The sequence below is a fragment of the Corynebacterium sp. HMSC08C04 genome (genome assembly GCF_001807495.1).
Lineage (GTDB): Bacteria > Actinomycetota > Actinomycetes > Mycobacteriales > Mycobacteriaceae > Corynebacterium > Corynebacterium simulans.
This window is the reverse complement of record NZ_KV789195.1, coordinates 56,827-114,497: the sequence shown is the minus strand read 5'-3', so window position 1 is coordinate 114,497 and position 57,671 is coordinate 56,827. Positions and strand designations below refer to the sequence as shown.

General features: G+C 58.1%; 45 protein-coding genes and 1 pseudogene (1 of these 46 running past the window's edge). 18 read left to right on the top strand and 28 right to left on the bottom strand.

Translation table 11 applies throughout. The features are described 5' to 3' along the window. Both HMPREF3169_RS01860 and HMPREF3169_RS01855 read right to left on the bottom strand, forming a co-directional pair. Positions 1 to 509 carry the 5' portion of a ribokinase gene (locus HMPREF3169_RS01860; protein WP_061920878.1) on the bottom strand. 412 nt of this gene lie to the left of the window's left edge, so only the first 509 of its 921 coding nucleotides appear in the window; its start codon is at positions 507 to 509; its stop codon lies off the left edge, out of view. Positions 510 to 781: 272 nt separating this feature from the next. Continuing rightward, complete coding sequence (locus tag HMPREF3169_RS01855; protein ID WP_061920880.1) at positions 782 to 2,149, bottom strand: hypothetical protein; 1,368 nt, start codon at positions 2,147 to 2,149, stop codon at positions 782 to 784. A gap of 525 nt (positions 2,150 to 2,674) precedes the next feature. Between HMPREF3169_RS01855 and HMPREF3169_RS01850 the strand changes: the two genes are divergently transcribed. After that, positions 2,675 to 3,226: a hypothetical protein gene (locus HMPREF3169_RS01850; RefSeq protein ID WP_061920882.1), complete on the top strand. Its 552-nt coding sequence runs from the start codon at positions 2,675 to 2,677 to the stop codon at positions 3,224 to 3,226. Positions 3,227 to 3,268: 42 nt separating this feature from the next. Here HMPREF3169_RS01850 and HMPREF3169_RS01845 read toward each other — a convergent pair whose 3' ends face one another. Further along, complete coding sequence (locus HMPREF3169_RS01845; protein ID WP_061920884.1) at positions 3,269 to 5,239, bottom strand: fructose-specific PTS transporter subunit EIIC; 1,971 nt, start codon at positions 5,237 to 5,239, stop codon at positions 3,269 to 3,271. A 131-nt stretch (positions 5,240 to 5,370) separates the two neighbouring features. Between HMPREF3169_RS01845 and HMPREF3169_RS01840 the strand changes: the two genes are divergently transcribed. From HMPREF3169_RS01840 to HMPREF3169_RS01830, 3 genes are all read left to right on the top strand, one after another. Next, positions 5,371 to 5,619, top strand: coding sequence for a hypothetical protein (locus HMPREF3169_RS01840; protein WP_148132089.1), 249 nt, complete (start codon positions 5,371 to 5,373; stop codon positions 5,617 to 5,619). A gap of 111 nt (positions 5,620 to 5,730) precedes the next feature. Further along, positions 5,731 to 6,141 carry a hypothetical protein gene (locus HMPREF3169_RS01835; RefSeq protein WP_223197716.1) on the top strand — a complete coding sequence of 137 codons (411 nt, stop codon included), beginning with the start codon at positions 5,731 to 5,733 and terminating at the stop codon, positions 6,139 to 6,141. Between the two features lie 62 nt (positions 6,142 to 6,203). Then, positions 6,204 to 6,674, top strand: coding sequence for a gluconokinase (locus HMPREF3169_RS01830; protein ID WP_070455572.1), 471 nt, complete (start codon positions 6,204 to 6,206; stop codon positions 6,672 to 6,674). Between the two features lie 50 nt (positions 6,675 to 6,724). Here HMPREF3169_RS01830 and HMPREF3169_RS01825 read toward each other — a convergent pair whose 3' ends face one another. Continuing rightward, positions 6,725 to 8,119, bottom strand: a complete 1,395-nt coding sequence (locus HMPREF3169_RS01825; protein ID WP_062044349.1) for a GntP family permease — start codon at positions 8,117 to 8,119, stop codon at positions 6,725 to 6,727. Between the two features lie 306 nt (positions 8,120 to 8,425). Here HMPREF3169_RS01825 and HMPREF3169_RS01820 point away from each other — a divergent pair, with 306 nt between their 5' ends. Then, positions 8,426 to 11,782, top strand: a complete 3,357-nt coding sequence (locus HMPREF3169_RS01820) for an exonuclease domain-containing protein (RefSeq protein WP_070455531.1) — start codon at positions 8,426 to 8,428, stop codon at positions 11,780 to 11,782. Between the two features lie 228 nt (positions 11,783 to 12,010). Beyond that, a complete protein-coding gene (locus HMPREF3169_RS01815; protein ID WP_235591005.1) occupies positions 12,011 to 13,195 on the top strand; it encodes a Fic family protein in 1,185 nt (394 codons plus the stop codon). On the opposite strand, the gene HMPREF3169_RS13215 is transcribed toward HMPREF3169_RS01815, so the two are convergent. Continuing rightward, positions 13,114 to 13,392 carry a hypothetical protein gene (locus HMPREF3169_RS13215; protein WP_201040650.1) on the bottom strand — a complete coding sequence of 93 codons (279 nt, stop codon included), beginning with the start codon at positions 13,390 to 13,392 and terminating at the stop codon, positions 13,114 to 13,116. The two genes, HMPREF3169_RS01815 and HMPREF3169_RS13215, sit on opposite strands and share 82 nt — an antisense overlap. An 80-nt stretch (positions 13,393 to 13,472) precedes the next feature. Beyond that, positions 13,473 to 13,640, bottom strand: a complete 168-nt coding sequence (locus HMPREF3169_RS13210) for a hypothetical protein (RefSeq protein ID WP_201040651.1) — start codon at positions 13,638 to 13,640, stop codon at positions 13,473 to 13,475. A 156-nt stretch (positions 13,641 to 13,796) separates the two neighbouring features. Between HMPREF3169_RS13210 and HMPREF3169_RS01805 the strand changes: the two genes are divergently transcribed. From HMPREF3169_RS01805 to HMPREF3169_RS01795, 3 genes are all read left to right on the top strand, one after another. Beyond that, the gene (locus tag HMPREF3169_RS01805) at positions 13,797 to 14,636 is read left to right on the top strand and encodes a PTS sugar transporter subunit IIAB (RefSeq protein ID WP_061920895.1); all 840 of its coding nucleotides are present in this window, start codon (positions 13,797 to 13,799) and stop codon (positions 14,634 to 14,636) included. 9 nt (positions 14,637 to 14,645) lie between these two features. Further along, on the top strand, positions 14,646 to 16,220 hold the full coding sequence (locus HMPREF3169_RS01800; protein WP_070455530.1) for a PTS ascorbate transporter subunit IIC: 1,575 nt from the start codon (positions 14,646 to 14,648) through the stop codon (positions 16,218 to 16,220). A gap of 104 nt (positions 16,221 to 16,324) precedes the next feature. Continuing rightward, the gene (locus HMPREF3169_RS01795) at positions 16,325 to 17,299 is read left to right on the top strand and encodes a nucleoside hydrolase (protein WP_061920899.1); all 975 of its coding nucleotides are present in this window, start codon (positions 16,325 to 16,327) and stop codon (positions 17,297 to 17,299) included. On the opposite strand, the gene HMPREF3169_RS01790 is transcribed toward HMPREF3169_RS01795, so the two are convergent. The 7 genes from HMPREF3169_RS01790 to HMPREF3169_RS01760 all read right to left on the bottom strand — a co-directional run bounded on the left by HMPREF3169_RS01790 (position 17,296) and on the right by HMPREF3169_RS01760 (position 23,985). Further along, positions 17,296 to 18,612 (bottom strand): amino acid permease, encoded by a 1,317-nt coding sequence (locus HMPREF3169_RS01790; protein ID WP_061920901.1) that lies wholly within the window; start codon positions 18,610 to 18,612, stop codon positions 17,296 to 17,298. The genes HMPREF3169_RS01795 and HMPREF3169_RS01790 overlap by 4 nt on opposite strands. Before the next feature lie 15 nt (positions 18,613 to 18,627). Beyond that, on the bottom strand, positions 18,628 to 19,905 hold the full coding sequence (locus HMPREF3169_RS01785; protein WP_061920904.1) for an arginine deiminase: 1,278 nt from the start codon (positions 19,903 to 19,905) through the stop codon (positions 18,628 to 18,630). Positions 19,906 to 20,065: 160 nt separating this feature from the next. Then, positions 20,066 to 20,359: a hypothetical protein gene (locus HMPREF3169_RS01780; protein WP_141761307.1), complete on the bottom strand. Its 294-nt coding sequence runs from the start codon at positions 20,357 to 20,359 to the stop codon at positions 20,066 to 20,068. A gap of 23 nt (positions 20,360 to 20,382) precedes the next feature. Continuing rightward, entirely contained in the window at positions 20,383 to 20,610 is a 228-nt protein-coding gene (locus tag HMPREF3169_RS01775) for a hypothetical protein (protein WP_061920908.1), read from the bottom strand. 88 nt (positions 20,611 to 20,698) lie between these two features. After that, entirely contained in the window at positions 20,699 to 21,313 is a 615-nt protein-coding gene (locus HMPREF3169_RS01770) for a cation efflux transmembrane domain-containing protein (protein WP_070455528.1), read from the bottom strand. A gap of 11 nt (positions 21,314 to 21,324) precedes the next feature. After that, positions 21,325 to 22,677 carry an MFS transporter gene (locus tag HMPREF3169_RS01765; protein WP_070455526.1) on the bottom strand — a complete coding sequence of 451 codons (1,353 nt, stop codon included), beginning with the start codon at positions 22,675 to 22,677 and terminating at the stop codon, positions 21,325 to 21,327. Between the two features lie 183 nt (positions 22,678 to 22,860). Beyond that, positions 22,861 to 23,985, bottom strand: a complete 1,125-nt coding sequence (locus HMPREF3169_RS01760; protein ID WP_070455524.1) for a helix-turn-helix domain-containing protein — start codon at positions 23,983 to 23,985, stop codon at positions 22,861 to 22,863. A gap of 112 nt (positions 23,986 to 24,097) precedes the next feature. On the opposite strand from HMPREF3169_RS01760, the gene HMPREF3169_RS01755 reads away from it, so the two are divergent. Together HMPREF3169_RS01755 and HMPREF3169_RS01750 are read left to right on the top strand one after the other, a co-directional pair. Further along, entirely contained in the window at positions 24,098 to 25,705 is a 1,608-nt protein-coding gene (locus HMPREF3169_RS01755) for an amidohydrolase (protein ID WP_070455522.1), read from the top strand. A gap of 51 nt (positions 25,706 to 25,756) precedes the next feature. Then, positions 25,757 to 26,998: a M20 family metallo-hydrolase gene (locus HMPREF3169_RS01750; RefSeq protein WP_070432403.1), complete on the top strand. Its 1,242-nt coding sequence runs from the start codon at positions 25,757 to 25,759 to the stop codon at positions 26,996 to 26,998. An 85-nt stretch (positions 26,999 to 27,083) separates the two neighbouring features. On the opposite strand, the gene HMPREF3169_RS01745 is transcribed toward HMPREF3169_RS01750, so the two are convergent. The 6 genes from HMPREF3169_RS01745 to HMPREF3169_RS01720 all read right to left on the bottom strand — a co-directional run bounded on the left by HMPREF3169_RS01745 (position 27,084) and on the right by HMPREF3169_RS01720 (position 33,838). After that, the gene (locus tag HMPREF3169_RS01745) at positions 27,084 to 27,539 is read right to left on the bottom strand and encodes a hypothetical protein (RefSeq protein ID WP_141744808.1); all 456 of its coding nucleotides are present in this window, start codon (positions 27,537 to 27,539) and stop codon (positions 27,084 to 27,086) included. A 422-nt stretch (positions 27,540 to 27,961) separates the two neighbouring features. Continuing rightward, entirely contained in the window at positions 27,962 to 29,041 is a 1,080-nt protein-coding gene (locus HMPREF3169_RS01740) for an ABC transporter ATP-binding protein (protein WP_061920917.1), read from the bottom strand. A 44-nt stretch (positions 29,042 to 29,085) separates the two neighbouring features. Beyond that, the gene (locus HMPREF3169_RS01735; RefSeq protein WP_070455520.1) at positions 29,086 to 30,408 is read right to left on the bottom strand and encodes an ABC transporter substrate-binding protein; all 1,323 of its coding nucleotides are present in this window, start codon (positions 30,406 to 30,408) and stop codon (positions 29,086 to 29,088) included. Between the two features lie 64 nt (positions 30,409 to 30,472). Beyond that, positions 30,473 to 31,297 carry a carbohydrate ABC transporter permease gene (locus HMPREF3169_RS01730; RefSeq protein ID WP_070455518.1) on the bottom strand — a complete coding sequence of 275 codons (825 nt, stop codon included), beginning with the start codon at positions 31,295 to 31,297 and terminating at the stop codon, positions 30,473 to 30,475. A gap of 16 nt (positions 31,298 to 31,313) precedes the next feature. Next, a complete protein-coding gene (locus HMPREF3169_RS01725) occupies positions 31,314 to 32,246 on the bottom strand; it encodes a carbohydrate ABC transporter permease (RefSeq protein WP_371326279.1) in 933 nt (310 codons plus the stop codon). 83 nt (positions 32,247 to 32,329) lie between these two features. Further along, positions 32,330 to 33,838, bottom strand: coding sequence for a PucR family transcriptional regulator (locus HMPREF3169_RS01720; RefSeq protein WP_070455516.1), 1,509 nt, complete (start codon positions 33,836 to 33,838; stop codon positions 32,330 to 32,332). A gap of 144 nt (positions 33,839 to 33,982) precedes the next feature. Between HMPREF3169_RS01720 and gabT the strand changes: the two genes are divergently transcribed. From gabT to HMPREF3169_RS01705, 4 genes and pseudogenes are all read left to right on the top strand, one after another. Continuing rightward, entirely contained in the window at positions 33,983 to 35,311 is a 1,329-nt protein-coding gene (gene gabT, locus HMPREF3169_RS01715; RefSeq protein WP_062035700.1) for a 4-aminobutyrate--2-oxoglutarate transaminase, read from the top strand. 31 nt (positions 35,312 to 35,342) lie between these two features. After that, positions 35,343 to 36,824, top strand: a complete 1,482-nt coding sequence (locus HMPREF3169_RS01710; RefSeq protein ID WP_070455514.1) for an NAD-dependent succinate-semialdehyde dehydrogenase — start codon at positions 35,343 to 35,345, stop codon at positions 36,822 to 36,824. Between the two features lie 147 nt (positions 36,825 to 36,971). Then, a pseudogene (locus tag HMPREF3169_RS13560) lies at positions 36,972 to 37,607 on the top strand (aromatic amino acid transport family protein); the annotation flags it as partial. Between the two features lie 12 nt (positions 37,608 to 37,619). Then, a complete protein-coding gene (locus HMPREF3169_RS01705; RefSeq protein WP_371440997.1) occupies positions 37,620 to 42,380 on the top strand; it encodes a putative Ig domain-containing protein in 4,761 nt (1,586 codons plus the stop codon). A gap of 123 nt (positions 42,381 to 42,503) precedes the next feature. Here HMPREF3169_RS01705 and HMPREF3169_RS01700 read toward each other — a convergent pair whose 3' ends face one another. The 4 genes from HMPREF3169_RS01700 to HMPREF3169_RS01685 all read right to left on the bottom strand — a co-directional run bounded on the left by HMPREF3169_RS01700 (position 42,504) and on the right by HMPREF3169_RS01685 (position 48,029). Further along, a complete protein-coding gene (locus tag HMPREF3169_RS01700) occupies positions 42,504 to 43,880 on the bottom strand; it encodes an NAD-dependent succinate-semialdehyde dehydrogenase (RefSeq protein WP_070455511.1) in 1,377 nt (458 codons plus the stop codon). Between the two features lie 72 nt (positions 43,881 to 43,952). Continuing rightward, complete coding sequence (locus HMPREF3169_RS01695) at positions 43,953 to 45,515, bottom strand: APC family permease (protein WP_070455509.1); 1,563 nt, start codon at positions 45,513 to 45,515, stop codon at positions 43,953 to 43,955. 75 nt (positions 45,516 to 45,590) lie between these two features. Next, positions 45,591 to 46,514: a universal stress protein gene (locus tag HMPREF3169_RS01690; protein WP_070455507.1), complete on the bottom strand. Its 924-nt coding sequence runs from the start codon at positions 46,512 to 46,514 to the stop codon at positions 45,591 to 45,593. Between the two features lie 3 nt (positions 46,515 to 46,517). Beyond that, positions 46,518 to 48,029 carry a flavin monoamine oxidase family protein gene (locus HMPREF3169_RS01685; protein ID WP_070455505.1) on the bottom strand — a complete coding sequence of 504 codons (1,512 nt, stop codon included), beginning with the start codon at positions 48,027 to 48,029 and terminating at the stop codon, positions 46,518 to 46,520. A 164-nt stretch (positions 48,030 to 48,193) separates the two neighbouring features. On the opposite strand from HMPREF3169_RS01685, the gene HMPREF3169_RS01680 reads away from it, so the two are divergent. After that, the gene (locus tag HMPREF3169_RS01680; protein ID WP_070455503.1) at positions 48,194 to 48,907 is read left to right on the top strand and encodes a TetR/AcrR family transcriptional regulator; all 714 of its coding nucleotides are present in this window, start codon (positions 48,194 to 48,196) and stop codon (positions 48,905 to 48,907) included. A 26-nt stretch (positions 48,908 to 48,933) separates the two neighbouring features. On the opposite strand, the gene HMPREF3169_RS01675 is transcribed toward HMPREF3169_RS01680, so the two are convergent. From HMPREF3169_RS01675 to HMPREF3169_RS01665, 3 genes are read right to left on the bottom strand one after another with little or no spacing between them, the layout of a single operon-like run. Further along, a complete protein-coding gene (locus tag HMPREF3169_RS01675) occupies positions 48,934 to 49,974 on the bottom strand; it encodes a histidinol-phosphate transaminase (RefSeq protein WP_070455501.1) in 1,041 nt (346 codons plus the stop codon). Positions 49,975 to 50,028: 54 nt separating this feature from the next. Further along, positions 50,029 to 51,306 carry an amino acid permease gene (locus HMPREF3169_RS01670; protein WP_070455499.1) on the bottom strand — a complete coding sequence of 426 codons (1,278 nt, stop codon included), beginning with the start codon at positions 51,304 to 51,306 and terminating at the stop codon, positions 50,029 to 50,031. A gap of 27 nt (positions 51,307 to 51,333) precedes the next feature. Then, a complete protein-coding gene (locus HMPREF3169_RS01665) occupies positions 51,334 to 52,992 on the bottom strand; it encodes a thiamine pyrophosphate-dependent enzyme (RefSeq protein ID WP_061920964.1) in 1,659 nt (552 codons plus the stop codon). 137 nt (positions 52,993 to 53,129) lie between these two features. Here HMPREF3169_RS01665 and HMPREF3169_RS01660 point away from each other — a divergent pair, with 137 nt between their 5' ends. Then, the gene (locus HMPREF3169_RS01660; RefSeq protein ID WP_070455497.1) at positions 53,130 to 54,023 is read left to right on the top strand and encodes a LysR family transcriptional regulator; all 894 of its coding nucleotides are present in this window, start codon (positions 53,130 to 53,132) and stop codon (positions 54,021 to 54,023) included. On the opposite strand, the gene HMPREF3169_RS01655 is transcribed toward HMPREF3169_RS01660, so the two are convergent. Continuing rightward, complete coding sequence (locus tag HMPREF3169_RS01655; protein ID WP_062041833.1) at positions 54,020 to 54,691, bottom strand: TIGR03089 family protein; 672 nt, start codon at positions 54,689 to 54,691, stop codon at positions 54,020 to 54,022. The genes HMPREF3169_RS01660 and HMPREF3169_RS01655 overlap by 4 nt on opposite strands. Before the next feature lie 220 nt (positions 54,692 to 54,911). Next, on the bottom strand, positions 54,912 to 56,555 hold the full coding sequence (locus HMPREF3169_RS01650) for an LCP family protein (protein ID WP_210386678.1): 1,644 nt from the start codon (positions 56,553 to 56,555) through the stop codon (positions 54,912 to 54,914). A gap of 186 nt (positions 56,556 to 56,741) precedes the next feature. On the opposite strand from HMPREF3169_RS01650, the gene HMPREF3169_RS01645 reads away from it, so the two are divergent. Then, on the top strand, positions 56,742 to 57,656 hold the full coding sequence (locus tag HMPREF3169_RS01645) for a glycosyltransferase family 2 protein (RefSeq protein ID WP_061920970.1): 915 nt from the start codon (positions 56,742 to 56,744) through the stop codon (positions 57,654 to 57,656). Positions 57,657 to 57,671: the final 15 nt, after the last annotated feature.

Sequence of the window (57,671 nt, the reverse complement as noted above, 5' to 3'; positions counted from 1 at the left end):
GGCGCCAGGTTCACCACCACGCGGGCGCCTACCGCGCGTGCGAGTTCGACCGCCTTCTGGAATCCTGCGGCGGGAATCTCGCCCTGTAGCAGCACCAAGTCCGCCTTGTGCATTGCCCGCGCGTGCTGTTGAACGAACTCAGCGTCTACCCGCGCATTCGCGCCGGGGACCACGACGATGGTGTTCTCGCCATCGGCTGCGACCTCGATTACCGCAAGGCCCGTGGTGGTGGAATCGAGGTGTTCGACGTGGCTGAGATCGACGCCCGATGCTTCTAGCAGTTCCATGGCTGGGCCTGCGTACGCATCATCGCCGACTGCGCCCACGAATGAGACACTGGCGCCTTGGCGTGCCGCAGCTACCGCTTGGTTTGCGCCCTTGCCGCCGGCGAGGATGTCGCCGCCACCGCCTATCAATGTCTCGCCCGGGGTGGGGTGGCGTTCCACGCTAATCATCAAGTCGGCGTTGATCGAGCCGACGACTACGCATCGCGGCTGTTTTGTAGTCATGGAGTTTCCTTTGCGTTTGTGCCTTTTGTGTGCTCCCTTGTGTGGTCCACTCTAAGAGTCCGCGTCCAGGCTTGGGGCGGCGCAAGGGTGCAATTTGCCAAATATTGGGGTGATTTCGGGAAGTTTTGGCGCCTTGTTTGGCAAATTGTGCTGGATTGACCCCGATGGGCGTGCGCAAAACTGGGAAAGCCGCTCCCTATCTTCCAGCCCCTGAGAAGGGAGCTGAAGGAAGATGTGGAGCGGCTTATCTAAGCAGCGGATGCTTGCAGGGCTTAGAAGGTGCCCTTAACCTGCTTGCCGAAGTCGTTGACGGTTGCCTTGCGGGAGTCAACGTTCTGGTCGTTAGCCTGGGAGTTGTCGCCTTCCAGACGGCCAATCTGGGTGACCTCGATGTAGTTGTGGATGCGGCCTTCCTTGGTGTCGCCATCGCCGAAGTCGAGGTTTGCAACGCGAACCTTCTCGCCAGCGTTGATTGGGTTAGCCAGGGTGACCTCGAAGGTGCGGGTGGAGGTCTTCTCGTTGAAGCCCAGGTCACGGATGTGAGCGCCGTTGGAAGAACGTGGGGTGATGAGGCGGTCAACGCCCTTCGGGCCCTTGTCGGTCTTCACGTCAACGCGGTACTGAACTGCAGGGAAGGTGCCGTAGTAACGGTCAGAGCCAACGTTTTCCAGCTGCAGAGCAACGGTGCCTGCGAAACCGGAGTGCTTAGCGCCGGAGGTGGTGAAGAAAGGCTTCAGGTCGAGCTTCTGCTTCTCGTCAGACTTCTCGTCCTTCTTTACCTCTTCGAGCTTTGCCTTGTCAGCTTCCTCTTCCTTCTTAGCTTCAGCCTCGGAAACAGGTGCCTCGGTTACTGGAGCCTCGTTGTCCTTGACAACCTCAGCGTCAGCCTTCGGATCCTTGTCCTCCTGCTTAACCTCTTCGGTGTTCTGTGCGTCCTTGTTAGGAGCGAAGGAGTCAGCGAGGTCGTCGTACAGCTTGACGCGAACCTCGTTCTTGACTGGCTGCAGTGCGGACCAAGCGGTCGGGGTGGACCAGGTACCGTTGGTCTTGCAGTACTGCTGGGTGCCGGTCATGTTCAGAACGCGGAAGCCGTAGGTTGCTTCGCCGGTGTGGTTTGGCGGAACGTCGTAAGGTCCGATGGACTGGCCAGCCTCCCAGGACAGGGAGTAGGAAGCGGAAGCGCCGAGCTTGGTAGCGATCTCGTGGGAGATGCCTGCGGAGCCCTTGGAGTTCTTGCCGGAGACGTCGCCGCCCAAGTTCATGGAGGTGGTGCTGGTGCGGTCGCCGTTGACCTCCAGCTGGATGGACTGAGACTTGGACAGATTCTGCTGCAGCGGAATGTCCTTCTTAGTCTGGTTGGTGGTGGAGATGGTGCCAGCTGGCATGAAGGTGTCAGTTGCCTTGTAGACAACGGTGCGGTGGTCTTCCCATGGGTTGCAGACCGGGCGCGGGTTAAGGACGTTAGCCTTCTTGTGATCTGAGCCGTGGGTGGTGTGGATGATTGGCAGCTTGGCGTTGATGGCCGGAGTCTCTGGGTAGGACTCGGTGATGGTTTCAGCGTTAGCTGCTGGCATCATGAGCGTGCTGCCGGCGATGGCAAGGCCGGCGAACAGGCCGGCGGAGCGACGACGGATAGACATGTTTAGTTCTCCTCGAACGACTGGAGGTGGACGTATTTTTGGCGAGTTACGCACGGCGAATACGTTGGCGGTGCGTGACGAAGACCTACGCTAGCGACTGTTTTTCAGTGACGCACGATAGAGATGTATTGACAATTAAAGATAGAAATTCACATAAGTGTCATGAACGCTGTAAACAGCTTCGGTGGAAAATTAACGCTGACTGGGAATTTTCCAAATTAGGACTACATCGTGCGAAAAGTGTTCTTGTCCGAACGATCACAAACTAAAGTATGATTACTTTCAGGGGTGATCCTTATGTGGAAAATGGCTAAATGGCGGTCCTCGAAAGGCGGAAAATCCGTTTTGCTGGCTCAGCCCCGCGCTTCACCTTGGGATAGCCTGTGCAAATTAATGACTGGGATGTATTGTCACGTGGCTTATCGCGCCCAGTGGTGAGGATAACACCATGCGGGCTTATGTGCTCGGCTAACAGCATTTGGAAACCAGTCAACCTTAATAGTTCAAATGCCATAACCTGAAATCATGAGCGCCAAATCCCCAGAAAACCTCTTGCTTTATCTTTCTGAAGAGCAAGAACGGGCCATCGCCGAGCTATTCGACGACCTCGTTCGGCGTGGCCTGCCACGCCAGAATCAGCGCCCGCACATCACTATTACTTTCGCCCAATCCATGGCCCCCGAGGCAGTGGAACTGGCCGCTGAACTGCTTCCGCCGCTATTGCCAGCAACTTTTCAACGGGTGGGAACCGTAGTATTCGGAACGCGCTCGAAGCAATCAATCGCTTGGCTTCTGGAAACAACCGATGAGTTCGAAGCGGCCGCTCGGGAGATTAGCGCGGCCAATCCTGAATCACGAGGGGCCCGCTGGACCCCGCATATAACGATGGGACTTCGCATCCCGCGCGACGAGGTCGGCCGCTATATCGACGTCCTCGATGCCGCTACGAACGAGGCCACCCGCACCGCTGCACGCAGCGGCGGGCACTTGCTGAAGGAATTTACTGCGGCCCAAGCTGCGTACTGGCGGCCGGCGACTGAGGAATTGCGGGTGCTATGGGGAGATCGAGTAGCGTGACGAGCACCCGCTAAGCGGGGGATTTAGCGTTTAGTTCAAGAACTATTGCGCCGGGGTGGGAACAGCGACTGCATCGCCCACCAGGTCGATGACCTCTTCGCGAGTGCCCGCAGCACGCAGTTGTGCGCGGAAATCTTCCTTCATCAGGCGGCGGGCCAGCTTCGACAGAATCTTGAGGTGCTGATTGCCGGAGCCTTCCGGAACAGCGATCAGGAATACTAGGTCGGTTGCCTCCTCGCCCTCGGCCCACTGAATGCCGGGCTTGGGAAGACGGGCGAAAGCCAAGGTTGGGCGCGTGACCCCTGCAGTGTGGGCGTGCGGGATGGCAACGCCATTGCCGACGCCGGTGGAGTGTTGCTCTTCGCGGGCTAGTGCGGCGTCGACAAGCGCTTCGGCGTCGGAAGCGCGACCGGTGGCTGCGATGGAAGCGACGAGCTCGCGAATGATGTCCTCGCGGTTGGTACCACGCGTGGTCTCAAGCGCGACCGTATCGGGAAGAAGCAGGGCATCGCTATCGCTGGCGCCTTCAGTAGGAGTTGCTTCCGACGCCGCGGCACCCTTCTTGGCGGTGATACCGACGAGCAGGAGGATAAGCGCGGCGTCGACAAGAATGCCGGCCGCCAGGCCGATGATGAATCCGCCAACGTTGTCGACGGCGCCCAGCAGCGCCACGATCGGGCCGCCGTGCATGACGTGATCCTCGACGCCGAGCTGTCCCGCGATGGCGCCCGCGACGGCACCGCCGATGACGTTAGCCGGAATGACCTGCAGCGGACGAGCAGCGGCGAGCGGAATCGCGCCCTCGGTAATTCCGAACATACCCATGAAAAGGGCGGCGATACCGGAATCGCGCTCGGCCTTGTTGAACCAGCTGCGGCGAACCAAGGTGGCGACGCCGACGGCTAGCGGTGGCACGGCAATCGCCGTTGCCGCCATGCCCATCGGTGCCGCGTTGCCAGCCGCGATGAGGCCGCCGCCGAAGAGGAAGGCGGTCTTGTTGAAAGGCCCGCCCATGTCGAAGGCAATCATCGCGCCGATGACAGCGCCGAGTATGAGCACGGAGGAACCCTGCATGCCAGCGAGGTACTCCGTCATTGCCTCGAAGGCAGCGGCGACTGGATGACCGATGATGTAGATGAACGCCAGGCCCACGATGAGCGTGGTGAGAATCGGAATGACAATAATCGGCCAAATCGGCGCGACGTACTTGCCCACTGGAATCTTCTTGATGGCCAGGGCAACATAGCCGGACAAGATACCTGTGATGATGCCGCCAATGAATCCGGCACCCGCATCCGATCCGTAGAGCGAACCCGTCGTGGCGATAAGGCCGGTGATAAGTCCCGGTGCAAGGCCCGGCCTATCCGCAATGCCCACGGCGATGTAGCCGGACAAAATCGGCACCATCAAAGAAAACGCCAGGGCACCTAGCTGATTAATGGTGAACCAGAAGCTGCCTTCCGGAATGGCGATGCCCTCCGGGGTTGGCGTGCCGCCGATGGACAGCGCGACCGCGATGAGCAAACCGCCCGTGACTACGAAGGGGATCATGTGGCTCACGCCATTCATCAGGGATTTATACAGCGTCTGGCCAAAGCCGCGCAGACCCGAATCGGCAGTACCTTCTGTGCGGCCTCCCGCCGGGGTGGCGCTCTCGGCGGAGTCACGCCGGGCCTCAGCTGTAGTTAGCGCCGTTGCCTCCAGTGCACGGCCCAGTAGCTCCTCCGGGCGGCTAATGGCTTCGTCGACGCCGGTAGCTACGAGCCGCTTGCCGACGAAGCGGTCCTTAGCTACCACCGTATCCGCCGCGATGACAACGGCGTCTGCCGCATCGATGTCTGCCTGCGAAAACTTCCCTTCGACTCCGATGGAGCCGTGGGTTTCCACCTTAAGCTCGTAGCCCAGCTTCTGCGCCGCGGCCTCAAGGTTTTCCGCCGCCATGTAGGTATGTGCGATTCCCGTTGGGCAGGCCGTGATGGCAAGCAGCCTCGGCCTTGATTGCGATGTACTCATAAATGTGATCTAACAGGACGGGGAATCGGGAATCTAGCGGCGGTGGTATTTGGCCTGAGAACTGAAGCGAGGGAAGAGGGAACTGAATTGCGATAGTGTTTCGGATGTACGTGCTAATTGGGAAAGGGAAAATGAAGATGATCAAAAAGGGCGACAAATTGGACTTGTCAGGCGTATTCGACGATGTAGGCATTACGCTAAAACGCACTGATGATAAAGATGTCGGCGAATATCAGTACTCAATTCCACTATCTTTCAGTGACGATCCAGCATCTATTGCTGGTGCTGTGGATGTGTCATCTTCCGGCGAAATCTTAGGAGTCGAGCTCGTGATGATTCAACAGGTTATAGCTAATCGACAGCCTGAAAAGGGCGAGTAGCTTCCATTGAATTCAACGCTGAAGGCAGCCTTTGGGTGAGGTCTTGGGGTGCTGCGTTATTTCTGCCGAAAAGCCCGTTAGTGCAACTGATTAGCGTGGTAGGTTGCGTTTATGAATAAGTTCTCTCGTGTTTGTGCTCGTGCTTTGACAGTTGGGCTTTTGTCCCTTGGCGTGGTTAGTGGTGGTGGCGTGGGTGCGACTGCGCCAGAGGCTGCCGCGTTGACGCCGGAGGAGCAGCATCAGTTCCTAGTTGATCCGGTTGGGGCAGTCTTGTGGCAGGGAATCAAGGGTTCCTCTGATGCGCTGAACAGCAATCGCGGTGCGGCGATGGCAGCGTCGTTCTATTCGATGAATTCGCCGGCACCCGGTATCGGCTTGCCTGCCTTTGATCGTTGCGTGCAAGGCGTGGGTTCCTCCACCACGGTTCCCGGAGTCCGTTACGTGGTCGGCGGATTGTGCGCGATGTTGGACCCGGCCGCGCGAGCGGAGATTGAACGTATCAACTTCACCCCGCAGTACTAGGCTTGAAGGCTGTGAACTCTACTAAGGTGAACACGGAACTTGCCCATAAACACGTCATCGTGATGGGAGTGTCCAGCTGCGGGAAATCCACGGTGGGGCAGCTGCTGGGAGGCCAGGTTGGTCTCGCCTTTAGAGACGGCGACGACATGCATCCGGCCACCAACATCGAAAAGATGTCCGCGGGGCACGCGCTTAACGACGCCGACCGCTGGCCCTGGCTCGAAGCAATCGGGCAGTGGATGCAGGGGCAAACCGAAGGCGCCATCGTGGGATGCTCAGCGCTTAAGCGTTCGTACCGGGATCTGATTCGCACCCATGCGCCTGACACGGTTTTCGTTCATCTGCACGGCAGCTACGAGCTTTTGCTGGAACGCATGCAAAACCGTGCAGGCCATTTCATGCCGGTATCGCTTTTGCAATCGCAGTTCGAAACTTTAGAGGAACTGGGTGAGGACGAGCCGGGGATAGTGCTCGACGTAGCACAAAGCCCCGCAGAACTAGCTGCCGAAGCAGCGAGGTATCTGCGGGGCTAGATGCCCTAAACCGTTGTGGCTTGGCTTTCTTGGACTGAGGCTAACTGGGGCTAAAGCGCTGCAGTAATCCCAAAGATAATAAGCACGAAGACGAAGCCGACGAAGGAAACGAGTGCCTGGTTGAGGGTCCACGTGCGCAGCGTGGTTGCCACGTCCATGCCCATGAGGCGGCCGACCAACCAGAAGCCCGAGTCATTGACGTGGCTGCCAAAAACCGAACCCGCGGCGGTGGCAAGCACGATAAGAGCAAGCTGCACTGCAGAGTAGTCTGCTGCTTCCACAGCCGGGACCATGAGCGCTGCTGCAGTAGTAAGAGCCACGGTGGCAGAACCCTGCGCAAGACGTAGCGCGACCGCAATGAGGTAGCAGGCAAGAATGACAGGAATGCCGAGGCCTGCCATCGAATCAGCCAGAGCATCGCCGATTCCAGAAGTGCGTAGCACGCCGCCGAACATGCCGCCGGCACCGGTAATCAGCACCACTGAGCAAATCGGCCCCAGGGAAGACTCCATGGTCTTTTCGATCGCCGTCTTATCCATTCCGCGCTTGAATCCGAGCGCAATCATCGCGGCAATCGCCGTGATGAGCAGTGCGATGGGGGTCTGGCCTAGGAAGATGAAGAATTTCACCCAGGTGGCATCGCCCGAAATGTGACCGGCGGAGGAAAGCGCCGACAAGCCGGTGTTGCCAAAGATAAGGAGCATTGGGATAAGAAGAATTCCGATGACCGTCGCCGGTGAAGCTGGCTTTTCCGGAAGCTTTTCATCCGCCACGCGTTCGCCGGTCAAAATATCGCCGACAACGAAGGGGTACTTCTTGCCCAAGTGCAGGCCCAGGCGGTAGCCGGAGAGATACCACGTAGGAAGCGCGACCAGCAGGCCGAAGACCAAAATGAGACCGATGTCAGCGCCATAGAATTCGCTGGCAGCGACAGGACCCGGGTGGGGCGGAAGGTAGATGTGCATTACTGAGAACGCGCCGGCCGCGGGAATACCGTAGGCGAGAACCGGGCCGTTAAGACGCCGCGCCACTGCGAAGATCACCGGCAGCATCACGATTAAGCCAGCGTCGAAGAAGATGGGGAAACCCATAATGAGCGAGGCAACGCCTAGCGCAAACGGTGCTTTATCTTCGCCGAAGAGTTTAACCAGGGCGTCGGCAAGCGATTTAGCGCCACCGGAGGTTTCAACCAAGCGCCCGATCATGGCGCCCAAACCAACCAACAGCGCAACGGAACCAAGCGTTGAACCAAAGCCCTTGGTTAGCGTCGGTACTACGCCTTCAAGAGGGATACCGGCAATAAGCGCAGTCAGGGTAGAAACTATGGTCAACACGATGAATGCGTGAACCTTGAAGTAGATCACCATGACCAGAATCAAGGCAACCGCGGCAGCTGCTATCCCCAGCAGAGGGCCGGTTGTAAGCACCGGCTCCCAGGTTTCCATGACGTCCATGGAACTAATCCTTTCTTAAGTTACGGCCTTGCTGTCAAGCCGTAGTTGTGAGTCAGATTATCATCGGAAATAAGCGTGGATATAACCACTCAAATGTGACTTTCGTACCGTGCAGCTCAAATTGGAACCTAAGCGTCAGCGCTACCTCGAAGGAGGACGATGACGACGATTCCATTTATTTAGGACACCGATCTGGGCCAGGCCGACAGACTCGAGACATGTCGACACATATGATGTGGTGTGCAGCGCAATTGAGTAGCTCAACGCATTGATCCAACAAGCTAGAAGGAAGGCCCCATGGTTGCCCCTAAGCGATACGCCGTCGTTGACTTCGAGACCACAGGCTTTGGCTCGACTGATCGAGTCATCGAGATAGGTGTTGTTCTGTTGGACCACAACCGGGAGGTGGAGTCAACGTGGGAGACCTTGGTGCAGCCGCAGCGGGATATTCCGAACTCATTCGTTCACCGCATCACAACGACTGACGTTGTGGATGCGCCCCTTTTCGGCGAAGTCGCAGGGGAATTCTTCGAACTTCTCAACGGGCGCACGGTGGTCGCACACAATGCGCCTTTCGAGGCGCGGTTCTTGCAGAGGGAGTTTTCTAGTTTAGGGGTGGCGTGGCCCAACTACGGGGCGTGGGTGGTTGATACCAAGCGGTTGTTCCAACAGACGTATCCAGGCGAGGGTGCAACCCTTGAGCACGCCTTGGAAGTTGTTGGGATTACAAATGCCCGTCCGCACTCGGCACTGGCAGATGCACTGGCGACTGCAGAGCTGTTTGCCCGGCTGGTTAGCCAAGGGACTGATGTGGTGATAAGCAGCAGAGCAATTACCCTCCCACCGCAGGAGTTTCCTGCCCGCGGCGCGCTTCTACCTCGCACCGCGTTGGCAGAAGATTTGACGCACAAGCGTGGTGAATGGCTGGTCCGCCTGGCAGATACTGCAGCACCTGAAGGCTCCGGAGATGCGGAGAAGTACAAGAAACTGCTCGCGGCAGCGTTGGTAGATAAGGAACTTTCCAAGTCTGAAATTGCTCAGCTGCAGAACCAAGCGCAGCAGGAGGGTCTCACGAGCAATGACGTGATGAGTATTCATGAAGAATTCATCCGGCAGCTCGCCGTGGAGGTTTGGCTTGATGGTGAGGTGACAGAGGAAGAACGTGCCACGCTGCTGTTGCTCAACGAGCAGCTGGGGCTGCCTGCCGATACCGCCGAGGCACTCCTTGCGGCACCGCAGCGAGGGGAAAGTGAACTGGGTATCAGCCTGTCTGCTGGGGACAGAGTGACGTTTACGGGGCAGTTCGATCTTCCCCGAGAAGAATGGGAACGTCGCGCAATGGCAGTAGGGCTAAGTGTCGGCGGCGTGACGAAGAAGTCCGTGCTACTCGTTGCTGCGAACCCTGACTCCATGAGTGGAAAGGCGCGCAAGGCCAGGGAGTACGGCGTCCCAATTATTGGTGAGACGGCTTTTGCTCGTCTGTTGGGCAATATGTCTGGGGGCGGACAACTCGTGGAGCAGGACCTGTCGGCACAGCCTGCTGAACTTGAGCTGACAGAAACCTACGGGATCTTCCCGTGGAGCACTGGCGTTTCTGGCACAAGTGCGCACACTGGCACAAAGGCATTGGCGGTGGAGTGGTGCGCCAAGCACCCAAGACGGAAGCTTTTGGAGCTCTCACCCCAGTTGACGCCGTTTAGTGAGATCGAGGTGCAAAGTTCTTACAAGAGCGGGTACACACAGTGGTTTGCGCGGTTCCCGCAACCGCTGGAGGCAACCGTGGAGGACTTGCGTGATCTTCCAGGAGTAGGCGAACACAAGCTTGTGGCCATGGTGGAAGCCGTGGTTCTTGCAGCCAGTGACAGCGGAAATGCCGCGGTGATCGATAGCATTGGCGCAGCGGAGAACCCTTATGGTGACATCCCCTTGGGGAACAATCCTTTTAGCGATGATGACTCCGCGGGGCGTGCTGCTGAATTTTTGTGTCGAACGTCCGAAGAAATCCGTGCGTTGGACCAAGCCGCGTTGTACATCGGGTGGGCACAGCTAAATGGCGCGGTTGTAGAGGTTGCGTCGTTACCAAGTGCCGTCGCAGCCGAGGTCCCCATAATTACTGCACACCTTGAGCACCAATCCCCAGTGCGGGCTTTGTTCCAACGCGCCGTGGATGAGCTCGATCGAGCCATTGACGGTGATGAACGCAAACGCGGAATCGTTTGCAGCCGGTGGCTTGGTGGGGCGACGTTGGATTCCATCGGCACCGCGTTTGGTCTCACGCGCGAGAGGATCCGTCAGTTGGAGCGACAATTGGCGGAAGATTTTGAGAAGGATAGTGCTCTCTTTAAAGAAGTCGTGGCGGCTGTGGGTAAGCGTGCCCGTCCAATCTTGCCTGTGGATGAGCTCCGAAGGGAGCTACCTGATCTCGTACGAAAGCCAGCAGGGTTTGACGCAACGTTCGGTGAAATTTTCACGGGCATTGGCAAGCAATGGGAAGTTGTTAACGGCTGGTTGGTGTTCAATGGCTTCACTCAGGCCTTGTCAGAGAGGTTAACAACGCTGGCGGACGACCACGGTATTGTTCGGATTGATGAACTCGCCGTGGGCTTAGAAGTTACGCCGGAACGGCTGGAGCAGTACATCGTGACCAACGATGAACTTAAGGTCGCAGTCTTGGACAACTACGTGCTGACAAAGGTCGGCAGCTACCAAGACCGTGCTGTGAGCGTGCTTGCTATAAACGGTGAGCCGATGACTGCAGAGGCGATCATGGATACCCTCGGGGGCGGCAGCCCACGGTCTGCTTCTAATCAATTCTCCATTGACCCTCGTCTGACAAAAGTCTCTGCCGATCAATGGGCGCTGACGGAGTGGGGACACGAGGAATTCAAGAGTATTGCTAGCTGGATCTCTACGCGCCTGGCCGCTAGCACCCGAACTCATACGGTTGTCGATGCCGCAGGCTCCTCGCAGGAAGTCCCTGCGATTGCTTTGAATGAGCTGCTAGCGCAGGCAGAGAGATTGCGAATTTCAGAACTCTCGATCCGCCAATATGCGGCCAATGGAGATTTTGAGACTCGCGACGGCATGGTTATTGCACGAGTGGATGAGTCTGGAAACGTCATGGAGGGCGATATCGCAGATGCCCGCGATGCCTATCTCCGTGACGGCGAGTGGAACCTCTTGCTGACAGTTAACAAGGACCACCTGCGTGGCAGCGGCTTCGCTGTGCCCGCGCCCATTGCTGCGTACTACGGAGTAAAAGTGGGCGAGAGCTGTGCGCTGAGTAGCCGGTTAGGTGAGGAGTTTGTTCGTGTCAATCGTCTTAAGCAAGTCTCGTTGTCAACGATAAAGCGGTTCCTCGACGAGCTCGGTGTCCGCGAGGGCCAGCGGGTGTGGCTCAAGCTGGGCAAAGAAAGGACCTTTGATGTCTCGATCGCACCTGCTGTCCAGCATCATGAGGCTGGGTTGGCTCGCCTCTATGACTTCGTGGGACTTGACGGCACGCTGATGCAGCCTGGTGAATCGACGGAAGATTCGCTAGCTCGAGTTAACGAGATACTGGGACTGAGCCCGCAGGCGCCGCGCCGGCGAACGGTGGCGGTCTTCCGTCATCGCCACCAGGACGAGATCGCTGACCTTATTCAGGAGCTCTAGGGGATTTCATGGAGCAAGGGGGGTGAAATAACGCAGTCCCGTGCATTGCTTAAGATTAAAAAGGGCGAATTTTTCATTTTAGGCGAGTTTTTGGGGTAGATTAATTACAAAAATCGCGATTTTTAACGTTTAGGCGGTGTAATGCCTGTGGAAAAATACGAACCACTGAAAAAGGTGTTTTATCGTGCTACGAGCGGTGGCAGGGAGCTTGTTGCTGAGCAGCTCCGTGTGCGGCGTTCAAGTCCTGCTGCTTTTACCTGGCCCTATGAGGTGGGCAAGCACGGGCTTTTCTACGTTCACACCCGTGGTCTCGCAGAAAGGGTGGAGCGCGTCTGGCGCCAAGAGGTTCAGATTGCTGCGTTGTGGCAGAAGCTTCCAGTGACGGCTAGGGAACACTATTTTCACGAGCTGGTGGTCGATGAAATAAAGGCGACCAACGATATTGAGAACATTTCCTCCACCCGCAAAGAAGTCGCCGCTGCGGTTGAGGCTGAACGCAGCATGGGAAAGGCGTCGGAAGGCGCGCCAGTGCGACGATTCCGGGAAATGGTGCGGCAATACTTGGCCCTCCCCGGCGAATTTTTGGGGCGAGATGACCTTCCACCATTGGGTTTTCCCTCAAACCTGTCTGAGATTCGCTCGCTGTACGACTCCCTCGTCGGCGAAGAAGTAGACAAAGCCGATGTGCCCGATGGCGAGCTCTTCCGAACTGGTGATGTTTCGCTAAACGATGGAGTGCGTGAGCTTCATGCGGGCGCACGGGGCGAGTCCGCCATTCGGGCGCGCCTCGAGGTGATGCTCGATTCTGTTCATGAGTCTCGCGGGGTTCAGCTCTTCGCGGCCTTTGTGGAGCACTTCATGTTTGAACATACCCATCCGTTCTACGACGGCAACGGACGCATGGGGCGATTCCTCCTGAGCATTCGGCTATCACGGCTACTTTCTACCCCGACAGCGTTGTCGCTCTCGGCGGAAATCTTTAGGCAGAAGAGGCGCTACTACGATGCCTTCACTACGGCAGAAGACCCCATGAACTATGGTGAGCTGACTTTCTTTGTCGAGGATATGGCTGCGATGGTCAATGCTGCCCAGGCCCGTTTGTTGTCCTCCCTCGAGGAAAGAAGCGACCGACTGAATAGGCTGGAACAGAGCCTGCGTGCGCTAGAGAGCGAAGGAGCTGCAAGCGAGCTGGCATTGTCAATCGCATTCTTGCTTGGACAGGTCGCGCTTTTTGGTCCACGTGCTGGCCTGAGCTTGGACGAGGTAGCCGGCGTTGTCCGAGTGTCTAAGCAGACCGCGCGTAAAGGGATTGCCGAGCTCGAGAGCATGGGCTACGTCGAGTTCTTGTCGCGGCGCCCGCTCGTTACGGCACTTACCGCGCCGGGATTGACGTGGCTTGGGCTCGTAGAGTGACGAGCCCAGAAATCTTCGCTGCTGAGGTTGGTTACGCCCAAGGACTCGGCGGCTTCATCGAGGGTCTCGAAGATGTTGATGCCGTCGATGACAAGCTGGCCGTCGTCGTTGACCACAGCATCGACAACCCACTCTGGATCCACGGGATCGAGGAGGTCGCCGGCATCGCATGCCAATACATTTGATGTGCCAGCCACTCATCGCCTTGCGAGCGATCTGCAACCAATTCAGGCCAGTAATCGTGTGATGCACGGTCTGCGATGTGAATGTTGGTTGATCAGTCGGTGGGCGCGAAATTCGCGGCTTGGTTAATACGGCTAAAGCGCCAGAAGGCATCAGTGAGTTGTGTGCCGATGATGTGATTGGGAGCGTTTTTGAAAGCCACGGCGTAAAAACTTTCGGCCTGCTCTGCCTGAAGGTGTGCAGTTGCGAATGCGGCTTCCATTCTTGGTTGCGTGATAAAGGCAGCAACGAGTGTTGAGTGGCATGTGCCTAAATCTTCGTCAACGACTAGGTAAACGTTTGCATACCTGGTAATTACTTTAGCTAGGGCTGGTCATATCTTTCGTGGCCGGCAAAGAGTTAAGGTAGGAGGACACGTATGTCCATGCTGAATGCGTTACTCGCAGAAGGTGCAGTTGACCTGCACGGCCGCGCGAGTGACTGGCGTGAGGCTATTGAGTTGGCGGGCGGTTTGCTCGTTGCGGCGGGCAAGACGAGCCCGGCATACACCGAGGCGATGGTGCAGTCGGTGGAAGTAAATGGTCCATACATTGTGGTCGCACCGGGCTTTGCCTTTGCTCATGCGCGGCCGTCGGAAGCAGTGCGCGAAACGGCGTTGTCGTGGGTGCGCTTGGACACTCCAGTGGAGTTTGGCTCCAAGGCCAATGACCCCGTGACTCTTGTCGTAGCACTTGCAGCGAAGGATTCGTCCGAGCATCTGAAGGCTATGAAGGAGCTGGCCGGGCTGCTGGGGAAGAAGGACGTGCGTGCGCGTCTGGATTCTGTAGAAAGCGAAGCTGAGCTGCGCCAGGCGCTTGTGGATGTTGCGAACGGTGGGGCAGGAGCGGCGTCGGCAAGCGCGTCTCTTGCAGCTGATCACAGTGACGCGCGCGATGGCGCCGAGCACCAGACCGCGGCTGATTCGGTGGCCTCAAAGGGCAAAATCTACACCGTGTGCGGTAATGGCCTGGGCACGTCGTTGTTCCTGAAGAACACGCTGGAGCAGGTCCTTGATGAATGGGGCTGGGGCAAGTACCTCACCGTCGAGGCAACAGACACGATTTCGGCCAAGGGGCGTGCGAAGGAAGCTGATTTCCTGCTGACCTCCGGGGAGATCGCTGCAACGCTCGGCGATGTCGGAGTGCCCGTCCACGTCATCGAAGACTTTACGAACATGTCCGAAATCGATTCTGCTCTGCGCGAGCTTTACGACGTCTAAGGAGCACTCATGGATGTCCTATTGAACATTGCCAACTTCTTGGTCAATGAAATTCTCTCCGTGCCGGCGTTCCTAATCGGCATCATTACCGCGGTGGGTCTCGCCGCGATGGGCCGTGGCGTGGGCCAGGTCCTCGGCGGCGCTATCAAGGCAACGCTCGGCTTCTTGCTCGTGGGCGCGGGTGCCGGCTTGGTCACCGCCTCGCTGGAACCCCTCGGCGCCATGATCACCGGCGCCACCGGCGCGCAGGGCGTGGTGCCCACCAACGAGGCCATCGTGGGCATTGCCCAGGACCAGTTCGGTTCCCAAGTGGCGTGGATTATGATTCTGGGCTTCGTGGTCTCCTTGATCCTGGCCCGGTTTACCCCGATGAGCTATGTGTTCCTGACCGGCCACCACGTGCTGTTCATGGCCACCTTGCTGACCATGGTCCTTGCACCTGCTGGATACTCTTCCTGGATCGTGGTTGCCTTTGGCGCCGCGTTGCTGGGTATCTTGATGGTCTCCCTGCCTGCCATCGCACACCCGTGGACGCGCCGCATCACCGGCGACGACTCCATCGCAATTGGTCACTTCGGCACCGCCGGCTACCTCGCTGCCGGTGCCGTGGGCAAGGCAGTTGGCGGCAAGGGCGAGAAGATGTCCAAGTCCACGGAGGAGCTCAAGCTTCCCGAAGGCCTGCGCTTCCTGCGCGACTCTATGGTGGCTACCGCACTGTCCATGGCGCTCATGTACATCGTGCTCGCCGTCATGTTCATGGTGCGCGCTGGTACCGAGGAGGCCTTCACTGCATTCGAAGGCGGTGCCACCAACGTGGGTAACTACCTTATGCAGTCCTTTACCCAAGGCCTCCAATTCGGCGTGGCCGTGGCCGTGATCCTCTTCGGCGTGCGCACCATCCTGGGCGAGCTCGTCCCTGCATTCCAGGGCATCGCTGCCAAGGTCGTCCCCGGTGCCATCCCGGCTCTGGACGCGCCTATCGTCTTCCCGTATGCACAAAACGCCGTGCTGGTGGGCTTCATCTTCTCCTTCATCGGCGGCCTCATCGGCCTCGCTGTTCTGGCCGCATGGCTCGGCCCAACATTCGGCGTGGCGCTGATCCTGCCAGGCCTCGTGCCGCACTTCTTCACAGGTGGTGCAGCGGGCGTCTACGCCAACGCAACCGGCGGACGCCGCGGCGCCATCTTCGGTGCGTTTGTTAACGGCCTCATCATCACTTTCCTACCGGCCTTCCTCTTGGGCGTGCTCGGCTCCTTCGGCGATGCCAACACCACCTTTGGCGACGCCGACTTTGGCTGGTTCGGCCTGCTTTTGGGTTGGTCCTCCAAGGCCGGTGGAGCGTTGGGCCTCGTGCTCATCGCTGTACTTGGCTTGGTCGTCTTGGCCCTGGGCTGGTTCTCTCAGCGCAAGCTTGTGGCCACCAACTGGGACCCCACTCCGTGGCGTGAGCAGCCGGGCGCTGCCACCCCAAAGGCTGAGGAGTCTGGCGTTAAGCCGCTTGCCGCTGGCCAGACCGCAGCTTCGAAGAAGTACCCCAAGGTGCTTCCTCCGAAGGGTGCTCCGGTTCCGCCTTCTCGGGGCTAACCTCCAAAGCGCGCAAGGTTCTCCTTGCGCGCTTTTTTGCGCGCCCGTGCACAGGATAAATTGGAGGCCTAACTAGCCGATGTCCACACTGCTTAAGGAAGATAATGTCTACTGTTCCTTTCATTCTCGATACCGATACCGCCCAAGACGATTGCGTAGCAATCTTGGTTGGATTGTTGGACAAGCGCGCGGATTTCCGTGCCATCACGATGGTGGCTGGCAACGTGGGCTTTGAGCAGCAGATTAAGAATGCGCACATGACCTTGAATGCGGCGGGCAAGCTGGGCGAGGTGCCTATCTATGCCGGTTGCTCGCAGCCGATGCTGCAGGAGTGGGCCTCGGCAGAAGACGTGCACGGTGACGGTTCGGGAGGCCTCAGCATGGACTACTCGGGCTGCGAGGTAGAAAAAGAGCATGCTGTCGACGCCCTGTTGCGTATCACCGCGGAGAACCCAGGCGAGGTGTCCGTGGTGGCAATCGGGCCGCTGACGAATATCGCAACGGCAGTGGTCAAAGACCGCAACTTTGTGAAGAACGTGAAGTCGCTCTACATCATGGGCGGTTCCAACAATGGCCGTGGAAACATTACGCCGGCCGCGGAGTTTAACTTTTACGTCGACCCGGAAGCGGCGCAGATTGTCTTCAGCGCCGGCTTCGCGGACATCGTCGTGATGCCATGGGATCCAGTGACCTTCAATGACGCCACCATGCCGCGTGCAGAGTATGACCAAAAGGTCGCGGTGGGTACCCCGATTGCCAAGTTTTTCAAGGCCATGTGCGATACCACCTTGGACTTCGATGAAGCCGCCGGTATTGGCGGTTCCACCCACCCGGATTCGATGACGCTAGCAACGCTGTTGCACCCAGAACTCATCCAAGAATCCGGGCGCTACAAGGTAGACGTGGTCACGGGCAACGGGATTACGCGAGGCTATGCGGCAATGGCGTGGGAGACCTTTGGCTTGGAAGCTAACGCGACGGTCATCGAAAAGGCGGACCGCGAAAGCTTCTTTGGCTTGCTTGACGACGTCCTGGAAACCCAGACCAACCCAAACCGTCCGATTCAGAAAGCGGACTAGAACAGGTCCCAGATGGTGACTGCCAGAATCACCGAACCAAAGAAGAACACAAAGTAGTTCCACGGGTCATGGCGGTAGGCCTTGTACTCCTTGACCCGGTGGAACATGTAGACCGGAAGCAGGAAGATAAGCACCGCATCGAAGACGCCACCCACCAAGTAGATGAGGTTGAGAATTGGCGGATTGAACACCGAGACCAGCGTGCCGGTGACAAAGATGAACGTGTAGACGATGGTGAGCAATCCGCGGCGGTTCAGACGGTTCGCAGTGCGTGGCGCGATGAGGCGCACCATGTAAGAGGTGCCCTCCTCAGCGCCGAGCATGGTGCCGAAGTAAGAGGTAATAATCGCGAAGATAACGACCATCGGGGCCAGCCAGGCAAGCAGCGGTACGCCGGTGACGTTGGCGAAGTAGGACAGCACGGGCAGGTTCTGCTCCGTTGCTTCCTTCATGCCATCGGCGCCCAAGGCCAACACGCAGGACCAGACAAAGAACATCGTGAAGATGACCAGCAGAGCGGCGGTGTAGAGCTCGATGCGGGTAACGCGCTTTTCCGTCTTCTCGCCGTAGGTTGGCTGCATATCCACGGAGAATTGGGAAAGGCCGGCCATGTGCGAGAAAGAAAAGGCAAGAACCGGCAGAATCAGCACCGAGCCCAGCAGAATATAAGGCCAGCTGCCATCTTGATATTCCACTTCCATGAAGGAACGCAGGTCCCACTGCGGGATCAGATAAATCGAGGTAGCAGCCAAAGAGATGATGAGCGGATAGACCAGTGCCTGCGCCAGCCACAGCATGGGCTTGCGGCCGATGGCGAAGATGCCGGTCAGGATGCCCACGCACAGGACCGAAAGAACCCAGCGGTTAATGGATGGTCCGTGGAGCTGATTGACAATGAAGCTGTCGATGGCGTTGGTCAACGAGATGGCGTAGATGAACACCGTGGGGATGTTCGCCAGCGAGTACATCAATGCCACGAAGAGGCCGGTATGCCGGCCCAAGTACTTGCGTACCAGCTCGAGGACGTCAAGCCCGTGGTCTTTGACCGGAGCGCCCGAGACGATGCGCGCGTAGGTGCGGTGGGAGAAATAGACCACTGGGAAGATGATGGCCGTAGCAAAGGCCAGCGGCCAGAAGCCAAAGGTGCCCGCCTGTAGCGGAAGGAAGAGGATACCTGCGCCCATCGCGGTGCCGAAGAGCGCGAGCACCCAGCCCAGCGCAGTACCTTCGGTCTTCTTTCCCTCGCGACCTACTGGGGAGGCAGTAGATGCGGTCTCGTCCGCGGCGGGCGCGGCAGTGTCAAAAGTTGTCATCGGCTAGTTCTCCCCTTAGTAGTCCACTGCATCGCGCACGATAGGGCAGGTCATGCAGTGTCCGCCACCGCGACCACGGCCCAGTTCGGCGGAGCCGATCTCGATGACTTCGACGCCGGCGTCGCGAAGCTTGGCATTGGTGTGTTTGTTGCGATCGTAAGCCACGACCACTCCGGGCTCCAAGGCAACCACGTTGTTGGCGTCATCCCACTGCTCACGCGCCGCGGCATAGGAATTGCCGCCAGTTTCTACGACGTGGAGCTTATCCAGGCCGAGCGCTTCCTCGACCACCGTGACGAAGTGCTTGTCTGGGCTTTCGAGTTCCAGCTTCTTCTGATCATCTGCAGGGCGCAGGATAAGCGGACGGATGGTATCCACCACGCGCGGATAGGCGGTGGCCTTGTCGGCGTCGAGGAAGGTGAACACGGTATCCAGGTGCATCGAGGCGCGATCTGGGGCCATGGCTGCGATGATGACCTTTTCTGCTGCACCCGCCTTGAACAGGTTGCTGGCCAAGCGGCTCACACCCTGCCAAGTAGTGCGCTCGCCCATGCCCACTAGGACTGCACCATTGCCCACCGGCATGATGTCGCCGCCTTCGAGGGCGGCAAGGCCTGGGTCCTCGTCCGTGTCGCCGTACCAGAACTCAAAGGATGCGTTGGCAAAGCGCGGATGGTAGCGGTAGATAGCACGCGTGAGCATCGTCTCCTGGTGGCGGGCAGGAAGGCGCATCGGATTCAGCGAGACACCGCCGTAAATCCAGGCGGAGTTATCGCGGGAGAACTGGCTATTGGGCAGAGGACGCAGCGCGAACTCATCGGGAGCGTACACGTTGCGCATGGTGTCAATGACGCCGTGGCCGAGGCCTTTGGGGATTTCGTTGAAAGGCACTCCGCCGATGAGAAGTTCGGCCAGAGTCTTGTTGTCCAGCCCGCTAAACCACTCGCGCAATTCGCTGCCCACGCCCACGCCGACGTTCTTATCCAGTAGCTTGTTGCCGAGGATGAACTCGCGGCCTTCCTTGGTCGCCAGCGTTTCTTCTAGCAGGATGCGCATGTGCAACACCTCGACGCCGCGCTCTTCCATGCGGGCGACGAACTCATCGTGGTGGCGTTGCGCTTCCTCGACCCACAGGACGTCGTCGAAAAGCAGCTCCTTGCAGTTGTTTGGAGTGAGCCTCTCGTGTGCCAAGCCGGGGCGGCAGACCATTACCTGGCGGAGTTTGCCTACCTCTGACCAAGCGCCGAGTTGCTGTCCGTCTTTGTTACCGGAGGTTTCAACAGAATCCATCATGTAAATCTGTGCCTTCCTTTTTCAAGTATTTGGTGCTGGAGGCAACAGTAACTAAACCCTTATGAGTTATGGGTCACATAATGAAATGAATAGTAATTTGAATCATACATATCATTCATGCTGCTGGTAGTGAATAAGATTTGCATAATTCGCAAAAGATTCAGGAATCTCGTGTTGCACCCGTCTGGGGGTGGGACTCGTCGTAGGAGGCGGGGAGAAGCGCAACGACGATAATCGTCGCGATGACGACGGCGCAGAAAACCAAAACCCACGGCCAAAACTTGATGAAGATGCTGATACCTACCAATGCGCACAGCACGGCCAACAGATAGGTGGTGCCGCGTCCGGCCTCTTGCTCCTCCCGCTTGGCGGTCTCCAAAGCCTTTGCCATGCGTGCCGATTCGCGGGCTTTTTCCGCGAAGGCGTTGCTGCGGTATCGGTTGGGAATGTCCATCGTGGTCACCACGGCATTCTCACCTAAACCAAAGCGGCAGCCATCAGCGCCATGTAGACCAGCAGGGCCCCAGACAGGATGCCTAGGAACACGGTATCGAAGTCGCGTTCCTGCTTGCGTGCCTTAGACAAGGCTTCACGCTCGAGCTTGGCGACGCGCGCCATTGCCTTCTTGTTGGACTGAATCCGGGAGCGTTCCTGTGCGATGCGTTCAGGCATTAGAGCTGGCATCTGCGTGGTCTGGGACTGCATGAGAGATCTAGGTTCCTTCCTTATCGAGGTCAGCGATTCTGATAAGGAGTATGCGGTAAAAGTCCCAAGTGCCCTCTGAAAATGGGGATTATTCCTCTAGCTCTAGTTCTGGGTCTTCTGCCTGGGCGGCTTCTAGAACTTCCTTCGCAGCGCTCAAGTTGATAGCGCCTACTACAATGCCGACAGCGATGTCCGGCCACGGGCTAAACCACCAGATGGTGATAACGCCAGCCAGCAGGATAAGAAGATTGGCCGCTACGTCGTTACGGGCCGCCAGCCAGGCGCCCTTGGTCAGCGCGCTTCCATGCTTGCGCAGGCTAAGTAGCAATACCGCGCAAAGTAGGTTGATGAGCATAGCAAATACCGCGGTACCGGAAAGCAGGAAGGCTTCTGGCGGAGTGCCGCTAATCATCTTCCAGATTGCAGTGGCAAAGGCCGCGATTGCCGGAATGAGGATAAGTCCCGCAAGCCCGTAACTTGCTTTCCGACGCCCCGCTACCGACCATCCAAGCGCCGCCAAGACGAGTGTGTTGATGAGGAAGTCTTCGAGGAAATCCGCGGCGTCGGCCAGCAGCGAAGCTGACCCGATGTGCCAGGCCATGGCCACTTCAACGAAAAAGCCAAACAGGTTCAATGCTGCAACCCCCGCCACCACGCGCCGGGCGCGGGTGCCGAGGGTGGAAGAAGTTAGTTCAGAGCTCACGGAGCTCGATATTAGTCTTTAACGACCACGTCATCGGTACGACGGTGACGCTCAGCCCAGAATGAGCCCAACGCTGTAATCAGGGAGATTGCCACGAGGATGATAACTCCAGGAATCGAGCTTGGCGTCTCGTTTGAAGCGTTCATTGCAGTCGCGATAAACGGCAGGAGTCCGGAAATTGCTCCAGCGATGTTTGCAGCGATAGCGACGCCGGAATAGCGGACGTTCGCTGGGAAGATTTCGGACAAAAGAACGCCGGAGACAGAGTAGGTGCTCGTTACTAACGAGAGGCCGAGACAGACAGCCACAGTTAACAAGGCTGCGTTTCCAGAGTCGATCATTGCCCAGATGGGATAGGCCATGACAGCAGTTGCAATACCTCCCCAGCCCATTACTTTGCCTGGCCCGATCTTCTCGCCGAGCCGGCCAAAGTAAAGGTTGATGAAGATCTGGCAAACAGCGGCAGCGAGCGTCGCATTGACTACCGTTTGGCGCTCGAAGTTCAAGGTGATTGTGGCGTAACTGATGGTGTAGGTGGTCAATACGAAGAACCCGCCGATTCCGAGCAGGGCTGCTGCAGCGGCAAGAACTATTTGCCCGAAGTGCTCGGTAAATAGTTCTTTGAGGGATCCTTTGTGTTTCGCTTCATCTTCTTCTGCTTCCTTCTCCAAGGCTTGATAGACCGGAGATTCCTCTACTTTTGTGCGGATATAAAGCGCAATTGCGAGGAATGGGAACGCGATCAAGAAAGGAATGCGCCAACCCCAGCTTGAAACTGCGTCATCAGGCAGCATGAGGATGAGGGAGAAGACGCCAGAAGAAAGGAGCGTGCCAGCGGGCGAGCCAATTTGGACGAATGCGGCGTAGCGCCCTCGCTTTTCTGCAGGTGCGTGTTCAATTGCCATCGTGGTGGCGCCGCCCCACTCGCCACCAACTGCAATTCCCTGTACAAGACGTAGAACGGTTAGCGCAATCGGAGCCCAAATGCCGATTGAATTGTAATTAGGTAATAGGCCGATTAAGCCCGTTGCTACGCCGATAGCGACAATCGAGATGAGAAGTGCTGGGCGACGTCCCATCCTGTCGCCGATCTGGCCGAATAAAACTGCGCCAAAAGGTCGAGCAAGGAAGCCAACGCCTAGCGTCGCGAAAGACGCGAGAGTTGCTGTGGTTTCGCTGGCGTCGGAGAAGAAGAGGTCATTGAAGACCAATGCTGAGGCGGTGCCGAACAGGAAGAAGTCATACCACTCAAGCGCGGTACCAATGAATGCTGAGCTAGCAATTTTGAATACGTCTTTGGAGTTGACTTCGACTTGCTCGGGGGTTGAAGACTGAGTGTCTAGGGGAGCGGTCGGGCCAGTCAAGATATTCCCTCCTGTCGTTAAGGTGTGGTGTGGATAACACAATAACGGTGGAGAAATTGTAGCGGGATGAAAAATATAAAAGTTGGGATTTTTTCCTGCGGATTGAACATGGGCTGTGCAATTGCACAGCCCATGGCTTGAAGGGCGTGTTTGCCGTGTGGATCGAGAGGCGGGGGAAGAGGATTAGAAAGTGGTTACCGGTTTATAGTTGAGCGCGAGAATGACTGCGGCAGCGTCGTAAGGACGCGTGACGTCGTAGCCTGTTGCATCTGCGAATTGGCTGAGCCGATTGATGACAGTGTTGCGGTGGCAGTAGCTGATGGCTGCTGTTTGTTTGATTGAGCCGGTGCGAAGATAAGCTTCTACAGTTTCTAGGGCCGGGGAGTTGGAATTGCGTAACTTCGTAATATCGGCGCTTAGCTCGTTTTGCTTCGAACCGGGAAAAGATGCGAGTGCGCTTCCTGCAATTGCCCAAGATAGTTCATGGGCTGGGGTCGGCTGTGTGGGCGTGCGTGAAGCCTCAAAGAGTTTGGGGCTAGCTAGTACTGCATCGCGGACATTTGCAAGCCCTTCGACCTTACTGAAAACAGCGCTGGGTAATGCTGGAATGTTCGGCTGATTCTCGGCGCTTATGGGCCAGAAAGCGGTGAATAAACCATTGTGCGGATAGCCGAAGATCTTTCCTTCCGCTGTTGCAAGTTCGAGTGCGTCTCGAGCTTTCAAGGCGCTGTTTGCGTGGAAAACGACGACTTTGAAATTGCTATGTGCGTCGCAGCCTATTGCTTGGGCTATTTCCTTGATTGTGATGGTGTCAATGGAGGCGGAGGAGAATAATTTGTCGAGATGGCGGGCGTTGGCTAGGCGTAAATCTTGCGCAATACGGGCATTTTCTCTCCGGAAGCCATCGCGAACGAAGAAATTGTATTTTGCGACCGCATTGTGCAGTTGGTCCACGTGAGAGATAAGTACTTCTTGGTTTCCTCCGGCGGCTTGACGGATGCGGTTCCAAATCACCAGAAAATCCAGTTGAACTGCATCTATGAGCGTGCTGATGGGGACGCCTTGCTGCGCGCGTCTGCGTCCTAAGGCGTCTGCATGCTGGCGAAAAGTCGTGTCGTCCAGTGTGCCTGCGATGGCCTCCATCAGCATGGTGAGCACCTCAAAAGCAGTGCGGCGAAGTTCTTTCTCACTGACAGGGGAGTTGCCATAGCTGCCAAGACTGCTGAAATCAGTAATGAAGTCATCGACCAATCCTGGGATGTCTGACTGAACTTCTTTGAGGATTCTTTCCCAATCGCCATCGTGCATATGCACAACACTACTGGCTAAAGGGTGGGAAAATGACTCAATTTGTGGGAAATGACTGTGCAGCTGCCCTTCTTCGCTTAGTGTGACTTGCAGCATAAGTAAGGAGGAGTGAATGAATCAGAATCAAATCACTATCATCTACGATGCTCATGTACTGACTCAGGATCCGTCTTACCCTGAAGCGCATGCGATTGCCTTCGCGAATGGGAAGATACTTGCCCTTGATGATGCTGCGTTAGCTCTTCCGGGTGAACGTTGGGATGCACAAGGAAAAGTCCTTACCCCAGGGTTTAACGATGTGCATTCGCACTCCGTGTGGTTCGGGCAAACGCTCATGGAAGTTGATTTGTCCAAGGTTGTTAGCGCGCAAGATGTATATGATGCAGTTGCCTCCGCTGAGCCTTCTGGCGAATGGATTATTGCTTCGGGCTTCGTCGCATCTAGCTTGGGTGGACAGACCCTTGAACTTAGCGAGTTGGATCGCGCGGCCGCTGGACGTCCGCTTCTTATCAAACACAACTCTGGCCATGCTTATACCGTTAATACTCGTGCACTCGAATTAGCGGGAATTGATCCTGCGGCGCCGCCGACAGTAGAAGGCGGAGAATTCGTTCGCGATTCAGCTGGTCGATGTACTGGTTTGCTGGACGAAAATGCGATGCGCCCGATTCAGCAGGTGCTTTTGCCTGAATCTCAAACTGAGATTTCAAGTGCATTGGAACGAGCGCACCAAGTTTACCTCGAACGAGGAATTACGTCAGTTACTGATGCTGGTGTAGCGGGCGGATGGATTGGACATAGCCCTCGCGAGATTGCGGCTTACCAAGCTGCTGATTTACAAGTCCGTACGCAGGTAATGGTGACCATGGATGTTCTCCACGAACTCGATGGGCATCAAACTGATGGCATAGGTTGGGGTATCGACGCCGGCATCCGAAGCGGGCTCGGTAACGAATGGTTGCAAATTGGCCCCACCAAGATTTTTACGGACGGCTCCCTGCTTGGGACTACGGCTGCGATGACGGAGAATTATGAGTGCTGCCAGCATTCAGGCTATTTTCAAGGCGACCCGGAGCTAATCAAGCGTAATGCCTTAATGGCAGCGGGCGCCGGATGGTCACTCGCTTTACACGCAATCGGTGATGCTGCGGTTGACTTCGCGATTGAAACGCTCGAAGAAGCCATTCGTGTGCACGGCGCACCCAAGATTCCGCACCGAATCGAACATGGAGGCGTTGTTAGAGCAGAACAGATTGATCGCTTGGCGAAGCTGCCTGTAGTTCTGGTCCCACAGCCGTATTTCATTAAAGAATTCGGTGATGCAATGGCGCAGAAACTCGGTGCCAAGCGTGTAGAGCTGTCTTATCCAGCTAAGCGTCTCCTTGATGCCGGAATGACTCTGCCTGGTAGTTCAGATCAACCGGTGACGCGTGGTATCCCACTCGAAGTCATGCAAGCTTTCGCGCAAAGAACTACTGCTGCGGGCAATGAATATGGGCCTGCAGACAAGATCACCGTATCTGAAGCTCTTTACGCGTATACCGCGGGTTCAGCGGCAGCTACAGGCTGGGCAGGCCGAAAGGGACAAATAAAGCCCGGGCAGCTCGCGGATTTCGTTCTGTTGGGCTCGAACCCACTGGAAACACAAGTGGAAGCGCTATCTGAGATAGAAATTCTGGCGACTGTGGTCGGTGGCGAACTTCGCTACGGAAGCTTCTAAAACCCAAAAAATCTAATACACATTGCGAATTAACTCGGAAAGGAATACATAATGCGAGCAACAACTGATGAACAGTACCTGGCGGACTTTCGTGAGATGTCGGCGAACGGCGCGACTGCGGGAGGTGGCGTCGAAAGGCAGGCTGCGAGCGAAGGCGACCGCGTTAATCGTGCGTGGTTTGCGCAGGTGCTGGAGTCGATGGGTGCGCGCGTGCACTACGACGAGATTGGCAATCAGTACGGTCTCTTCGAGTTCGTTCCGGACGCGCCTTTTGTAGGCCTGGGTTCGCACCTCGATTCACAGCCTTTGGCCGGGCGCTATGACGGTGCATACGGCGTGCTGGCGGCAGCGCATGCGGCAAACCGGGTGGCCCGCCATGCGGAAGAGGGGAAGATTTCGCCGCGTTATAACCTGGCCGTAATCAACTGGTTCAACGAGGAAGGCTCGCGTTTTTCTCCGTCCATGATGGGCAGCTCCGTGTTCACCGGAGTTATGCCGTTGGAAAAGGCGCTGGAATCGACGGACCTTGCAGGAACCACCGTGGCAGAGGCTTTTGAGGAAGCGAAATGGACCCCGGTCGAGCAGGCCCCGAAGGTGGTTTCCTATGGCGAAATCCATGTTGAACAGGGCAAGGGTTTGGAGGCTGCTGGCAACACCATCGGCCTGGTGACCGCGACCTGGGGCGCGAAGAAGTTCCAGGCGGTAGTGCACGGTGAGCAGGGACATACCGGTTCCACCATGATGGTGGATCGTCGTGATGCGCTGTTTGGCGCTTCTCTCATCATTGCCGAAGTACAGCGTTTAACGCGAGAGTTTCCAGAGTTTGAGCTTCAGGCATCTGTGTCCCAGCTGACCTTGGAGCCAAACTCGCCGGTGACCATTGCCCGTGAGGTGCGCTTCAATATCGACCTACGCTCGCCGAATAGCGAGACGCTGGAGACCGCGCAGAAGCGCGTTCGGGAGATTATTGCGGCAGCGGAAGAAGAGTCCCGTACCCGTGTTGAGCTGAACACTACCCATGAGTGGGCGCTCAACCCGTATCCAGAGGCCGGTGTGGAACTTGCGCGTGAAGTGGTTGAAGAGCTGGGCTATTCTCACCAGGAGATCTTCACCGTGGCTGGGCACGACTCGACGAATATGAAGGAGCACGTACCGACCGTCATGCTCTTTATCCCAAGCGTTGACGGCGTCTCCCACAATGAGGCGGAATACACCAAGGATGAAGACTGCGTTGCAGGTCTTGATGTATTTACCCACGTGGCAGCGCGCCTGGTTGAGGGTGCGCTGACCTAAAACACCTGGCTCGAGTTACTTGTCCAGCGGCGTTACCTGCGCGCTTGCCAGCCGCCACGGCCCGCGATTACAACGGTTGCCGGTTTTATAGCATTCCAATCGGCAGTAATTTCGCGGGATACGCGAACCTCAATTGAGGCGGTCTGCGCGTTGAACATACTCTAAGACCCCAGCAGCCCCGGATAAAGCGCAGCGAAATCTTGCCAGCGAGAACCTTCTGATCCAGAATCGGGAAGTAGCTTTCGCCCCAGCTGCCGATGTCGCTTGGCAGCAGCGTGAGGTTGTCAGCGTGCCCGTATTTTACGAGTTGTTCGACGTCATCGCCCTCGTTGAGCGGACGGTCCATCACGATTTCGCCGTTTTCTACGCGGGCGATCATTCCCACTGGGCTGACCCACTCGCTCTTTCCAAAGCCACCGAGGTAGGAACCCCCAAACGATGACCCGGAGCTAAACCCTTGGGCAGTAGGCACGACCGTGCTGTTTAAGGACAGAGCGACGATTGCAGTTACGGCAAGAGGACGGAGCAATTCCTTAGTCATCTCGAAAGCCTTGCCTCGAGGAAGCTGGTACCGCACTGTTCTCTATCTCTCTTTGCGCGTTCTCTCAAACACACGCGCAAATTATGAGCCCTCAAAACCCAGAAACCGGCGCAAGAACGCTGTGCAAAAGATAGTAGGTTTGTATATCGCTAGATTTTGCACAACGAAAGCGCCCAGGTCTTCGAAAAGGCTCTGGGCGCTATCGCTGTCTCTCTCTAAACGCCTCCGATTATCAGCCAAGGCTGCCCTCCGGAAGCTGAGGGGTTCTCTCTATCTCTCTCATGCGCTCTCTCAAACGCACAACAAAAGTATGAGGCATGCAGCTGGCACAGCAATGATGTGTGGCTGTTAGGTCGCTGGGACTGCCTGTGCAATCACTGGCGGTTTATGGAAGCTTGCCGTTTGCCTCTAGTCCTTGCCCATTAGTTGATGCGGTTGCCGCTTTCGCGGTCGAAGATATGCACGTTCGAGGTATTTGGCTTCAGCCAGATGGTTTCGCCGATGCTTTGATGGCTGCGCGGTTCCACGAGCACACCGGTATTGCCACCCAGACGAGTAGTGGAGCTAAACACCGTGCCGTCCTCGCCAGTGAGATCGCCGTAGAGGTAAGACTCGTGGCCAAGTTCCTCAACATGGTGAATGACAAACTTTACGCCGCCTTCGCCTTCAGAACTCTGCTTCCAATCTTCAGGGCGAATGCCCACCGTAAGTGGACCTTCTGGCGCTTGCTCGAAACCCCAGCGGCGCAGAACGGAAGCGTTGATGTCATAGAGGTTCATTGCAGGCGATCCGATGAATCCCGCGACGAAGGTATTAGCGGGACGGTCATAAATTTCCCGAGTTGGTGCTACTTGTTGCAGAACACCCGCATTTAGTACCGCCACGCGGTCGCCCATGGTCATAGCCTCTGTCTGGTCATGGGTGACATAAACCGTCGTGGTACCGAGGCGTCGCTGTAATTCGGAAATCTGCGCACGGGTAGATACGCGCAGCTTGGCATCGAGGTTAGACAGTGGTTCGTCCATGCAGAACACCGCCGGTTCGCGCACAATAGCGCGCCCCATCGCTACGCGTTGGCGTTGGCCGCCCGACAAGTTTGCAGGTTTGCGGTCGAGTAGGTCTTCCATCTGCAGGATCTTCGCCGCTTCCTGAACGCGCTCCTTGATGAGGGCTTTGTTCATCTTCCGGTTTTCCAAGGCGAAGCTCATGTTCTGGGCAACGGTCATGTTGGGGTAGAGGGCGTAGTTCTGGAAGACCATGGCAACATCACGATCGGATGGGCTAACGCCCGTGACGTCCTTGCCGTCGATGCGGATGGAGCCGGAATCGGTTGGCTCCAGTCCAGCGAGCATGCGAAGACTCGTTGATTTTCCGCAACCAGACGGTCCGACGAGCACAAGGAACTCGCCGTCGGCGATGTCGAGGTTGAGCGAATCGACAGCGGGGCGTTCGGCGTCCTTGGAATAAATCCGCGAGACACCATCAAAAGTGACAGTTGCCATGGTTTCCTCTCAGTTCAGGTACGAAGACGGGGCGGCGAGATGAATTACTTCTTGATGACCGGCTTGACCTGGTTGTCGTAGATAGACTGCAGTGTCTTTTCCAGATCGGTTAGGGTCTTCTTGACGTCATCGCGGTTGGTCACGATCTTCTCGAAGGCACCGCCGATTTCCTGATCGGCGCCGGGGAGGAATACACGTGCGTAATCCTGTGGACGGGTATCCGGTAGCTGTTCAATAGCAGTCTTGAAGTTCGGGTTTTCTTCCATGAACTTCTTTTGCTCATCCAGTTCCATTGCAGTCTTGCGCACGGGCATGTAACCGACGTTCTGCGACCAGTAGGAAGTGTTTTGGTCGTTGGTTACAAAGTCGATGAACTTGATCGCTGCGATTTGGCGATTCTTGTCGATGCCGGCTGGGATAGCCAGACCAGCTCCGCCGGTTGGGCAAGCACCATCGCCGTTTGGGTTCGGCAGGAACGCGGTGCCCAAGTCGAACTTGGCGTTTTCGGTGATGCCGCTGAGATCACCGGTGGACAGCACCGTGGCAGCGGCGCGGCCGGTGGAAAATTCCATCGCCATATCGTTGCCCACGTAGGAGTAGCCTTCTTTTTCATCGGTGACCTTCTTCAGCCACTCGACGGCTTCGATGGTCTTGGGATCAGTGAACTTGAGCTCCCATTCATCGGAGTATGCGCCGCCCTTGGACCACAGCGGCCCCTGGAAGATCCAACCCAGGTAGTCAACAGCATCGCCCCAGCCAAAGGCTTGCATATCGGGGTTTGCATCCGCGAGCTTTGTAGCCCACTTATCCATCTCGTCCCAAGACTTTGGTCCGCGGTCAGGTAGACCCGCCTTCTTCCATGCGTCCTTGTTGTAGTAGAAGAGCGGAGTAGAGCGGGCAAATGGCAGTGCAAAGTGGCCGCCGTCGTAGGCGTAGTCCTCATACAGTGGCTGCACGTAGGAGGAAAGGTCGACGTTTGCTTCCTTGGCGAGCTCGTCGACGTTCGCGATCTGACCGTTGATAGCGAAGTTGTACCACCAGACATCGGAGAGAACCACGATGTCGGGAAGGTCGCTGCCGGTCAGTGCCGCGTTAAACTTTTGGGCTGCTTCTTCGTAGTTCTTGCCGGCATCAATCAGGTTGATTTTGATGTCCGGGTTTTCTTTTTCGAAGCGGGAGATGATCTCGGTCTCGATGTCCTTCGAGGAACCCGGGTGGTTGGACCACCAGGTCAGTTCGGTGACTTCCCCGGAACCAGAGGAATTCTTCTTAGCCTGTGAGTCAGTGGAGGAAGTGCCTGCGCAGGCAGAAAGAGAAACCGAGGCGGTGCTCAGTGCAAGAACAGAGAGGAATGAACGGCGGTCCATGAATTAACTCCTTGTAGAAATAGAAAGATTAAACGGCGAGCGTGGTTGAGGTAACCATCTGCGGCTATCCCTTGACGGCACCAGTGGTAAGGCCCTTGATCATGTATTTCTGAAGGGCCAGGAAGATGATGAGAATCGGAATGATGGTGAGGATGGTGGCGGCCATAACTGGACCCCAGTTGGTGACGCCGTCGTTGTTTTGCAGCATGGTTAGTCCCACCTGTAGCGGCGCGACGTCGGCAGTATCGGACATCAAGAATGGCCACAGGTATTGGTTCCATTCGTTGACGATGGTGATCACTGCGAAGGCTGTCAACGTTGGCCAAGAGATCGGAAGCAAGACCTTTGTCAGCAGGCGAATAGGTCCAGCGCCGTCCATTCTTGCGGCCTCAACCAGTTCAAAGGGCAGCGATAAGAAGTGATTGCGCATCAGGAAGGTGCCGAATGCGACGCCAGCCAAAGGCACGATGATGCCTGCGAAGGTATTTCGCCAGCCCAGCGCGTTGACCAGTGCGTAATTGGAAATGACGGTGATTTCGGAAGGTACCATCAGCGCTGAAATGACTACTAGGAAGACGATGTTGCGACCCGGAAAACGCAGGATTGCCAGCGCATATGCAGAAATCACGCCAAGCACGATCTTCAGCACAGACAGCACAGCTGTGATGAGCACCGAGTTGCGCAGGTACGTCCAGAAAGGAACGCGGGTGGTTGCGTCTTTGTAGTTCGCGGTTTCCCAGCTGGGGGGAAGCCAATTTACTGGATCCGTGTAGATGTCGCCTTTGGCTTTGAAGGAGGTCATCAAAATCCAAAACAGCGGTAGGCCAACCAGCAGGAGGACGGCGACGATGCCGATGTATCCAAAAACTTTTTTAAGGGTGTTATCCATTAAGGCTTCGCTCCCATTAGTGGTTTTGCTTGTCCATGATGCGTACCTGGATCAAGGTGATGGTCAGCAAGATCAAGAACATGATTGTGGCGGCGGTAGCGCCGTAGCCAGCGCGGAAGTTCACGAAGGTCTCTTGATAAATCTGGAACACAAGAGTGGTAGTGCCGTTACCCTGTGGGCCGCCACGGGTCATTACGTTGATGATGTCGAAGACCTGTACAGAGTTCAGCGTCACCGTGATCGAAAGAAAGAAAGTAGTGGGGCGAAGCTGTGGCAGCGTCACGCGGCGGAAACGCGTCCAGGTGGACGCGCCGTCGATAGCCGCGGCCTCGTCCAAGTCCTTGGAAAGGCCTTGTAGAGCAGCCAAATAAATGACAAAGGTATAGCCCAGGTTCTTCCACACGAAAGTGAAAGTCACCATGAACAGCGCCCAACCGGGTATTGCATAGAAGTTAGGACTTTCAACGCCTACCCAACTGAGCATCTCTTGAATAAGCCCGAAGTTGGGATCGAAGATGAACTGGAAAGCAATGCCGATGGCAGCTCCGGAAATCGCGAAAGGTGCGAAGACCACCGATCGGGTGAAATTGCGGCCCTTCAAGTTTTGATTGAGCAAGAGAGCTAGCGCGAGCCCCAATACCAGGGAGCCGATTACGGCAAAGAAAGTAAAGATGAGGGTATTCGCGATGATGGTCTTGGTATCATCGCGCGTGAACCACTCAACGTAGTTCTGAAAACCTACGAATGTCGACGTTGGGCTCGAGATATTCCAGTTAAAAAAGGAAAGCCGGATATTGTCGATGAGTGGGCGATAGGTAAAGATTCCCAACAAAATGAGGTTGGGGGCTAAGAGTACTAGCGCGAGCCACCACTCTTGGCGCTTTTTACCCTCTGCTTTCTTGCGTAAAGCAGCTGTATCGGGACTATGCTCCGATTGTTTAATAACCACTTTGGAGAAGCTAAGCCGCGCAGGTTAAAACCCGCTACCGGTGGGGTGAAAACTTGGCTAACTAAAGATGAACGAAAAAATACTCAAGAACCAAGGCAAAGTAGCAGTGTCTCCGCCCGAATCACGGGGTTGGCAAGATCGATGCCGCACAGGGCTTGGACTTTTTCGATACGGGCGCGCACGGTGTGGCGGTGCACATTAAGCTCGCTGGCAGCGGCGGCTAGCTGGGCGTCGGCAAGCAAGTAGGTGCGCAAGGTGCGTAGCAGCTCCGTATTGTGTGCGGCGTCATGGTGCTTAAGCTTTCCGACGATCGCGGCGCGGCGCTTTCCCAAGGCCTCGTGGACTGCGGATTCACCGAGCCAGGCGGGGGCGTCGGAGCTAAATTCCGCCATGGTTCCAGGAGGCAGGCTGCGCGCGTGGGTCTTCAGGGTCGTTACGCGGTCGGTGCTGATTTCCTCCCACGGAGTGTCCTTGAGTACGGATACCTGCAGGTTTTTGGCGTAGCGCCCGAAGAGCTCTTGCGCGTTGATGGTTTCGGGAGGCAGGGCAATGAGCGCGCTTTCCGACGCCGTGCCTTCCAAAGGCAGCACGAAGCAGGCATAGCCGCCTTTGTTTGCCGCACGATGCACCAACCCCAACGCGCGGCTAAGACGCGTGGGGGAGTCGGCCTGCACCAGGCAGAGGTGGAGACGGCCGTGGGAGGCCACAGAGTTGAAAGCGGCGTCTAAAGCCGTGGCGCCAAGCGCAGGCGTGGTGCCGGAGACCTGCGTGGCAAGGGCGAGAGCGCCTAGGATGATGCGGGCCGAAGAGTCGCGGTTTTGTAGCAACATCTCCGCCAAGTCGGCAAGGTGGCGGGTTAATGCGCGGTCATAAGAGTCGAATTTTTGCTCGCGGGATACCGCAAGCGCGATGCGCCGCCGGCCGTGGGTATTAAACACGTTGGTGATGGTGGCGATCGTCGTGCCGTCTTTGGTGATGCTCGAGCGCGCGCCTGAGGTCCGTCCCGAGCTTTGGCTTGCCGCGGCAATAGCGAACTCGACGGCGGACAGCTCGCCTAAGTCGTGACGATTGATGACGTTTCCTGAATCGTTAGCCACGGCCACGGCAGCGCCGAGTTCTTTCGACGCCCGCTCCAGCAGCGCATTAGTGCCATTCGACGCCGCCTGATTCAAACGCTCCTGTTGACGGTGCAAGGTGAACTGGAGGTTGTTCTCGATGCGCGTCTGCTCCGTAGTCACCGTATTGATAATCGAGATGAAAGGCGTGGCGCGGGGGACTTCAAAGAGTGTGAGGTGGTGACGCGCCGCGGCGTCGATAAGCTCCTGCGGAACCGTGGAGAAGGTCAGGCCAGTGCCGAAGCCAATGGCACCCACGCCCGCTGCCGCCAGGGTGCGCGCATAGGCGGAAAAGTCGCTGGGCGAGTGTTCGAAGGCTAGTCCCAAGGTCAGGATGATGGCGCCCTGAGTGGTGAACTCGCTGGGATCGCGCAACTCGCTGGCTTGGATGGTTGTGAACTCACGCGGGCCTTCGAGAATCGGGCGCAGGTTTAGTTTGCGCTGGTTAAACAGCCATTGAAAGCGAAGCTCGCTCATTGCCGGGACCTTCTTGCAGTAACTCGTCGATAGACACAGTGAATAGTCTTTTGCCCTAAATATATACGCGATGTCCATGGTCTGTGACTAGTCGTGGCATCCACAATGATTCACATCACAAAGCAAGACGATTGAAGGAGAATCATGCAGGAACTTGAATACCGCATCGAGCAGACCCGCCACCTCGCTCAGGAGGTCCCCGGACCAGCCAGCGCCGCATTGGATGAGCGCCGCAAGAACGCCATCCCGGCCGGCATGGCGCCTTCGCTTCCGGGCTACGTCGTCGACGCTGACGGCGGCATCCTCGCTGATGCTGACGGCAACCGTTTCATCGACTTGGCCTCCGGCATCGCTGTTACCTCCGCGGGCGCTTCTAACCCGGCCGTCGTCAAGGCCGTGCAGGAGGCCGTCGCGCACTTCACTCACACCTCCTTCACCATCTCCCCGTACGAGTCCTACGTTGAGGTCGCTGAAAAGCTCAACGAGGTGACTCCGGGCGATCACCCGAAGAAGACCGCGCTGTTTAACTCCGGCGCGGAAGCAGTGGAAAACGCCGTCAAGATTGCCCGCAACTACACTGGCAAGCGCGGCGTTGTAGTTATGGACCGTGCCTTCCACGGCCGCACCAACCTCACCATGGCCATGACCGCAAAGCAGTCCCCATACAAGAACGGCTTTGGCCCGTTCGCGCCGGAAATCTACCGTGCGCCGATGTCCTACCCGCTGCGCGACCAGCTCAGTGGTGAGGAAGCAGCCAAGAAGACCCTCACCATGATCGAGCAGGAAGTCGGCGCAGCCAACCTCGCCTGCGTTGTGGTCGAGCCGATTCAGGGCGAGGGCGGCTTCGTGGTCCCAGCTGAGGGTTACCTGCCAGCTATCCAGAAGTGGTGCAACGACAACGACGTTGTCTTCATCGTCGACGAGATTCAGGCCGGCATGATGCGCACCGGCACCTGGTTCGCTTCCGACCACGAGGGCATCGTCCCCGACCTGGTCACCATCGCCAAGGGGATTGCTTCCGGCATGCCGCTTTCCGCTGTCACCGGCCGCGCGGAGATCATGGATGCACCGCAGCCAGGCGGCTTGGGCGGCACCTACACCGGCAACCCTGTTTCCTGTGCGGCAGCGCTGGCCACTCTTAAGGAATTTGAGGAGAAGGACTTTGGCGCCCGCGCACTGAACCTGGAAAAGATTGCCCGCGAGGAGCTGGAGCCAATCCTGGGCGACGAGCGCGTCGCCGAGTTCCGCGGCCGTGGCGCCATGCTTGCACTCGAGTTCGTCACCGCTGATGGCGAGCCAGACTCCGAGCTCGTCCACAAGATTGCAGATGCCGCAAAGGCAGAGGGCGTCCTCATCCTCACCTGCGGCCTTGACCACAACGTCATCCGCTTCCTGCCTTCCCTGGCCATCCCGGAGGATCTGTGGCGCGAGGCCCTGCAAGTAGTGGTCAAGCAGTTCAACGAGTACAAGTAAGTCTGGGCTGCAGCCAAAAGGGTAGAAGCAAATGACAAACTTTGATTATTCGCAGGTTTCTGAGCTGTTGGGTTCTCTGCCAATTGGCCTTTGGCTGGAGGGCACGAACGTCGCAGCCACCGGCGGCGCCACTTTCGAGGTCCTCGACCCAGCAACGGAAGAAGTCATTGCCAACGTTGCAGATGGAACCTCCGCTGACTGGATGCGCGCGCTGGAGCTTGCCGACGCCGCGCAAAAGGAGTGGGCCGGTTTTGCGCCGCGCACGCGCTCTATCATCCTCACTGACATCTTCAACGCCATTATTGAGCGCAAGGAAGACTTCGCGCGCGTGATGACCTTGGAGATGGGAAAGCCTTACGCGGAAGCGCTGGGCGAGGTGGCCTATGGTGCTGAGTACATGCGCTGGTTCGCAGAGGAAGCAGTTCGCATTCCGGGCCGCTACTCGCAGTCGCCGGCCGGCAACGGCTCCATTACCGTCTCCCACACCCCGGTGGGCCCAGTGCTGGCAATCACTCCGTGGAACTTCCCGCTGGCCATGGCCACCCGCAAGATTGCCCCGGCCTTCGCCGCTGGCTGCCCGGTCGTGGTTAAGCCCGCTGCGGAAACCCCGTTGACCATGCTGCTGTTGGGTGAGGTCATCGCAGAGGTATTCGCTCGCCACGAGGTGCCGGCTGGTGTGTTCTCCATCGTGACCACCACGCAGTCGAGCGCGCTGTCCTCCGAGCTCATGGCGGATCCGCGCCTGCGCAAGGTGACGTTTACCGGCTCGACCGGTGTGGGCAAGATTCTGGTGCGCCAGTCTGCCGATAATCTGCAACGCACCTCCATGGAGCTGGGTGGCAATGCCCCGTTCCTGGTCCACGAGGACGCCAACCTCGACCTAGTGCTTGACTGCGCAATGCAGGCGAAGATGCGCAACGGCGGTGAGGCTTGCATCGCGGCCAACCGCTTCATCGTGCACGAGGCAGTGGCTGAGGAGTTCACAGATCGTCTGACCGAGAAGATGGCTGCTATCCAGGCAGGCCATGGTTTGGAAGAAAGCACCACGCTTGGTCCGCTGATCAGCGCGAAGCAGCGCGACGGAGTGGCTCAGTTGGTCGAGCGCGCGCTCGAGCAGGGTGCTACCGCCACCACCGGCGGCGAGCGCCCGGATGGCGCCGGCTTCTTTTATCCAGCGACCGTTCTGGCGAACGTGCCTGACGACGCCGAGATTCTGCGCCAGGAGATCTTCGGGCCGGTAGCCACCGTGACCACCTTCTCCACTTTGGAAGAGGGCGTGGCGAAGGCCAACGACACCGAGTTCGGTTTGGCAGCCTATGCCTTCACCGAGAACTTCCACACCGCGGAATACCTGACACACGCGCTGGAGGCAGGCATGGTGGGCATCAACCGCTCCGCTATCTCTGACGCGGCCGCTCCATTCGGGGGCATCAAGGAATCCGGCTTCGGCCGCGAAGGTGGTGCCGAAGGCATCGAGGAGTACATCTCCGTGCGCTACATCGCTAAGCCTTAGCTCTAACCGGCAAGCCTCAGCGAGCTGATTTTTACAGGCATTGCCCCTCGGCGCCCTCACTTTTTGCAGAAAAAGGAGAGGGTGCCGAGGGGCGCAGTTGTTCCATGCGCAGTTACTTATATTTCTATTTTAGATTCGGGAGAAAATATGACGGTTGTTGAAAAGTCTGGAGGGGCTGCTTCGCAGGCTGCGAAGCCGGCCTTGAGTTTCGTCCAAGGCATTGCCCTTATTTTTGGCACCAACATTGGTGCAGGCATTCTTTCCATTCCCTATGCCGCGCGAAACGGCGGATTCATGGCGCTCGTTATTGCGCTTCTCGTTGCGGGTACCCTGACCACGATTTCTATGCTTTATGTTGCGGAAAGTGCGATGCGCACAAAAGCGCCTCTGCAGGTTTCCGGTTTGGCGGAGCACTATCTGGGGCAGTGGGGCCGTTGGCTGGTCTTCGTGGCGATTATCGTCAACGGCGTCGGCGCGCTCATCGCCTACGCCTCGGGCTCCGGCGACCTCGTCAATGCCAAGGTCACGGTCACTGACGGCATCCCGCCGGAGATTGCGCAGATCGATTCGCAGAACCTAGAGCTGGGCAAAGCCATCTCCCCGATTCAGGTTAAGCCGACGGATAACGTCGGTGTGACCAGCGTTGAGGTCAGTGGCCTGCCAGATGGCGTCACCTACGATCCTGCGACCGGAACCATTAGCGGTACTCCGTCGGCCACCGGGGCGTCGACAGTTAACGTCCGCGTCACCGATGCCGCCGGAAATGTCACCGAAACTGCATTCAGTATCAACGTCGTGGATACTTCCGCGCCGGTTCTCACCAGCCCGGATGCCACCGTCCCAGAGGATAAGCCTGCTTCGATTCCGATCAAGGTGGACGATCCTAAAGCCTCCGTCACCGTGGAAGGTGATATCCCGCCGGGCATGACCTGGAACGAGCAAAACGGTGCCCTCGAAGGTACCCCAACCGAACCGGGCATCTACACGGTCGCCGTATCGGCCACCGATCCCCAGGGCAATAACTCTGTATCCAACCTGGTCGTTACTGTTACCGACACCAAGGCGCCGACCATTGCCAAGATCAACGACGCCACCGCAGAGGCCGGTCAACCGATCACCGCAATTCCAGTAGACGTCACCGATAACTTCGACAAGTCCGTCAGCAACGTTGTAGTCGCGGGCCTGCCACCAGAAGTTACCTATAACCCGGAGACCCACAAGATCGAAGGAATCCCGCAGGCACCGGGAGAGTACCCAATTACGGTGACTGCGACCGATGCCGCCGGCAATACCTCGACCCAGGAATTCCTTCTCAAGGTAGCCGACACCACCGCGCCGAAGGTGGACGATATCGCTGATGTGAGCGTGGAAAACGGCACCGCCTTGGAGCCGATCCACGTGACCAGCAATGAGCCGAATTCTAAGTTCAGCGCGTCCGGGCTACCAGAAGGCGTCAGTATCGATCCCACCACGGGCATCATCTCTGGTACACCAAAGACTGAAGTCACGAGCCCAGATGGCAAGAACTTCCCGGTCACCGTCAAGGTAACTGATCCTTATGGAAACGTCACCGAGAAGACTTTTAACATCAAGGTCACCGATACCGTTGCCCCGGCTCTGCGCCCGCTTCGCGACGTCTCGGTTCCTGAAGATCAGCCGCTCAACCTGGAGCCTGTCACCAGTCCTGACCCAACCGCGAAGATCGAAGTCACCGGCCTGCCCGAGGGCGTGACCTTTGATAGCGAAACGGGGCTCGTCACGGGCACCCCGACCACTCCGGGGCGCTACGAAGTTACCGTTACCGCCACCGACCCAGCCGGTAACTCCACGAAGCAGACCGTTGTCTTGTTCGTGGGCGATGCCACCGCGCCTACCTTCGATGATCCGGAGGATCAGACGATTAACCAGGGGGAGGCCATCAAACCCATCGATCTGATGAGCCTAAACCCGGCCGACAACTCCACCGCAGCGCAGGATCTCGCCTGGACCGTCACCGGCCTGCCCGAGGGCGTGACCTACGATCCCGAGACCAAGAAAATCTCCGGCACCCCGAAGGAAACCGGCTCTTCTGTGGTCACCGTGACCGCAACGGACGCCGCCGGCAACGCCACGACTAAGACCTTCGTCATCGCGGTAAACGATGCAACGGCGCCTCGCATCACTCCGGTGGACAGCGTCAGCGTCCCGGAAGGTGACGAAATCACTGAGATTCCGGTCAAAACCGATGATCCGAACGCGAAGATTGAAGTCACGGGCCTGCCCGAGGGCGTGACCTACGATCCCGAGACCAAGAAAATCTCCGGCACCCCGACTAAGCCGGGTACCTATGATGTCGTTATTGCGGCAACTGATGCAGCGGGCAACGTGTCCTACGAACCGTTTACCATCACCGTCGAAGACAAGACCGCCCCGGTCATCGATCCGATTGAGAAGCAGGATATCGCTCTGAACGAGACGATTAAGCCGGTCGTGGTCTCGGTAAATGATCCGGATGCTACCGTCCAGGTTGATCCGGAGACCCTGCCGAAGGGGGTTAGCTTCGACCCCGTGACCAACACCTTTACCGGCCGCCCAGAGAAGCCGGGAACCTACACCATTAAGGTCACGGCTACCGATGCCGCCGGCAATACCTCGCAGCCCGTTGATTTTGTCATCACCGTCTCCGATAAGACCGCGCCGCAGATCGCGCCGATTTCGGATCCTACCGTTCCCGCGGATTCCCCGATCACGCCAATTGAGATCACCGCTGAGGACAACGTTGCGGTGACCTCCTTGACAGTCACTGGCTTGCCTGAGGGTTTGAGCTATAACCCCGATACCAAGCAGATTGAGGGCACCCCGACTAAGCCGGGAAGCTACCCAGTGACGATCACCGCTAAGGACGACGCTGGCAATACCACCGAAGAAGTCTTCAACATCAACGTCAATGACGCCGGTGCACCAGTCATCCAGCCGCTGCCCGATAGCACGGTCGCTGCGGGATCTGAGGCCAACCCGATTCCAGTGCGCGTAGATGATCCTTCTGCGAAGGTAACGGTTGAAGGCCTACCTGATGGCATGACTTTTGACCCAGAGACGGGACTAATCACCGGTACCCCAACCAAGCCGGGCACCTACACCGTGACCGTGACCGCGGTCGACGAAGCGGGCAACAAGGCTATCGATACCTCGACCATCACCGTCACCGATGCCCAGGGGCCAAAGCTGGACGAGATCAGTGACCAAGACGTTGCTGCCGGCAGCGCCATTAAAGATATCGTTGTCAAGGCGGATGACCCTGATGCCAAGATTTCCGTAGTCGGCCTGCCAGAGGGCGTTCAGTATGACGCCGCTACCAACACGATTTCCGGCACGCCAACCACCGCGGGCACTTACCCAGTGCGCGTCCTGGCAACCGATGCGGCCGGAAACACCTCCTACGTTGACTTCACCATCACGGTCAGCGATTCCACTGCTCCGAAGGTCAACCCCATCGACGATCAAGCGGTAAAGAAGGGCGTTGCCATCGCTCCTGTCAAGGTAGACAGCGACGATCCGAGCGACACCGTGACGGTCATCGGCCTGCCTGCTGGTCTCAGCTTCGACCCAGAAACCCGGACCATCTCTGGCACGCCAACCACCGCTGGTGAGCACCCCGTGACCGTGGTTGTCACCGATGCCGCGGGCAACACGACCAAGGAGACCTTCACCATCACCGTCGTCGACCCTGGAGCGCCGGTTCTGGAACCAATTTCGGATCAGAAGGTGCCGCTAGGGGAAGCGATTACGGAGATTAAGCCAACCGTGACGGATCCGTCGATTTCTACGACGATCACCGTGACCGGGCTGCCGGACGGCGTTACTTACGACACCAATACCAATACGATTTCGGGTACTCCAACCCGCGCGGGTGACTTCCCCATCGTGGTCACCGTAACGGCCACTGACGCCGACGGTAAGTCTTCCGTCGAGAAGTTCACGATCACCGTGGTCGATTCTGAGGGGCCTTCCTTAGACGGCGTCGCCGATCGGACCGTCACGGAAGACACCGAGCTTGACCCGATTCACATCACCTCGGATGACCCGCAGGCTACCCTGACCGTGACTGGCTTGCCTTATGGCGTTCGGTTCTTCGCGTCCACCGGCGAGATTTCCGGTGTGCCAACTACTCCGGGCACCTATGAAGTGACGGTGACCGCCACCGATGCGGCAGGCAATACTACCGAAAAGAAGCTGACCATCACCGTAAAGGATGCAACCGGTCCGCAGGTGGATCCGATTGCAGATCAGGCTGTCGATGCCAATACGCCGATTGAAACGATTCGGGTCTCTTCTGATTCGGACACGGATAAGGTAACGGCCTCCGGTCTGCCGGATGGCGTGAAGCTTGAGACCGTTGACGGCGTTGCCACCATCACCGGCACCCCGACCAAGCCGGGCACCTACGAGGTCACCGTGACGGTCACCGATGCCAGCGGCAATGCCACCGACGAAACCTTCACCATCGTGGTCCGTGAGCCGGCCGATACCAGCGCGCCGAAGCTTGACCCGATTTCGGATCAGACCGTGAAGCTGGGCGAAGACGTCACTGAAGTTACCGTTCACAGCGATGACCCAGCAGCAACGCTGCGCGCAACCGGCCTGCCTACTGGCGTCGAATTTGACCCAGCTACCGGCACCATCAGCGGCAAGCCGAGCGCCTTTGGCCGCAGCACGGTTACTATCACGGCAACCAACGCCGCTGGAAACAAGTCCACCACGACGTTCACCATCGACGTCGTCGCAGCCGATCCGACGGATCCGACCGACCCAACCGACCCGACGGATCCGACCGACCCGACCGACCCGACGGATCCAACCGACCCAACCCCGGATGAACCGTCTTGGAACGATGCGAAGGCCCCGGCTGGTGGCGTCGTGAAGGTTCCAAATGTCGGCGGCAAGGTACCGGCAGGTGCCAACGTCGATAAGACCACCGGCCCAGGTTCCGCGACCTTGGAAGAGAACGGCGATGTCATCGTCACCATCAAGCCAGACGCCAAGCCAGGCGATACCGTAACCGTCATCGTCCGCGATGACTCCGACAAGGAAATCGACAGCATCACCGTGACCGTCACCGAGCCGAACACTGATCCGGGTACTGACCCCGGCAAGAACCCAGGCAGCTCGGATGGGTCTTCTGATGGCTCTTCGGATGGTTCCTCGAGCTACCAGCCTTCTGAGCGTTGTGTGGCTACCGGCTTGGCAGTGGGGCTGCCACTGTTGCTGCTCATCCCGGCAGGTCTGGCAGCACAGGTTCGCATTCCAGGTCTGTCTGAGATGCAGGCACAGCTGGCACGCCAGTGGCAGCAGTTCAACACTCAGACGCAGAAGCAGCTGGGTATCTTCAACCCGCAGCTGGCCGGCCAGGTCGAGCAGGCTAATCGCCAGCTCGCGGCCTTCAACGCGAAGATTTCCCCGGAGGTGCGCAAGCTAGGCGCCGGTCTTGCCCTCGTGGCTGCCGGACTTCTGGTAGGCGGTCTGGTCTACGATGCCTGTGCTTCCGACGACGGGTCTTCCACCGGATCTTCTGACTAGTCAGTTGGCAAGCTCAACTGATTGAGCCCTAGGGCTTAATCAAAAGAAGGGAGGCTGTCACTAACGCTTTGGTTAGTGACAGCCTCCCTTTTGCGTATGAGCGTGGGCGGCAAGCCAGCAGGACTAGTTTTCGATGTAGTACATCTGCTTGTTGACGAACTCATCCATGCCCAGCGGGCCGAGCTCACGGCCGAAGCCAGAGCGCTTCACGCCGCCGAAAGGCAGCTCTTCACCCTCACCGGCCGGGGTGTTGACGTTGGCCATACCCACCTCGAGGCGGCGGGAGATGGCCGCTGCGCGCTCGGTGTCCTTGGAAAAGACGGTGCCGCCCAGGCCGAACTGGGTATTGTTGGCCAGCTCGAGCGCTTCCTCGTCGGAGGAAACCTGGTAGACCACGGCAACCGGGCCGAAGAACTCCTCGTAGTAGATGTCGGAGCCGACTGGAATGTCGGTGATAACGGCCGGGGAGACAAAGGCGCCCTTGTCCGCCAGCTCGCCGCCAGCGCGCAGGGTAGCGCCTTCCTTCACCGCGCGCTGAATCTGATCGTGCAGGGTCTCCGCCGCCGCACGGGAGGACAGGCAGGAGTAGGTGCCCTCACCCTGGGCGTCGGCAGGCGCTGCCTTTGCTTCCTGTGCGAGCTTGGTCAGCTCAGCCACGAACTCCTCGTAGATGTCTTCCATGACGATCATGCGCTTGTTGGAGTTGCAGGCCTGGCCCGTGTTGTACATGCGGGTCGTCCACGCCAGCTTGGCTGCTTCTTTGACGTCGTCGGTATCGAGAAGAATATAAGGATCGGATCCACCGAGCTCGAGCACTGCCTTCTTCAGGTGCTGGCCGGCCTGGGCACCCACGATGGCGCCGGCGCGCTCGGAACCAGTCAGGGAAACGCCCTGGATGCGTGGATCCGCGATGATGGTGGAAATCTGCTCGTGGGTGGCGAAGATGTTGTTGTACACGCCTTCTGGAATGCCAGCGTCATCCATGATCTTCTGCACGGCGAGTGCGGAGCGAGGGCAGATTTCTGCGTCCTTTAAGATAATGGTGTTGCCGAGGACCAGGTTCGGGCCCACGAAGCGGGCAATCTGGTAGTAGGGGAAGTTCCACGGCATGATGCCAAGCAGCGGGCCGATGGGCAGGCGGCGGATTACCGCAGTGCCATTGGCAGAAGCCGGAATCGGCTGATCCTTGGTGAACTCCTCGCCGTTATCGGCGTAGTACTTGATGATGGCCGCTGAGAACTCTGCTTCCTCGATGCCTTCGGAGATAGGCTTGCCCATCTCTTCCGCGGCAATCTTGGCCAGCTCCTCCTTGCGCTCCGCAAAGAGGTGTGCTGCGCGAGCAACGATTTCCGCGCGCTCGGACATCGGGCGCGCGCTCCACTCGCGGTAGGCTGCGGCGGCCTTCGCCAGTGCGCCTTCTACCTCGGCGTCGGTGGCGGAGTCGAAGGTCTCGACGATCTCGTCAGTAGCAGGGTTCTGAACTCGGTAAGTGTTAGACATTAATACTCCTTGTTGTGTGATCCAGCTCTTTTTAGAGCCTAATAGTGAACTAGGTTGAAATAGGGCTAGCCTCTAAACTAGCGGCAATTGAGAGTCTTCGCCGGACGTTATCCGCTTCAATGTGCGGCCCTTGAAGAAATCCGGATGGGCAAAGCGCGTGAACAGCATTAATACGGCGCCGAGCAACAGAATTCCCATGCCCAGCACGAAGACGGTGCCCACTCCGAAAATTGAGGAGCCAGAACCGTATTCCGGGCTAAGCGAATCGAATGCGGTGGTAAAGAACATCAGCAGCAAGAAGCCGCCACCCAGCAGGGGGAAGACGAACTTGAAGATGATGTTGTGTACGCTGCTGAAAAGCTCGTGGCGGAAGTACCAAATGCAGGCCACGGCGGTGATGCCGTAGTAGAAGCAGATCATCAATCCGAGGGCAGAGATGGTGTCCCACAGAGCGTTCTCAGAAAGGATGCGCGTGACCGTGTAGAAACCGCCCGCTGCAATAGCGGAGGCAATCGTGGCCGTAGACGGCGTGCGGAACTTGGGGCTGATCTTGGAAAAGACCGGCGGCAACGCCTTGTAATAGCCCATCGCCAGCAGCGTACGGGCGGGGCCCACCATCGTGGACTGCAGCGAGGCGAAGGAACTTGAGAGCACAGCGACGTAGATAAGCAGGGCGGCCGAGCCGAGCACGGGGGAGGAGAGCGCGGCGAAGATCGATTCCTGGTTCTCCGGGTTGCCGGCACCCAGGCCTTCATCACCCGTTCCTGCCCACGTGATGACGGCCAAGGCAGTCAGAATGTAGAGGCTGATGATGACCAAGACCGTGATGGTTGCAGCGCGCCCTGGAGTCTTTTCTGGGTCCTTCGTTTCCTCGTTCATCGTCAGCGTGACGTCCCAGCCCCAGAACATGAAGATGGACAAGGAAATGCCGGCCGCGATGAGGGAAAAGTTGCCGATTTCCAGCGGATTAAACCATGAAACTGAAATCGGGGTGAAGTCGAATCCGCCGCCCTTATAAGCGCGCACGATGGCCACGATGTCAAAGACCACAATGGCCATTATCTGGATGGCAACCAGCACGTATTGCAACTTCTGCGTGGAATCTAGGCCACGATAGGAAACCCAGGCTGCGATCGCGATGAAGACCATCGTGGTGGGGATATTAATCCAGAGATTGCGCGTCAGGTCTGCAATTTCGGGGCGGCCTGATATCTGGGCAAGGAAGAGATAGAAGAAGTCCACAGCGACTGCGGCAAGGTTCGAAAGCACCAGGATGGTGGCAGTAATAAGGCCCCATCCGCCCATCCAGCCCACCCAGGGGCCAAAGGCTTTGGTGGCCCAAGTAAACGAGGTACCGGAATCCGGAACCGCATTGTTGAGCTCACGGTAGGCAAAGGCCACCAGGAGCATCGGGATGAATCCCAAAAGGAGGACCGCCGGAACAAACTCGCCCACCGCGGAAATGGTGGGGCCAAGTCCGGAAGTCAGCGTATAGGTCGGCGCGATGCAGCTGATGCCGATGACGACTGCGCCGAGTAAGCCGACGCGTCCGGTAGCCAGGCCTTTGGTGGAGGCGATGTTATCGCCGCTGCCCGGCGTGGGCTGAATCGGTGGTGCAGGAGTGGCACTAGTCATGACTACTCACCGCCTTTCAAAAAGAACTAGGAAATACGGTCTGGTGGTAGGAAGCGATTTGGGCGAAAGCGCCTGCTAGATCGCTTCGTGGTCGGCGCCGGCGTGCATGTAGCCGGCTGGTACGACGACCATAGGGACAGGGATGGAGCGCAGCATTCGCGACGCCGTGCCACCCAAGAAGAGCCGGCCGGGAACCGCGAGGCGAGAAGAGCCAACCACGGCGAGCTCTCCGTCTTGCCAGGTGACGTTTTCCATTGCTGCTTCGACGTCGCGCCCAGTGGCGACGTCGGTTGTGGCGTAACCAGCCGAGAGCATTTCTTCGGCGATATCGCCCAGCTTGCGGTTGGCGTAAGCGCGTACTGCATTGGGAACGTCGGTGCCGAGGCCATGCAGATCGGACTCGCCAGGCAGCACGAGCGAAAGCAGGCGCAGCGGAATGCGACGGCGCCGTGCGCGGTCCAAACCAATTGCGATGACGTCCGTGGTGCCTGGGCGCGGACCAAACATGGCGGTGATGCGGCTGATGGGACCGGGGTAGGAGTAGCCGTGTGGCGCGAGAGCGATAGGGACAGTACCGGAGTGCAACAACGTGTTGACCGCGGTACCCATTTGGAAGCGGCCAAAAAGGCCACCCTTGCGCGCACCAACCACGATCATGTCGCAGTCCAGTTCTTCCGCCGTGCGATTGAGCGCCTCGGCCTCAGACTCGCCAGGGACGATCCGGGCGGTGGCGCGGATGTCACTGGGGATTTCGCCCAGCGCCTCCTGCAACCAACCTGCAATCTGCTCTTCCAGGATGGAGCTGTATCCGCGGTCGTGCGGGTAGACACCGGAGAAGGAATTATTGGCCGGTGCGGCCATGACGATCTCGAGGTTAACGTTGCGGGTCTTGGCAAGGGCGATGCCCAAGCGGAGCGCGTCCTTGCCGTAGTCCGTAGCAACGTAGCCCACCAAGATATGTCCGGTGGCTGCGCGGCGATCAAAATCAGAAGCAGACAATATTTAACCCTTATCGGCAATCTTCTGGGCGACGAGCTCGCCCTGGCGGATAGCGCCGTCGACGTGTTGGTAGCCCTCGGCAGCGATGTCGGAGCAGGCGTAGTAGATGGAGCCGGTCGGCTCGTTCTGCAGGTGGCCCCAGCGGGATAGGCCGCCTAGGTCATAAGAGGTGGCGTAGGCGCCGCGGGTCCACTCCTCAGCGGCCATGTCGGAGAGGTAAAACGCGATTGGCTCCTTGGTCTTCGGGCCCAGGTAGTCCGCCATGGCAGAAAGTATGCGCTCCTTGCGCTCTTCTTCTGGCAGGTGCCACATTTCCTCGGCATAAACGTCGGAGACGAAGCCAACCAAGGTGCCGTACTGGTCTTCTTCGCCCTCGGCGGAGGCAGCAAAGTTCTTGCCGTAGTTGGTGTTGTCGTAGACTTCCTGAACCAAACGGCCGCCGCCGAAGCCGGTGCCGGAAAGGCCCTCTTCGCGCCAGAAAGGCTTGTCGTAGATGGCGTGGACCTTGATGACCAAGCCCATGGAGATGTGCTGGTGCACGATCTGCTGGTCTCGTGGCAGCGGCGGAACGAAAGAGATGCGGTTGTACAGGTTTGGTGGAACCGCGAGCACGGCGTAGCGCGCCTTCACGGTGACCTTCTCGGAGTAGGCGGTCACCTGGCCAGCAGCGCCGTTGTTGGGCACGCCGTTGCGAACGTCGGCTGCGACTTTGTTGAGGTCATCAGCGGTGGTTGGGTCAACCTCGGCCCAGTGCAGTTCGCGCACCGGGGTACCGAGGTAGACCTCCTCGCCCAGCTCTTCTGCCATGGTCAGCGATACGGACTGCATGCCGCCGATCACGCGGCGGTCCAGGATGAAGTCCTCGTCGACCAAGTTGGAGAAGGAACCTGCGGAAGCAGCCATCAGGACTGCCTGCAGGGTGGAGAAAGCATAGGAAGGCTTGGTGAGCATGCCCGAGGCGACGTAGATGGAGACGTTGTCGATTGCCTCCGGGTCATCAGACAAGCCTTCGAGCCACGTGCGGAAGGAGATGGAGTCCAGCTCCTTCGCACGCGGGTGTGCCCAGGGGCGCGCCGGGTCCATTTCGGCTGCGAGGTCATCCATGATCTTGATGAGGCGGTCCATCTCCACGATGGTCTTCTCGGAAGTAGGGAAGACGGCGCCCTCGTACTCGTGGCGGGTGCCGTCTGGGGCAACGTAGATGGACTTGCCCTCGCGGTAGCGCTGGAAGGTCTCGAGTCCTAGCTCATCAACGAGCTCGATGAGCCGCGTCTGATCCGGGGAAATCCACTGTCCGCCCAGCTCCACGAAGTGCTCGACGCCCTCGGCATCCTTGACCTTGCCATTCCAGGTACGGCCGCCGACGCGGTCGCGGGCTTCCAGGACTGCGACGGAAAGGCCCTTCTTCTTCAGCGTGCGTGCTGCCATGAGGCCGGCAGGGCCCGCGCCGATGACGACAACGTCGCGCTCGAGGACCGGGTTGGTGTTGGATTCGTTGCTAAATAATGACGACATGGTGGGTTCTCCTGTGTGAAGTGGTGAACATCTTCCTCTACGCGGTGCAGAGGAAACGTCTATGGGAAGATTGTTTGAAAGCTCAGCGCAAAATGAACAACATTCATTTTGTGTTGCGTGTCACTGTACAGGACTTAATGTGACTCTGGATAGAGGTTTGAGCCATGAATTTTTCGCGCGCTAAAGGTCGGCCGCCAAAGGCGCTGGTAAACCGTGAGAAAATTGCCGAGGCCGCTTTAAAAATTGTGGAGGAAAGTGGCTATGCCAAACTCACGATGGCCCGAATTGCCCGCGAAGTGGGGGTGGCGCCGAGCGCGTTGTACAACCATGTACTTAACAAACATGAGTTGCTCATCCTTGTAGAGGATGCGGTTATGGCGCAGGTAGACGCATCGCTTCTCGACGCGGCTTTAGCTGGCGAGGTGAGCGTGCGTCACGCATTAGAGTTCTGGGCGCGTTCCTACCGCGATGTATTCGCGCGGCATTATCCGCTGGTGGAGGTCATTGCTTCTACCCCCGTGTCAGGTGCTCCACGGGCAGTGAAAATGTACGAAAAATTAGCTGAGGTACTGGCATTTGCCGGCGTCGAATCCGCGCAGATTCTGCCGCGGATTATCATGCTGGAGTCCTTCATCTACGGCTCCGCCTTCGACGCCAATGCTCCCCAAGAAATCTTCGAGGTTCCCGAAGACGGTGGTGTAGAAGCGCCGCATCTGCGCAGCGCCCGTGCTGCATGGCAGGAAAAACTTTCGGCTGCGGCAATTGAAGAGCAAAAAGCCGCCAACCCGTTTGCGGAAGATCCGTTTCAAACGGGTTTGGCGGCGTTATTGGCAGACTTCCTGCCGGCGGTTCCAGGTGAGCAACCGCCATCTAAGTAGGGAAAGGGCGATGGGATAGAAGGCGATTATTCGCCGAATGGGCGAATGCCCGCACGCTCCCAGGCGGCCAAGAAAGTGTTTGTTTCTTCCTCAGTGGTAATGGAAACGCGAACGCCCTCATCCAGGTAGCGGCGGATGATGACGCCTTCGTCGGAAAGCTTGCGTTCAACCTCTTCGGCGTCGCTGCGTGGAATCCAAACGAAGTTGCCCTTGGAAGGGCGCGCGCCAATTGTCTCTGCTACGCGCTCGCGCTGCACCTTGGTCTCTTCGACGCGGGCAAGCAGCTCCTCTGCCGAGTTAAGCGCTGCGATGGCAGCCTTTTCTGCCATGTAGGTAACCGTTAGCGGCATGGTCATTAGCTTGAGGCCGTGGATGAGTTCCGGGGAGGCGATGCCGTAACCCACGCGTGCACCGGCAAGGCCGAAGGCCTTGGAGAAGGTGCGGGCGCCCACCAGGTTCGGGTAGTTGAAAATCTCCTCGGCAGAGTCCGGGGTATCCTCCGCGTCGTTGTACTCCCAGTAAGCCTCATCGAGGATAACCACGATGTCCTTCGGAACCCGCTCCATGAAGTCACGGAACTCGCCCTTGGTGATGGTGGTGCCGGTTGGGTTATTCGGGTTGCAGAGGATGATGACGCGGGTCTTGTCCGTGATGGCCTTAATTACGGCATCCAAGCCCAAGCGGTCGTCCTCGGTAAGCGGAGTCATCACTGGTTCCGCGCCGGCCATGCGCACGTAGAGCGGGTAAGCCTCGAAGCTGCGCCACGGGAAGATTACTTCGTCACCAGTGTGGCAGGACATTCCGATGGCCTGCTGAACGATGGCCGAGGCGCCCGCCGCGATGGTGAGGTGATCTTCAGGAACGCCCAGGTACTTAGAAAGCTCGGTGGTCAGTTCTGGGCAGCCATCGATCTGGTAGCGGTTGGTCTCCGCTGCCGCCCGCGTCATTGCCTCGAGCACGGAGGGAAGCGGCGGGTTAGGGATTTCGTTGGAGGAGAGCTTCAGCTTGTCGCCGTCGGACTTGCCGGGCTTGTAATCAGGGAACTTGTTGAGATCAGAGCGAAGCATATGGTTTTAAAACTCCTAACTTTAAAGCGACTTTTAAGAAGTGATAGATAAGAATTAGAACATGTTCCACACGGTAACCGCCATAATGACGATTCCCATGCCAAATACGAAGTAGTTCCACGGGTCATTTTTGAACTTGGAATAAGCGTCGAACTTCTTGAACATGTAGACCGGGACCAGGTAAACGAGGAAAGCCACGAAGATGCCACCGACGACCGAAATCATCGACACGATGGATGGGTTATAGACCGCCACCAGGGTAGTGCCAACGAAGGTGATGAGATAAATGATGTTGAGCAGGCTGCGGTGCGAGATACGCTCAGCCATCTTTGGCGCTGCTAGGCGCAGCAGGTACTCTGTGCCTTCCTCGGTGCCCAGCATGTGGCCGAAGTAGGAGGAGATGATGGCGCACATGACCACAACGGGTGCCATGTAGGCCATGAACGGGGTGCCGGTGACGTTAGCGAAGTAGGACAGTACCGGAATGTTTTGTTCCAGCGCCTCATTCATACCGTCGGCGCCCAAAGCCAGGACGCATGACCAAACAAAGAACATGGTAAAGACCACCAGCAAGATGGCGGTAAGCAGCTCCGTGCGGTCAACGCGCTTGGCGGTCTTCTCGCCATAGGCCGGCTGCATGTCTAGTGCGAACTGAGACAGTGCCGCCATGTGGGAAAAGGAAAATACAAGCACCGGCAGAATCAGCAGGATTCCCTTGAGGATTCCAAAGTCGCCTTCACCGTTGTCGTAGTGCAGGAAGCTCTGAAAATCCCAGCGTGGGATGAGGTAGATGGACGTTGCTGCCAAAGCGAAGATGAGCGGATAGACCAGCACCTGGGCCAGCCACAGCATGGGCTTGCGGCCCACGGCGAACGCGCCGGTCATAATGCCCACGCAGAGGATAGCGAGTACCCACCGGTTGATGGAAGGTCCACCCAGTTGGTTGACGATGAAGCTATCGACCGAGTTGGTGATGCTGATGCCGTAAATCAGCACCGTGGGGAAGATAGCGAGCCAGTACAAAATGGCGATAACGATGCCGGAGGTGCGGCCAAAATACTGCGTGGCCAGTTCCAGGACGTCCTTGCCGTGGTCGCGGATGGGCGCGCCACTGACTATTCGGACATAGGTGCGGTGCGAGAAATAGACCAGCGGCAGGATGAAGACCGTGGCAAAGACCAGCGGCCAGAAACCAAATCCACCAGCGTTAAGTGGAAGGAACAAAATTCCTGCGCCGACGGCAGTGCCGAACAGGGTGATGACCCAAGTCATCGTGGAGCCAGCAGGTTTGGCCTCCGCACGCTCAACAGCGGTAGCAACGGTATCGCTCATTGAAAAATCCTTTGTTTGGGGACAGGTTTAGTCGTTGTCAGGCAGCGACAGAGCTTGGTCCACAATCACGTTGATGACTGCTGGAATCTGCTTCTCGCGCATAGCCTGCAGGGCGCGCTCGACGGCAGGGCCTGCCTCGGCGTCGGAAGTGACAAGCTCGCCGTGTGCGCCGAAGCCACGGGCGACGGCGGCGAAATCCGGGTTGGAAAGCTGGGTGCCGGAAACGCGATCAGGGAAGTGGTTCTTTTGGTGATCGCGGATGGTGCCGAACTCGCCGTTGGACATCACGACGGTCAGATAAGGAGCGCCGTACTGCAAGGCGGTAGCCAGCTCTTGGCCATTCATCAAATACTCGCCGTCGCCAGCAATGGCGATGACGGTGCGCTCAGGAAACTCCAGCTTGGTGGAGACTGCACCTGGAACGGAGTAGCCCATCGAGCCATTGCGCACGCTGAACTGGGAGGGGTAGACGTTGGTGTGCATAAACTGCTGCGCCCAGATGCAGTGATTGCCGGCGCCGAAGGTGTAGATGGAATCCTCTGGGGCCTGCTCCTGAATGGCGCGCATGAGTGATTCGATGTGTGCGGTTCCCTCAGGAGCCGGGCGCCAGTCGGCTTCGTCCTGAACCGTAGAGAAAGCCACCTGCGCCGCGTGCGCATCCGCGAACCACTGCTGCTGGGCAGCAGAGGCCTCGCCCGCATTGATCTCAGATAGCGCTTCGGCGAAGGCTACCGGGCTGGCCAGGATGTGGCGGGTGACGGCTGCGGAGTTGCCGCGCAGGCTGGAATCGATGTTGATGAAGAAGTTGTGGTCATTTGCGCCTTGACGCAGCTTGTAGCCGTCAGTCGGGACGTCGCCAAGCACTGCTCCAACGGCGAGTACGAGGTCGGAATCCTTGAGCAGCGCAGCTGCCTTCTCATCTCGGCCGTAGCCCAGCCAGCCGGCGTTGGCCGGGGAAGAAAAAGGGATGCGGTCGCTGGCGCGGAAATCGTGGACCACCGGAATCTGGTTGGTCTCTGCAAACTCGGTGATTTGGCGTGCGGACTCTGGGGTCCAGCGCGGGCCGCCGGCGAAGATGAGTGGGCGCTCGGCGGAGCGTAGGGCCTCGGAAAGCTCGGCGATATCGCTTGGGGATACCGCGCCGTCTGTCACGTTGATTGGCTGGATAATCTCCCCGTCGAAGTCCATGTGGAGAATGTCCTCCGGCAGGCCCACCACTACTGGGCCTGGGCGGCCCTGCTTGGCCTGGAAGAATGCCTCGGCCACCACGTGGGAAGCACGGGATGGGTCATCGAGGATGAAGACCTGCTTGGTCTGGGTGCCAAACCAAGCCTTTGGGTCGAACTCCTGGAAGGACTCACGGTCACGGTCGGGGAAGGGAATAAGGCCCACGAAGAGGACCATCGGGGTGGAATCCTGCCAGGCGGTGTGAATGCCAACGAAAGCATTGGAGGCGCCTGGGCCGCGGGTGACCATTGCGACGCCCGGCTCACCGGTGGCCTTGCCGTGTGCCTCTGCCATGTAGGAAGCGCCGCCTTCCTGGCGGGTAACGATGGCTTCGATGGGGCTGTCATAGAGCCCATCAAGTACTGGCAGGAAGCTCTCGCCTGGGACGAGGTATGCGCGCTTGACGTTGTGTGCTGCGAGAGATTCAGCGATGGCGGTGCCAACATGGCGACGAGTCATAGTTTTCAGACAATCCTTCTTTTGTGATTGGTGCAACAATTTCACCCTATTGTGAAGGGTTTTCGTCCATGTTGTCTAATGTCTAAGATTTTTCAAATCCATGCTCATTGGTAATAGCTCGTGTTAAATGAAGATTTATGGATTACACGAGGGCGAAATATTTCTTGGCGCTTGCGCGCACCGGTTCCGTGACCACCGCGGCAGAGCAATTGAGCATCACCCAGCCAGCGCTAAGCCGCCAGCTGCGGCGCTTTGAGGAGGAGCTGGGGCTCGAGCTTTTCGAACGCGCAGCTGGGGTGCTGCGTCTCAACGAGGCGGGCAAGGCATTGATTCCCGTGTGCCAGCAATTGGTGGCAGATAATAACAGGGCTACGCAGGCGGTTTCGGCGCTGCAACGCGGCGAGATGCGCGCCTTGCAAGTGGCGGCAACGCCGACGACCATCTCGACGATCTTGGCGCCTTTCATCGTTGACGCGCGCGAGGACATTCCGCTTCTGACCACGCTGGCGGTCGAGCACTACGAGGTGTACCAGGCGCTAGATACCACCGCCGATGTGGTGGTGACGCCAATTCCAGTAAAGGAGGGGCTTGATTCCGTTCCGCTGGGGGAGGCCACTATCCGGGCGTGGGTAAACAAGGAGCACCCTCTAGCGGGCCAAGACAGCATTGAGGTGGAGGACTTGGTCACTCATCGCCTAGCCATGTCAGGCCGGCGCAGCGTCTCGCGCGGGCTCTTCGATGCCTTTGTAGGGCGCAGCCACGCTGTGCTTGGCGACGTCGTCGAGTGTGAGGACACCGTTACGCTCATCGCCCTCGCGCGAGCCGGGCGCGCAATCGCCATCTCCAGTGCTCTGCAGGCTCACGACGCGGTAGGCCTGCGCATCTGCAACGCGGAGGAGATGCTAGGCGGTGTGCCCCTGCACGCGGCTTGGCGTAGCGGGCACTTCGCCGCCGCGGAAATCCATGCCGTGGTCACGCGCCTCCAGGAGTTTCTGGGAATTAACCCCGCCGATGGCGTTCGTGCCAGCTAAAGACGCAGATCCACCTTCTCGTTGGCGGCGATTTCTTCTAAACGCTCGGCAGTGCACATGCCGGCGACAATCACGGCGGAGCCTCCACATGCGAGCGGTTCGAGAATCAACTTCTTAAAGGAATCCTTGTCCTTCCACCCCGCGGACATTACGCGTTGGGCAGGGCCGGCGGCAGGATAAAGCTCCGGTAAAGCGGTGGTGGGGCCATAGAACTGATCACCGTAGAAACGCACGGTGGGCCCAAAATCAATGGCGCCGGCGGGCAATTCGCCGCCAGATTCGATGACGCCGCGCCCGAATGGATCATCGGTAACGAGCACAACATCGGCGCCTGTGAATTCCTCGCTCAACTCTGCAAAGCCCTCGGGCGCGGCAAAAATAACATCGGGGCTTGCGCCGTCTAGCTCGGCGCGCGTGAACGCTGTGTCGACGCCGGCAGCAATGGCACCCAAAGCGATAACTGCGGGCTGCCAGGAAACAGGAAGGTCGAGGAAAATGAGGGAATCGGAAGCGAGCTCAAGCTCTTCTAAGAGCATGTTGGCAATCTTGGAGACCCAGTTATCCAAGGTCTGTGCGGAAAAATCCATGCGCGCGCCGGTGGCTTCGTTGTAGAACGTCAGGCGCGGCGCTGCGGCATCTGCGGAAAGTAGGTGCTGAAGCATATCCATGTCCGCCCATGGTAGGTGACTGAGCCTTTGCGCGGCAGGGAATGCTTTCACACCACGGTCCTAGGCCCCCGAGCGCCCCGGAAGGTGAGTGATAGGGATACTCATTTTCTAACATTAAATGGCAACTACCTGCCAAAAAATTGGGGAACGATCCCTAAGAAAAGCCAGGAACCTTTTGGATTAGGTCCCTGGCTTGAGAATTACTTAGTTTGTGTGGCGTTTAGTTTACGCAGCGCGGGCCCTCGCCGCCGGCGTCGATTTCCGGGGCAACCTCTGCCGCGCCCATGTCGCTGCCTGGGGTGCCGACCTGCTCGCTCGGTGCGGTGTCGGTAGGTTCTGCGTCCTGTGCTTCCTTGTCGGACGGGCCTTCGTAGTCGTCGTAAGCCACGACGACAAAGGTGTTTTCATCCAGCGACGGGCTGGACGTAACCGGCAGACCGCCGAGCTGCTCAGCCAAGTCTTTGGCGCGTTGATCGTTCTCATCCGCGGCGACAACCTGGGACTCGTAGTACAAGCCCGGCTCGGCATTGCTGGTCTGGCCGACCTTGTAGCCCACGCCAGTCAGCCACGTGCCAACGCCGGAGGCCAGGCCGTCGATGCTGCCCGCGTTGAGCACGTTGACCTCGATGCCATCGGCCACTGGCTTTTCGGAAGGGTTGGAGCCTGCCTCTGCGCTTGACGACGCCGCGGCTTCCTCCGTCTGCTCCGCAGTCTTGGCGAGGTCATCCATAAACTTATGGACCTCTTGCTTGTTGATGGTCACGACGGACTCACCGTAGTCACCCACGCCGTCGATGGAGGTCACCGGAATGGTGGTGAAGGTGACGTTGCCGCCGGCCAAGCCCGAAAGCTGGGTGACCAACCCCATGACGTCCCAGCCCTCATCGATGACTACAGAGCGTTCGATTGCGTCAGCAATCTTGGAGAGCTTATTCGGGTTAGCTAGGGTGCCAGAGGAGAGCACCTTGGAAACCAAGGAAGCCATATATGCCTGCTGGCGCACGATGCGGTCCAAGTCGCCGCGCGGAAGCTCGTAACGCTGGCGGACGAAGGACAGGCCCTGGGCGCCGTGGAGGGTCTGGCGGCCCTTTTTGAAATCAGCGCCAGACATGACGTCCTTGACGTCGTTGTTCAAGCACACGTCGACGCCACCGACGGCGTCGGTAAGCAGCACGAAGCCCAGCAGGCCGACCTCAGCGTAGTGATCGATGTCGATGTCTGTGAGCGAGCGCACCATGCTGATAAGTCCCTGGCGGCCGGCCTCCACGCCCTGCTGCTCGATCTCCTTCGCGGAATGCGGCTTCTTCTTGCCTTCAGCCTCTGCCTCGGCGTTTTCTTGCTCTAGCTCTTCGACCTTGTCCGTCTTGTGGTTGGCGAAAACGCCGTTAATCTTGGTGTTTCCAAAATCGCCGTCGTCGACGTAGGTATCGCGCGGAATCGAAACCGCAGTTGCACGGGAGCCGTCATCCGGGATGCGGATGATCATGATTGTGTCGGTGTTTTCCTCGCCCTCGTCCACACCGGCGTGCAGGTCCGCCAGTTCCTTCTCCGATAGTGGGTTACCCTTGGCATCCGTGCGCGAATCCTTGCCCACCAGCAAGATATCCATCGCGCCATCTTCGGTGTCTGCCTTAAAACCACCCTTGTTGCCTAACGCGAGGTTAGAGACAGAGGACATGCCATCTCCCACGCGGCCCACGGTGGCATAGCCAACGCCAGAGAACACCAAGATTGCCGCCGACACAAATGCCATGATGGCCTTCAGGGGCTTGGACCCCTGTTGCTTTACCGCCGTCGCCGAATTGGGCGAGGGCGAGATGGCGCGGGAATGACGCTGCTTGTCTGACTTTTTCTCAGAAGACACAGGAGGAGGACTTTCTAATTGTGGCGTTCAAAGGTGGCAGCAAGCAAGGTGGCTTCTCTCGGTGCTTGCCGTGTAGCCAAGTTAGGGCTGATCTTGTGACAGTTTAGGCGAGAAGATAAAGAAATCGTGATCTATACATGATTTTTGTCAAGCTTGTAGTGTCTTGGCAGTAACCTAGCAGCGAGTATGGGTACGCTAAGCAGCATTGTGAACACAGATAACGTAACTGCCCTCGCAGTGGTCACGGTGACGTATTCGCCGGGCCATTACCTCGGGGATTTCCTTAAATCGCTGGAAAGCGCAACCAACCGGCCCACGGCTGTGGTCTTGGCGGATAACGGCTCCACCGATTCAGTGCCGCAGGCCGCGGCTGCTGGCCGTGACGACGTTGTGTTTTTAGACACGGGCGGCAACATCGGTTACGGCGGCGGAATGAATGCCGGCGCGCGGCTCGTCAGCTCTGGCGCGCTGGGTGAGGTCGATGAAGAGTTCTTCCTCATCAGCAACCCAGACGTGACTTTTACTCCTGGAGCTTTGGATAAGTTGGTGGAGTGCGCGCGCCGGAATCCACAAGCCGCAGCCGTAGGCCCGCGCATCGTGGAACCGGATGGCTCGTATTATCCTTCCGCGCGTGCGATCCCCACATTGACCACCGGCATCGGCCACGCCCTGTTTGGCACCATCTGGCCTAGCAACCCGTGGTCGCGTGCCTATCGCAATGACGCCGATATGTCCGTTGAGCGCGAGGCGGGCTGGCTTTCGGGTTCCTGCCTTTTGGTGCGGTGGGATGCGTTCCAGCAGATCGGCGGCTTTGACGAGCGCTACTTCATGTACATGGAAGACGTCGATCTGGGCGACCGTTTTAGTCGTGCGGGCTGGAGCAACGTCTTTTGCCCTGAGGCAATCATCACCCATGCCAAAGGGCACTCTACCCAGGCGCACGCGGGTGCGATGCTGCGAGCCCACCACGACTCGGCCTACCGCTTCCAAGCGGACCGCCATCCGCAGTGGTGGCAAGCGCCAGTCCGACTAGCGCTCAAGGCCGGACTGCGGTTGCGCGGGTTTGCTCTAAGCGCCCTAGCGTGCCGCAGCAGTGGCTAGGCTCCTTGGGCATAT

Excerpts from the sequence above, each read along its gene's own strand:
- HMPREF3169_RS01855 (WP_061920880.1), bottom strand. The coding sequence starts at position 2,149 with ATGTCTATCCGTCGTCGCTCCGCCGGCCTGTTCGCCGGCCTTGCCATC.
- HMPREF3169_RS01850 (WP_061920882.1), top strand. The coding sequence starts at position 2,675 with ATGAGCGCCAAATCCCCAGAAAACCTCTTGCTTTATCTTTCTGAAGAG.
- HMPREF3169_RS01845 (WP_061920884.1), bottom strand. The coding sequence starts at position 5,239 with ATGAGTACATCGCAATCAAGGCCGAGGCTGCTTGCCATCACGGCCTGC.
- HMPREF3169_RS01840 (WP_148132089.1), top strand. The coding sequence starts at position 5,371 with ATGAAGATGATCAAAAAGGGCGACAAATTGGACTTGTCAGGCGTATTC.
- HMPREF3169_RS01835 (WP_223197716.1), top strand. The coding sequence starts at position 5,731 with ATGAATAAGTTCTCTCGTGTTTGTGCTCGTGCTTTGACAGTTGGGCTT.
- HMPREF3169_RS01830 (WP_070455572.1), top strand. The coding sequence starts at position 6,204 with ATGGGAGTGTCCAGCTGCGGGAAATCCACGGTGGGGCAGCTGCTGGGA.
- HMPREF3169_RS01825 (WP_062044349.1), bottom strand. The coding sequence starts at position 8,119 with ATGGAAACCTGGGAGCCGGTGCTTACAACCGGCCCTCTGCTGGGGATA.
- HMPREF3169_RS01820 (WP_070455531.1), top strand. The coding sequence starts at position 8,426 with ATGGTTGCCCCTAAGCGATACGCCGTCGTTGACTTCGAGACCACAGGC.
- HMPREF3169_RS13210 (WP_201040651.1), bottom strand. The coding sequence starts at position 13,640 with ATGGAAGCCGCATTCGCAACTGCACACCTTCAGGCAGAGCAGGCCGAA.
- HMPREF3169_RS01805 (WP_061920895.1), top strand. The coding sequence starts at position 13,797 with ATGTCCATGCTGAATGCGTTACTCGCAGAAGGTGCAGTTGACCTGCAC.
- HMPREF3169_RS01800 (WP_070455530.1), top strand. The coding sequence starts at position 14,646 with ATGGATGTCCTATTGAACATTGCCAACTTCTTGGTCAATGAAATTCTC.
- HMPREF3169_RS01795 (WP_061920899.1), top strand. The coding sequence starts at position 16,325 with ATGTCTACTGTTCCTTTCATTCTCGATACCGATACCGCCCAAGACGAT.
- HMPREF3169_RS01790 (WP_061920901.1), bottom strand. The coding sequence starts at position 18,612 with ATGACAACTTTTGACACTGCCGCGCCCGCCGCGGACGAGACCGCATCT.
- HMPREF3169_RS01785 (WP_061920904.1), bottom strand. The coding sequence starts at position 19,905 with ATGATGGATTCTGTTGAAACCTCCGGTAACAAAGACGGACAGCAACTC.
- HMPREF3169_RS01780 (WP_141761307.1), bottom strand. The coding sequence starts at position 20,359 with ATGGACATTCCCAACCGATACCGCAGCAACGCCTTCGCGGAAAAAGCC.
- HMPREF3169_RS01775 (WP_061920908.1), bottom strand. The coding sequence starts at position 20,610 with ATGCAGTCCCAGACCACGCAGATGCCAGCTCTAATGCCTGAACGCATC.
- HMPREF3169_RS01760 (WP_070455524.1), bottom strand. The coding sequence starts at position 23,985 with ATGCACGATGGCGATTGGGAAAGAATCCTCAAAGAAGTTCAGTCAGAC.
- HMPREF3169_RS01755 (WP_070455522.1), top strand. The coding sequence starts at position 24,098 with ATGAATCAGAATCAAATCACTATCATCTACGATGCTCATGTACTGACT.
- HMPREF3169_RS01750 (WP_070432403.1), top strand. The coding sequence starts at position 25,757 with ATGCGAGCAACAACTGATGAACAGTACCTGGCGGACTTTCGTGAGATG.
- HMPREF3169_RS01745 (WP_141744808.1), bottom strand. The coding sequence starts at position 27,539 with ATGACTAAGGAATTGCTCCGTCCTCTTGCCGTAACTGCAATCGTCGCT.
- HMPREF3169_RS01740 (WP_061920917.1), bottom strand. The coding sequence starts at position 29,041 with ATGGCAACTGTCACTTTTGATGGTGTCTCGCGGATTTATTCCAAGGAC.
- HMPREF3169_RS01735 (WP_070455520.1), bottom strand. The coding sequence starts at position 30,408 with ATGGACCGCCGTTCATTCCTCTCTGTTCTTGCACTGAGCACCGCCTCG.
- HMPREF3169_RS01730 (WP_070455518.1), bottom strand. The coding sequence starts at position 31,297 with ATGGATAACACCCTTAAAAAAGTTTTTGGATACATCGGCATCGTCGCC.
- HMPREF3169_RS01720 (WP_070455516.1), bottom strand. The coding sequence starts at position 33,838 with ATGAGCGAGCTTCGCTTTCAATGGCTGTTTAACCAGCGCAAACTAAAC.
- gabT (WP_062035700.1), top strand. The coding sequence starts at position 33,983 with ATGCAGGAACTTGAATACCGCATCGAGCAGACCCGCCACCTCGCTCAG.
- HMPREF3169_RS01710 (WP_070455514.1), top strand. The coding sequence starts at position 35,343 with ATGACAAACTTTGATTATTCGCAGGTTTCTGAGCTGTTGGGTTCTCTG.
- HMPREF3169_RS01700 (WP_070455511.1), bottom strand. The coding sequence starts at position 43,880 with ATGTCTAACACTTACCGAGTTCAGAACCCTGCTACTGACGAGATCGTC.
- HMPREF3169_RS01695 (WP_070455509.1), bottom strand. The coding sequence starts at position 45,515 with ATGACTAGTGCCACTCCTGCACCACCGATTCAGCCCACGCCGGGCAGC.
- HMPREF3169_RS01685 (WP_070455505.1), bottom strand. The coding sequence starts at position 48,029 with ATGTCGTCATTATTTAGCAACGAATCCAACACCAACCCGGTCCTCGAG.
- HMPREF3169_RS01680 (WP_070455503.1), top strand. The coding sequence starts at position 48,194 with ATGAATTTTTCGCGCGCTAAAGGTCGGCCGCCAAAGGCGCTGGTAAAC.
- HMPREF3169_RS01675 (WP_070455501.1), bottom strand. The coding sequence starts at position 49,974 with ATGCTTCGCTCTGATCTCAACAAGTTCCCTGATTACAAGCCCGGCAAG.
- HMPREF3169_RS01670 (WP_070455499.1), bottom strand. The coding sequence starts at position 51,306 with ATGAGCGATACCGTTGCTACCGCTGTTGAGCGTGCGGAGGCCAAACCT.
- HMPREF3169_RS01665 (WP_061920964.1), bottom strand. The coding sequence starts at position 52,992 with ATGACTCGTCGCCATGTTGGCACCGCCATCGCTGAATCTCTCGCAGCA.
- HMPREF3169_RS01660 (WP_070455497.1), top strand. The coding sequence starts at position 53,130 with ATGGATTACACGAGGGCGAAATATTTCTTGGCGCTTGCGCGCACCGGT.
- HMPREF3169_RS01655 (WP_062041833.1), bottom strand. The coding sequence starts at position 54,691 with ATGGATATGCTTCAGCACCTACTTTCCGCAGATGCCGCAGCGCCGCGC.
- HMPREF3169_RS01645 (WP_061920970.1), top strand. The coding sequence starts at position 56,742 with ATGGGTACGCTAAGCAGCATTGTGAACACAGATAACGTAACTGCCCTC.